Source organism: Pseudomonas sp. 22490, assembly GCF_052044465.1.
GTDB lineage: Bacteria > Pseudomonadota > Gammaproteobacteria > Pseudomonadales > Pseudomonadaceae > Pseudomonas > Pseudomonas aeruginosa.
In genome coordinates this window covers 1-57,671 of the sequence record NZ_JBQENS010000040.1, presented here as the reverse complement: position 1 = coordinate 57,671, position 57,671 = coordinate 1, and the positions used below count along the sequence as shown (strand labels likewise).

Sequence of the window (57,671 nt, the reverse complement as noted above, 5' to 3'; positions counted from 1 at the left end):
CGCTCTGCGAAGTGCTCGGCGGTAGCGTGCAGCAGGTCGAGAACGCCGCCGAGATCGGCATGGAGCACAACCTCGGGCTGACCTGCGACCCGGTCGGCGGGCTGGTCCAGGTGCCCTGCATCGAACGCAACGCGATGGCTTCGGTGAAGGCGATCAATGCGGCGCGCATGGCTCTGCGCGGCGACGGCCAGCATTTCATCTCTCTCGACAAGGTCATCCGTACCATGCGCCAGACCGGCGCCGACATGAAAAGCAAATACAAGGAAACCGCGCGCGGCGGCCTCGCCGTGAACATCATCGAATGCTGAACCGCGCCGCTGCGCCGGCGCTTCTTTTTTCTTTCCCGACAATCGATCGCGGCTCTCCGGCAGACAGGAGGCCGGGATGCCATGGAGTGAAACATGACCGCAGAAACCCTCGCCAAGACGCCCCTGCACGCCCTGCACCTGGAACTGGGGGCGAAGATGGTGCCCTTCGCCGGCTATGACATGCCGGTGCAGTACCCGGCCGGGGTGCTCAAGGAGCACCTGCACACCCGCGAGCAGGCCGGTCTGTTCGACGTTTCGCACATGGGCCAGATCCGCCTGGTGGGCGCCGATGCGGCGCTGGCCCTGGAAAGCCTGGTGCCGGTGGACATCCTCGACCTGCCGGTGGGCCAGCAGCGCTACGCGTTGTTCACCGACGAGCAGGGCGGGATCCTCGACGACCTGATGGTGGCCAACCTCGGCGATTGCCTGCTGCTGGTGGTCAACGCCGCCTGCAAGCACCAGGACCTGGCGCACCTGCGTCGTCACCTGGAAGACCGTTGCAGCGTCGAGCCGCTGTTTGAGGAGCGTGCCTTGCTCGCCCTCCAGGGACCGGCGGCGGTGCGGGTGCTGGAGCGCCTGGCGCCGCAGGTGGCGCAGATGACCTTCATGCAGTTCGCCCGCGTCGAGCTGCTCGGCCAGGACTGCTACGTCAGCCGCTCCGGCTATACCGGTGAAGACGGCTACGAGATATCCGTGCCCGCCGCCCATGCCGAGGCCCTGGCGCGGCGCCTGCTGGCCGAGCCGGAAGTGGCGCCGATCGGCCTCGGCGCGCGCGACTCGCTGCGCCTGGAAGCCGGCCTGTGCCTCTACGGCCACGACATGGACAGCGCCACCACGCCGGTCGAAGCCAGCCTCGGCTGGGCCATTTCCAAGGCGCGCCGCGCCGACGGCGTGCGCGCCGGCGGCTTCCCCGGCGCCGAGCGGATCTTTGCCCAGCAGGCGCAGGGCGTTGCCAGCAAGCGCGTCGGTTTCCTGCCGCAGGGGCGGATGCCGGTGCGCGAGGGCGCCGAGATCGTCGATGCCCAGGGGCGGGCGATCGGCAAGGTCAGCAGCGGCGGTTTCGGTCCGAGTCTCAACGCGCCGCTGGCCATGGGCTACGTGCCGAGCGAGCTGGCCGGCCTGGGCAGCGAGGTGACGGCGATGGTGCGCGGCAAGCCGGTGACCCTGGTGGTCAGCAAGATGCCCTTCGTGGCGCAGCGCTACTACCGCGGTTGAGCACTGGCCCTCTCTCGCCTCGGCGGGAGAGGGCGGCGACCGGCCTCACGGGTGTTTCGGCCGCTGCCGTTGCAGGCCCAGCTTCTTGGCCCGGTGGAATACCGCTGCGCGGGTCTTGCCGGTCTGCTGCGCGCACCATAGCGAGCCGCGCTGCTGGTAGTGCTGGCGCAACAGATCTTCCTCGGACTTGCTCCAGATCGCATTGTTGCGGTCGCGCCCGCTGTGCGGGGAAAGCTCCTCGGCCTTGCTGGCGACACTCTGGTAGCTGCGGCCGAGCATGTAGGCGCACCAGGCCAGGCTGCGCTTGCTGCCGTGGCGGCGGATGAACTCGACTTCTTCGCTGGACCAGGCGGCCGGTGCCTTCGGCGGCGCCTTGCGGTCCAGCGAGCGGGCGAGGGCGGCGCGGGCGCGCGCCACCGCCTGGTCGCCGGGATTGTTGCGGCGGGTCACGCCGAGGGCGCGGCGCCAGCGCCCCACCAGGCTCGGACTGAACCCCCACCAGAACTGCACCGACTCGGCGCATTCGGTACGTACCGCGCGCAGCAGGTCGCCGCAGAGAATCGGCGAAGGGCGGCCGCTGCGCTTGCGCGTCGGCCAGCGGAACAGGCCGTCGGTGAAGCCGCCGACCTCCACGGCGCCTTCCAGCTCGTCGACCAGCCAGTCGCCGGGGATCACCAGTGGGCTGGTGTAGGGCGCGCCGAGCAGCAGGTGGTTGATGGTAGCGACAGAGGTAGGGGTGTCTGCAGTCATGGGACGATCCTTGCTGATACCGGGCCAGCTGGGCTGGCCATATCCCTGAGAGCGGCGTCGCTGCGGCGTGGCGGGCGACGGCGCGTTCGCTTCCCGTGGTTCGGGCGGTCTTCCGGCGGAGGGCGACTGCCTGTCGCGCCTCCTTGGGAACGGGCTGGAAGCCATGCTCATGGGCGGGCTCCACGATAGATGCGCCAGGCCAGCCGGCCGGGACGGGCGGCGATCGCCGCATCCACCTCGATGCGCGGCAGGTCCAGCGGGTCGCAACGGGTATCCACCAGGCCATTGCGCGCGCCGAAGGCGAAGCGGTAGCCAAGCCGACCGAGGGCGGCGCGCAGGCCGGGTTGCGCGGCGGGTGTGGTGCGAGCTTGGCAGAACACCGGCAGGGGGGCGGCGCAATGCTGCTGGAGCTGGCGGTGGGCGCGGCCGAGACAGTCCTCGGCGCAAAGGCCTGCCGATGGGTGCGGCTCCTGTCCGCGCAGGCCGAAGCGAAGCAGGCCGCTGTTTTCCAGGCGGCGGACCCGCTCCCAGTCGCCAGCGCTGTACGGTGCGGGAACCGGGCAGGCCGCGTGCAAGGCCTGCTGCGAGGCCGGGTCGAGGCGTTCCAGCTTGCGCAGGAGGAGGTCGAGGTTGCGGCTGCGACGCTGGTCGTCGCCGGTGCGTTCGAACACCGCCATGAGTGCCGCGCCGCTATAACCCTCCAGCAGTTCCAGCAAGGGTCCGGCGGCAGTCGCATCGGCCTGCCAGAGCGTCTCGGCCACCGCTTCGCGCCAACTGCGCGGGTCACCGCCGATGAAGGCGCTCGCCGGCATTTCGTAGCGTTCCAGCAGCGGATAGACCTGCTCGGCCAGTTCCGCAGGGTTGCCGTCGACGCTCAGGGCGATCCGCAGGCAGGCTGGAGCGGGGCCTTCGAGCAGGTGTTCCAGGGGCACGCAGAGGAAGTGCCGCTGTAGCCATAGCAACAGGGTTTCCAGGTCCTGACGATCGAGGCAGTGACCTTGCCGGTGCGGCAGGGTCGCGCGCCGGCGATCCGCGACTACCGGTCCCAGGCGCAGCACGATACCGTTCTGGCGCAGCCGCCGCTGGCCTACGGAGGAGTTCAGGAACGTCATCCCGATCAGGCTTCGCATGGCTTCCCCCGGCTCATCGACGATCCGTCACCGGCGATCGTTCCCTGCGCGCGGCAGGGCTTTCGCCAGCCTGTCCGGAGGCTGTGCCATAGACTCCGGCCCCGGCAGTCGATTCGGTCATGGGCGAGCCTCCTGGGGTAATCCGCACAAACGTTTGCTGCGACCACGCAATGCGTGGCTCGAACCGGGGCTTGGCGAGGCCCCGGCGGTTGTTCGATAAGGACTGCATGGCACCGGATAACGCTACAAAGGATCGATATGATTCTTTTTTGACGCTATCACAGTCGATGGTCGGATTATTGACGCTCTGCCGCTGTTATAAAACCGTCAGGCTATGCGAAAAGGCCTGCCGGCTACGCGTCGAGGCCCGGAATGGCGTGCCTTTGCGGGGGAGATGAGGGCTCCGGTAGGCCTATGCGGATTGGTTATAAGAAATCCGATTTGAATGAGAATTGCCGACGAATGGTCGTTTGCACGGATGTCCGGTGGTTTTTCCCGGCTGCTTAGAACCTTTCGATTGGTTAGGTGTTGCCCAGGGTGCTGCACACAGACTCTCGTCTTCCAGTCAAGAGCCTTGGGATGCAGACTGTTTTTCAAATCATGACAACTTCTTAACGCGCATTGTTATAAAGTTGCGGGCGTTTGCGCCGGCCTGGCCGGTACCTTCGAGTTTTGCCTGGAGTGAAGATGAGAGTCGACCTGGACGCCGAGGGCGTCGCCGCCGAATCGCTGCCGCGTTTCCAGCAGGCGCCCCGGCAGTTGCGCCAGTTGTGGCGATGGGCAGCGGCCAGCGTCGCATTGGCCGCCGCCTGCGCCGTGCTGGGGTTCTTCATCGGCCTGTTCGCCGCCGACTCGCTCTGGCCGCCGCTGCTGTACAACCTCGGCGCGGCCTGGCTGGTCCTGTTCGCCGGTCTGCACGCGGCCTACCGGGTCGCGGCCTGGCGTTGCGTGGTCCTCGGCGCGGAGGCCAGCGCGCGGCCTGCCTGGCTGCGCTGGCAGCGGGGCGAACCCGACGCCGCCGCCGACAGCGCCTATGAACGGCTGCTGGAGCGCCTGGGCCAGGCCATCGCCCACGGCCTGGCCCAGCTCGGGCACGCTGCGCTGTGGCTGGCGGCGAGCGCGGCGCTGGCGTTGTGCCTGGTAGCCGCCGGCTGGCGTCTCGACCTGCCGCCGGCCAGTTCCGGGCAAGCGGCCGACCTCGCCATCGGGATCTGCCTGCTGCTGGCCTTCGCGGTGCTGGTGCTGGAACGTCGCTTCGCCAGCCAAGGGCCGGCGCAGTGGCCGGAAGCCCCGGCCCTCGGGCAACTGGCGCGGGCGCTGATCGGTACCCTGGTGCTGGCCGCCCTCTGTCTGTTCCTGGCTCGCCAGGGACACCCCTGGGCCCCGCGCCTGGCGGTACTGCTCGGCCTGTTGCCGGCGGCGCTGGCGTTGGAGTTGCTGGGCAGGGCGATCCTGGCGATGTTCGCGCCGCAGCGTGCCGGCCTCGAACCGCGCCTGGTCGCCACCAGCCTGCTGGCCGACCTGTTGCGCTGGCCGCCGCGTCCCCTGCAGCGTCTGCAGCATGAGTTGCACCAGCGCTTCGGCATCGACCTGCGCCAGGTCTGGGCCTTCGGTTTCATGCGGCGGGCGTTCCTGCCGGTGCTGGCGGTGGTGTTGCTGAGCGGCTGGCTGCTCAGCGGCGTACGCGAGATCGGCATGGATGCACGGGGTGTCTACGAGCGCTTCGGCAAGCCGGTCGCGGTGCTCGGCCCCGGCCTGCACCTGGGGCTGCCCTGGCCGCTGGGGCGGGTGTTGGCGGTGGAGAACGGGGTGGTCCACGAGTTGGCCACCAGCGTCGCCGCCGGCGACGGCGGAGCCGAGCCGCTCGCGCCCGCCGAAGGTCCCGCCCCGGATAGCGCCAACCGCTTGTGGGACGCCTCCCACGTCAGCGAGAAGTCGCAGGTCATCGCCAGCCTGGCCGACCGTCGGCAGAGCTTCCAGATCGTCAACATGGACGTGCGCATCGTCTACCGCATCGCTCTCGACGACGCGGCAGCGCTGGCGGCGACCTACCGCAGCGCCGACGTGCCGACGCTGGTGCGCAGCACCGCCAGCCGCGTACTGGTGCATGCCTTCGCCTCGCGGACCCTCGATGAGGTCCTCGGCGAGCAGCGCGCGGGCCTGGCCGAGCAGATCGGCCAGGCCGTGCAGGCCGATCTCGACCGCCTCGGCAGCGGCGTCGAGGTACTGGGCGCGGCGGTCGAGGCGATCCATCCGCCGGCCGGTGCGGCGAACGCCTACCACGCGGTGCAGGCCGCGCAGATCACCGCCCAGGCGCTGATCGCCCGCGAGCGCGGGCAGGCCGCCGCGCAGCGCAACGAGGCGCAACTACAGGCCAGCGTGGCGCACGACCGGGCCAGCGCGCAGGCCCGCGAGACCCTGGCCGCCGCGCAGGCCGCCGACCGGCGCTTCGCCGCCGAGCGGGAAGGCTATGCCGACGCCGGCCAGGCTTTCCTGCTGGAGGCCTACTACCGCCAACTCGGACGCGGCCTGGGCAAGGCCAACCTGCTGCTCATCGACCACCGCATCGCCGGCGCCGGCGCGCCGACCATCGACCTGCGCAGCTTCGGCCTCGGCCGCCTGGATTCCCCGTCTTCGTCCCGTCCGTCCGCCGCTCCGGCGTCCGCGGCCGGGCAATCCGCACCATGAGGAGAGCGCTCTTGAGTCTCGGTCACTCCCACTCGCACAGCCACCACGAGCATCATCACGATCACGATCACGATCACGATCACGATCACGATCACGGCCATGGCGCACAGGCCGCGCCGCCCTGGCGCCGGCTGCTGGTCGCCGCGCTGCTGGTGCTGTTCGCCGTCGCCGCCGCTTGCCTGGTGCAGGTGCGTTCCGGCGAGGCGATGGTCATCACCCGTTTCGGCAACCCGGCGCGGGTCCTGCTCGAACCGGGTCTGGCCTGGCGCCTGCCGTTGCCGTTCGAGAGTGCGATCCCGGTCGACCTGCGCCTGCGCACCACCTCCAGCGGCCTGCAGGACGTCGGCACCCGCGATGGCCTGCGGATCATCGTCCAGGCCTACGTGGCCTGGCAGGTACAGGGCGACGCCGACAACGTGCAGCGCTTCATGCGCGCGGTGCGCAACCAGCCGGACGAGGCTGCCCGGCAGTTGCGCACCTTCGTCGGCTCGGCGCTGGAAACCACCGCCAGCGCCTATGACCTGGCCGACCTGGTGAATACCGAGGCGTCGCGGGTGCGTATCGGCGACTTCGAAGCGCGCCTGCGCGAACAGATCGACCATCAGTTGCTGGCGACCTACGGGGTCAAGGTGGTGCAGGTCGGCATCGAGCGCCTGACCCTGCCCAAGGTGACCCTCGGCGCCACCGTCGACCGCATGCGCGCCGAGCGCGAGACCATCGCCACCGAGCGTACCGCCGAGGGCCGTCGCCAGGCCGCGGAGATCCGTTCGGCGGCGGAGCGCGACGCCCGGGTGATCCAGGCCGAGGCTTCGGTGAAAGCCGCGGAGATCGAGGCCCAGGCGCGGGTCGAGGCGGCGCGCATCTACGGCAAGGCCTACGCCGGTTCGCCGCAGCTGTACAACCTGCTGCGCTCGCTGGACACCCTCGGCACCATCGTCAACGGCGATACCCGCCTGGTCTTGCGCACCGATGCCGCACCGTTCCGCGTGCTGGTCGACGGGCCGCCGGCGTTCCCCGCCGAAGCGCCGGCCAACAGGCGCCGGCCATGAGCGGCGAAGCGCGCGAGGGGCTGCACAGCCCCTGGCTGCAGGCCGGACGCCTGGCGTTCCTCGCACTGTTCGGCGTGACCCTCCTGGCGGCGCTGGCCTGGGCGTTTTCCAACGTCCGCCAGATCGGCCCGGAGAACCGCGCCGTAGTGCTGCGCCTGGGCGCGCTGGAGCGCCTGGCCGGTCCCGGCCTGCTGCTGGCCTGGCCGCAGCCGCTGGAGCAGGTGGTGCTGCTGCCGTCCGCCGAACAGGTGATCGAACGCCGCGTCGAGGGCCTGCTGCGTTCCGAGCAGGCGCGTCGCGCCGATCTCGACGTCAGCCTGTCCAGCGACGCGCTGGCCGGCTCCGGCTACCTGCTGACCGGCGACGCCGGGGTGGTGCAACTGGACGTGCGGGTGTTCTACAAGGTCGACGACCCGTACGCCTACGTCCTCCAGGGCGCCCACGTGCTGCCGGCGCTGGACCGGCTGGTGGCGCGCAACGCCGTGCAGGTCTGCGCCGCGCGCGACCTGGACACCATCCTGGTGGCGCGCCCGGAGTTGCTCGGCAACGACAGCGCGGTCGCCGAGCGCCGCGAACGCCTGCGCGGCGACCTGGTGCAGGGCATCAACCACAGCCTGGCGGCGTTGGCCGCGGCCGGCAGCGGGCTGGGCATCCAGGTGGTGCGGGTCGACGTGCAGTCGAGCCTGCCGCGCAATGCGGTAAGCGCCTTCAACGCGGTGCTGACCGCCAGCCAACTGGCCGAGCAGAACGTCGCCAAGGCGCGCACCGAGGCGGAGAAACTCACCCAGGCCGCCACCGAGGGGGCCGACCGCACCCTGCAGCTCGCCCGCGCCGAGGCCGGCGAACGGCTGGCCCAGGCGCGCCGCGACACCGCCAGCATCGTTGGCCTGGCCCCGGCGCTGGGCGCGACCGATGCCGGCCTGCTCTGGCGCCTGTACCGCGAACGGGTGCCGGCGATCCTCGGCAAGGCCGGTTCGGTCGGCAGCGTCGATCCGCGCGACGATGGCCGCCTGATTCTGCAAGGTGGGCAGCAATGAGCCGCTGCCCGACGGTGCCCTTCGCGGGCTGTGAAACAATGGACGGACAAGCGAACGTGAAACGGCTACCCTGCGTCGGCATCAACCTTCGGTACGCGCTTCCGCCAGCGGAACGCGGCGCCGAGTCGAACAACCAGGCGAACGGGACGGGCAATGACGGCAGGCGGTATTCCATTCACGGGCAACGGTGCGCGGCTATCACCCGGCAGGGCCCTGCTGTGCGGGCTGGCGCTGTTGCTGTGCGGCGGCGAGGCGCTGGCGCGGCAGTTGCCGAGCGACATGCTGGTGGGCTTCGTGGCCAGCGCGCAGTACCCGGTCATCACCCTGAAGAAGCCCAAGCAGAGCCTGCTGCGCAGCGTGCTCACCCTGGGGCTGGGGAAGAAGACCGTCAGCTATTCGGTGGCGCCGTCGGTGCGCATCCGCACGGCGCAGAACCTGTTCATCGTCTATGGCCGCATGCCCCAGCTCAAGGGCAGTTTCGTCGGCCTGAAGAGCGACAACAACGGGCAGGTCAAGCAGATCTGGGAGCTCACCGAGAAGGAAGCCCTGGACTACGTACGCCGGCCGGACGCGCGCTTCCCGCAATAGCCGCCGCGGCTCGCCCCGGGAGGTGCGCATGAGCGAGCCGACCGCCCACGGCAGCCATGGCGGCTGCGCGCATCACCATCATCACCTGCCGTTCGGCGGCGGCCTGCTCAGCCGCGACGAGCAGCGCCGTGCCGCGCGCCAGCTGAGCCTGGCGATGCTCGCCCTCGGCCTGTTGCTGCTCGGCCTGGCCTGGCGCTGGCTGGCGGCGGACCAGGCCGGGGTCAGCCAGATCCTGCTCGGCGTCGCGTCGCTGCTGGTGGCGCTGCCGGTGGCCCGCTCGGCCTGGGACAGCCTGCGGCATCCGAGCCTGCACGGCGTCACCGACCAGTTGATCGCGCTGGCCATGCTCGGCGCCTGGGCCAGCGGCGACCTGCTGACCGCCGCGCTGCTGCCGATCATCATGATCTTCGGCCACGTGCTGGAGGAGCGCAGCGTGATCGGCTCCCAGGAGGCCATCGCCGCCCTCGGCGAGCTGACCCGCAGCCATGCCCGGCGGATCGAGGCCGACGGCAGCCTGAGCGAGGTGGACAACGCCAGCCTGCGAGCGGGCGACCAGGTGGAAGTGCGCGCCGGCGACCGGGTTCCGGCCGACGGGCGGGTCCTGCAGGGCCAGGCCAGTCTCGACACCGCGCCGATCACCGGCGAGTCGGTGCCGCTCGAGGTGGTGCCGGGGATGGAGGTCTACGGCGGCGCGATCAACCTCGACGGCCTGCTGCGCATCGAGATAACCCGTACCGGCGAGGCCTCGACCCTGGGCAAGGTGATCGGCCTGATGCAGCAGGCCGAGCGCGCCAAGCCGCCGATCACCCGCCTGCTGGAGCGCTACGCCGGGCAGTACATGTTGCTGGTGTTGCTGATCGCCGCGGTCACCTGGTTCGTCACCAACGATGCCCAGGCCATGCTCGCCGTGCTGGTCGCCGCCTGTCCCTGCGCCCTGGTGCTGTCCGCCCCGGCCACGGCTATCGCCGGGATCGCCGTGGCCGCCCGTCATGGCATCCTGATCCGCAGCTCGGCCTTCCTCGAGGAGCTGGCGGACCTGACTTCGCTGGTGGTCGACAAGACCGGCACCCTGACCCATGGCAGCCTGCGCCTGCAGGCGCTGCGCCTGGCCGATGCCGCCGAGGAGGCGTCGGTGCTGCGCCTGGCCGCTAGCCTCGGCGCCGCCAGCAGCCATCCGGTGAGCCGAGCGCTGGCAGCCCTGGCGGCGCACGATGCCTATCATCCATTGAGCGATATCCGCGAACGCCAGGGGTTCGGCGTGGTCGCACGAACAGCGGCGGGCGAAGCCGCCCTCGGCCGGCCCGAACTGTTCCAGCAACTGGGCATCGACGCCAGCGAGGTGCCGGAGCATGAGGGACCGATCGCCGGAATCGCCCTGGACGGGCGCTTCCTCGGCTGGCTGCTGCTGGCCGACAGCGTACGCGCGGAGGCCGCCGAGGCCCTGGCCGATCTGCGCGAACTGGGTCTGGGCCGGCAACTGTTGCTGACCGGCGATCGCCGGGCGGTGGCCGACGCCGTGGCCAAGCAGGTGGGGATTCGCCAACTGGTGGCGCAGGCGTTGCCGGAGGACAAGCTGCGCCAGGTCGGCGCGGAGATCGGCAGCGGTTTCCGGCCGATGGTGGTCGGCGACGGCATCAACGATTCGCTGGCGCTGAAGGCCGGTGTGGTCGGGGTGGCAATGGGCGCCGGCGGCGCCGACATCGCCCTGGCCTCAGCGGATATCGTGCTGATCGGCAGCGACCTGCGCCGCCTCGGCACCTGCGTGCGGCTCAGCCGGCAATGCCGGCGGACCCTGCAGGTCAACGTGGCGATCGGCCTCGGCTGGACCCTGGCGATCGTCGCCGCGGCAGCCTTCGGCCTGCTCGGCGCGGCCGGGGCGATGGTCGCGGCGCTGCTGCACAACCTCAGCACCTTGCTGGTGCTGGGCAATGCCGGACGCCTGCTGCGTTTCGAGGAGCCCCTCGGGCAGCCCCGGCCGGCCGTGGAGGGACGCGAAGAGGAGGGTACACCGTGAGGCAGGCGCAAACGCGACGCAACGGCTGGCGCTGGCTGGCCCTGGCGGTCGGCACGCTGTCCGCGCTGAGCCTGGCCGAGGCGTCGATGGCGCGCTGGCCGGCGGGCTGGCAGGTCAGCGACCTGCCCGCCGCGCAGCCCGGCCAGGCCGGCGCCGGCCAGCGCCAGCGCGCGGTCAAGTTGCAGGCAGACGGCTCCCAGGCACTGGTGATGGAGGTAACGCGGATGCCCCTGCAGAGCGGGCAGGCAGTGAACCTGGAGAAAGTCCTCGGGCACATGCGCAAGCTGGTGCAGATCGAGTTCCTGCGCAACGGCCTGCAGACCGCCTGCACCTCGCCGCAGCCGTCCACCACTGGCGGGCTGGCGGCGCTGGAGACCACCTGCACCATTCGCCAGCGCGGCGCCGTGGTGATGAAGCAGACCTTGCTCGCCGCGGCCGGCAAGACCTCGGCCTATTCGCTGTCCTATGCCGGCCTGGCCGAGGCCTACGACGCCAGCCAGGCAGAAATCCGTGCGGTGCGGGAAAGCCTGCGCTTCGAATGAGCGAAATCGGACGCGGTCGGGGCGGGGACTGGAGTGTCGGCGGATAACGCCTGCGGCGCTATTCGCCCTGCGGAGGGTTGCATTGGGGTAGGGCGGATAACCGCTTGCGGTTATCCGCCTTGCGTCTGTCGCGGATCATTTCTTCCCGGCGTTCTGCAGGATCTGCAGGGCCTGGGTGGTGGCGGTGATGCAGCCCTTGGTGTCGCCGCTGGCCTGGTCCTGCCTGGCCTTGGCCTGGAGTTCCTTGACCTCGGTGACCCGCGCACCGGTGACCGAGGTCTTGCCGCGCACGGCGAGGATATCGTCCAGCTTCTGCAGGTTGGCGCCGCACAGGTCGGTGCTTTCGGCGGCTTGGGCGGTGCCGCCGAGCAGGGCGGCGGCGATGAGCAGGGTACGCACGATCATGGCAGTTCTCCTTTGTGGGCCGGGTGGCCGGACGGGGGAGAGACGACAGGCTCCTGGGAGTCTTCTCCGCATGCCCAGTATCTGACCGGAGCCTCGCGGGAATGGTTCGGTCGCTCAGCCGTTGCCCCAGGGCGGGATCGACAGCGCCTGCTGGAGATGCTGGATGAACGCCTTGACCTTCGGCGACATCGCCGCCGCCCGCGAATACATCGCGTAGATCACGTCGTCGAGTGGGCGCAGGCCGGGCGCGGCGTCCACCAGGCGGCCGTTCTTGAGGTCCTCGGCGACGATGAACAGCGGCAGCAACGCCAGTCCCTGGCCGCGCAGGGCGGCGTCGCGCATGGCCTGGCCGTTGTTGCTGCTGAAGCGTCCGCGTGGCGAGACGGCACGGGGCTTGGCGCCGGGGAACGCTGGTTCGAAGGTCCAGACCTGGCTCGGCGTGGCGTTGTTGTAGCCCAGGCACTCGTGCTGCATCAGTTGTTCGAGGGTGTCCAGCGTGCCGTGGCGTTCCGCGTAGTCGGGGCTGCAGCAGACCACCCGCTGGCTGTTGGCCAGCGGCCGGGCGATCAGCGAACTGTCGTCCAGGCGGGTAACGCGGATGCTCAGGTCGTAGCCTTCCTTCTCGAAGTCGGTGAGGCGGTCGTCCATCTGCAGGACGATCTCCAGGCGCGGGTGCTGGCTCATGAAGTCGGCGATGATCGGCGACAGCCAGAGGGTGCCGAAGCTCATCGGGGTGACGATGCGCAATTCGCCGCACAGGTCGTTCTCGCGCAGGGCGACGATCTCCGCGGCGTTGTTGAGTTCCTGCAGCGAGGCCTTGGCGGCCTTGTAGAAGAAATGCCCGGCCTCGGTCGGCTCGACGTTGCGCGTGGTGCGATAAAGCAGGCGGACGCCGAGGCGTCGTTCGAGATCGCTGACACGCTTGCTGATCACCGACTTGGACAGGCTCATGCGCTCGGCCGCCGACGTCACGCTGTTGAGTTCGGCGACGTTGAGGAAGGCTTCGATATCGTCGAAACGCAGGCTCATCGGTGGGCCCACGATACAGTGGCAATCGCTCGACGCATTCTCGGCTCCTCCTGGTCGTTTTCCTTGGGCTTTCTATCCGCTTGATTCGCAAGCTAAATCGATCCAGCCTTGAGCAAGCTTACCCAATCGAAAGGCGCCGCAGCGTTCGTTCTCAGCGAAAACGGTTTTCGCCTGGACGCGCTACCGGGAAGGCCGTCGGGGCTTTTACCCTGTAGCCGCGACTCGTCGCTCCGTGGCCGACCGCTCCTGCCCGCCCCCGTAGGCGGCCACGGATTTCCTTGCGCCTTCTAGACTGGAAGCGAACCCGCCGCATGAACCCCGAACGAGAAACCAGCATGTCGAGTCGCTTCATCGCCGCCTGGTCCGCGGCCAACCGTTGCCTGGAGGTGCGGGGCCGGGCATGGAAGGGCTGAAACTCTACGCCCGCTTGCTCTGGCGGCCGCCGCGGGAAACCCTGCTGTTCGCCCTGCGCACCGTCGCCGCCGGGCTGCTGACCCTCTACCTGGCCTTCCTCTTCGACCTGGAGCAGCCGAAGTGGGCGCTGATGACCGTGGTCATCGTCAGCCAGCCGCTGGCCGGGATGGCTCTAAAGCGCAGCTTCGCCCAGGTCGTCGGTACCTTCGCCGGCGCCGTGGTGGCGGTGCTGATCATGGCGCTGTTCGCCCAGCAACCGTTGCCGTTCTTCGTCGCCCTGGGACTCTGGCTGGCGCTCTGCACCGCCGGCGGCACCTTGCTGCGCTACACCGATTCGCACGCCTTCGTGCTCAGCGGTTTCACCGCGGTGATCGTCGCCGTGCTGTCGATTCCCGATCCGGAAAACACCTTCATGCTCGCCGTGGTGCGGCTCACCGAGACCCTGCTGGGCGTCGCCTGCGTGGCCCTGGTCAGCCTGCTCAGCGCGCGTCCGCAGGCGGTGGCGAAGGGCTACTTCGCCCAGGTCGATGGCCTGATCCGCAGTACCGCGCGGCACGCCGCGGCGGTGATCCGCGGCGACGAGGGCGACGAGTCGTTCAACCAGCGGCAGATGCGACTGGTCGCCAGCATCACCGCGCTGGACGGCCTGCGCCGGCACCTCTATTTCGACGCGCCGAACCTGCGCCGCGCCGATGGCCTGGTGCAGTTGCTGGGCAACCTGCTGGTGCTGATGGCCTCGCGGCTGTTGCTGCTGCGCCAGCATCGCCTGCTGGTGCGGGCGCACTGGGTCGGGCCGTTGCCGGCGGATATCCAGGCGCTGCTGGATCGTGCATTGCGGGTGCTGGACGCGCTGGCCGAGCAGGGGCGGGCGGTACCCTCCGAGGTGCTGGAGGAGTTCCAGGCGGTGCGCCAGGCCTTCGATGCCGCGGCGACGCGCGCGGAGTCCTACGACGAGGCGCTGAGCCCGGCGCTGCGCCCGCAGGTGGCGATCCTGCGCTGGGAATACGCGCGGCTGTTCCAGCGCCTGGGCGAAGTGCTCGAACTCAACGATGCGATCCAGTCCGGCCGCCAGGCCAGCAGTTTCTACCGCCGTGGCCAGGCGCAGGCGCTGCACCTGGACTGGGCGCTGGCCTCGATGAACGCCGTGCGCGCTTTCGTCGCCTTGTCCTGCGCCGCCTGGCTGTGGATCACCAGCGCCTGGAACGGCGCCCTCAGCAGCCTGCTGCTGGTCGGCGTGATGTGCTCGCTGATGGCGACCTTCCCGCGTCCGCTGCTGGCGGCGCAGAACTTCCTGCGCGGGCTGCTGCTGGCGATCCTGATCTCGGCGGCGCTGCTGTTCGTGCTGTTGCCGGCATCCGCCGACTTCGAGTGGCTGGCGCTGTGGATGGCGTTGCTGCTGTACGTGGTCGCGGTCGGCCTGAGCAGCCCGCTGAGCGCCGGGATCGCCATGGGCATCGGCCTGGAGACCTTGCTGATGGTGGCGCCGCAGAATATCGCGGTCTACTACAGCAACGCTTCGCAGTGGTTCGAGTTCGTCGGCGGCTTCCTCGCCGCGGCGGTCCTCGCCGTGCTGGTGTTCGCCCTGGTCTATCCGTTCCGCGCCGACCCGCGCCTGCGCCGGCTGCTCTACCTGTCGCGCCAGGACGTCGCGGAAATGTCGCGCTGCGAGGCCAGCGAGGCGCAGCGCTTCGCCTTCGAGACGCGGATGATCGATCGCCTGGCGGTGATGGTCGGCCTGCTGCCGGCGAGCCAGGAGCCGGCTGCGGCGGAACGTTTCCAGTGCGCCCTGGGCTGCGTGGTGATGGGCGTGGCGTTGAACCGCCTGCGCGAGCCGCTGCATGACGCCGGGGTGGTGCCGCTGGAGTTGCAGCCGCTGCTGGGCGAGGCGCTGCGCGAGGTCGCCGCCTACATAGCCGGCGGCGCGGACGCCCCGCGGCAGGACCTCGCCCTGGCCGCCCTGCGGCGTTTCGGCCGGGGCCTGGAGGCCTTGCTGGCGCAGCCGTCGAAGGACCTCGGGGCGACGCGGCAGCGCTTCATCATGAATGTCGCGGTACTGATCCTGCAGCAGTCGCTGCAACGCTATCGGACGTTGCTGGAGGAGGACCGCGGCGCACCGGCGGTCGTCGAAGAACCAGAAGAGGAGGGCGGACATGCCCGCTGATGTCGAGGTCGGGGGCGCCTACCTGCCGCCGATCGCCCAGGCGCTGCTGCTGGCCTGGCTGATCCTGCTGCTGCTCAACCCGCTGTTGCGGCGCCTCGGCGTGTTGCAGCGGGTCTGGCACGAAGCGCTGTTCCAGGGCGCGTTGTACTGCGCGATCTGCGCCGGTCTGATCCTGTGGATGGGAGAGATGTCCCGATGAACCTGTTGCAAGGCAAATGGCCGCGCCTGGCCACCCTGCTGGCGGTGCTGGTGGCGGCGGCGCTGGTGTTCCTCGCCTGGGAACGCTACACCCGCACGCCCTGGACCCGTGACGCGCGGGTCCGCGCCGATGTGGTGACGCTGTCGGCGGACGTTTCCGGGCTGATCACCCGGTTGCCGCTGAGCGACAACCAGCCCGTGGAGAAGGGCGAGCTGCTGCTCAGCATCGATCCGGCGCGCTATGAACTGGCGGTGCTGCGCGCCGAGCGCGCGGTGAACGTGGCGCGGGCGGCGCTGGGCGAGTCGCGCGCGGCGATCGAGGCCAGCCAGGCCCAGTTGCGCCAGCGCCGCAGCGAGGCGCAACGGCGCTCGGCATTGCAGAAGCGCTCGATGCTATCGGTGGAAGAGAACGAAAAGGCCCAGACCGACGTCAGCCTGGCCCAGGCCGAGTTGCTGAGGAACCAGGCCAGCCTCGGCCTGGCCCAGGCCAACGTGGAGCTTGCCGAAGCCGCCTTGCAGCAGGCCCGTCTCGACCTCGAACGTACCCAGGTGCGCGCCCCGGTCAGCGGCTACGTGACCAACCTGCAGACCCGCGAGGGCGACTACGCCCACGCCGGGGTGCCATTGCTGGCGCTGGTGGACCGCGATTCGTTCTATGTCAGCGGATACTTCGAGGAGACCAAGTTGCCGGGCATCCACGTTGGCAGCCGGGCGCGGGTGGAACTGATGAGCGGCGAGCGCTTCGACGGGCGCGTGCAGAGCATCGCCCATGCCATCACCGACCGGGAGAATGCCGAGGGCTCGCGCCTGCTGGCGAACATCAACCCGAGCTATACCTGGGTCAAGCTGGCCCAGCGAATTCCGGTGCGCATCGCCATCGATCCCGCCTATCGCCAGCGCAACACCTTGCGCGCCGGCGTGACCGCGACCATCCGGGTGCTGCCCGCGGAGGACACCGCGAAAGTCGATTCCGCGGCGCCCGGGACTGCCTTGCGGCCTTGAGTCAGGCCGAACCGGTCAGTCTGTGCCGGTCATGGCTCAGGGTTGTTCGCGGACGATTTCCGCCAGGTGCAGGATCAATCGCTCGTCAGCCTGGTTGCCGCTCTGCTGGTGGAATTGCCTGGCCTCCTCGCGGGCGCGCTGGAAGGCCGCATCGACGCTGGCCTGGCCATGGCTGTCGCGAATCCACAGGTAGAGGCCCATGACCAGGCTCTGCAGGGTGGCCAGGTCGCTGCTCTGGGCGTTCAGCGCATCGATGAGTTGCTGTTTGGAAAACGCTTGCATGGTTGATCTCCGATCAATGGCGCCGCAAGGGCGCGGTTCGCCCCGGCGGTCGCCGGGGTGCGCGGAGCATGTGGAAAGTGCGGAGAGGCTGGCCAGCTTAGGCCAAGTCATTCAAATGATTAGGGAATTTTCTGACTTTCAGTGACCTTTCGACTGTTTTCGACGGCGGGCGATCGCTACGTTTTCATCGAACCGTCACCAAACCGTCATGAAGACACGCCTAGCATTCGCGGTATTTCGGCATGACGTGGAGAGCAGCGCATGGACTCCTATGGCGATACCTCGGGCCGCATCGGTCGCGACTGGCTCGATCGACACGACGAAGAGCTGGAGCAGGAACTGCTCGACGACGAGCTGAACCTGGACGAGCTGTTCGGTCCCGAGCAGGAGGATGCGCCCGGCGAATTGAGTCGGCGCCGCTATTTCCGCGAACTGTTCCGCCTGCAACGGGAACTGGTGAAACTGCAGAACTGGGTGGTGCACACCGGGCACAAGGTGGTGATTCTCTTCGAGGGACGCGACGCGGCGGGCAAGGGCGGCGTGATCAAGCGCATCACCCAGCGCCTCAACCCTCGGGTCTGCCGGGTCGCCGCGCTGCCCGCGCCGAACGACCGCGAGCAGACCCAGTGGTATTTCCAGCGCTACGTCTCGCACCTGCCGGCCGGCGGCGAGATCGTCCTGTTCGACCGCAGCTGGTACAACCGCGCCGGGGTCGAGCGGGTCATGGGTTTCTGCAACGACGAACAATACGAGGAATTCTTCCGCAGCGTGCCGGAGTTCGAAAAGATGCTGGCGCGCTCGGGCATCCAGTTGCTCAAGTACTGGTTCTCCATCTCCGACGCCGAGCAGCACCTGCGCTTCCTCAGCCGTATCCACGATCCGCTCAAGCAGTGGAAGCTCAGCCCGATGGACCTGGAGTCGCGGCGGCGCTGGGAGGCCTACACCAAGGCCAAGGAAACCATGCTCGAACGCACCCACATCCCCGAGGCGCCCTGGTGGGTGGTACAGGCCGACGACAAGAAGCGCGCGCGGCTGAATTGCATCCACCACCTGTTGCAGCAGATGCCCTACCGGGAAGTTCCGCAGCCGCCGGTACACCTGCCGGAGCGCCTGCGCCACGCCGATTACGTCAGGCATCCGACGCCCGGCGAGATCATCGTGCCGGAAGTCTACTGAGCCAGTGGGCGCCGCGTACTTCGCTCACTCGGGTTCTTCCTTGTTCCTCCGGCCGCGCCTCTGGATGACGCTGGCGCCTCGACGCGCGCGTTGCCGCCTGGCTCGCGCGCGCTTAAATTTCCTCCTTCACATGACGTTCCTCTGAGAACAACTCCGTGTCTCGAGTCCGATCATGCCCCTGTTGAATTCCCTGACTGTATTGCCGTTGCCTGGCGGGCAGCGTTTGAGTGGCGACGAAACCGATAGCCGGCTCAGCCTTGCCCTGGATGGTGCGTTGCTGTTGCGCCTGCGCCTGGAGCGCACAGACACGGAAATACGGCTGGCGGTGGAGGAGCTTCCCGGCGGCGATGCCGAGCATGCGTTGTGGGCCGCCAGCTACTGGCTGTTCGCCCGCGATCCGGATTGCCAGCGGCTCGTCTGGTCGCTGTCCTGGGAACCCGAAGAGTCCCTGGCGAAGGGGATGCTGACAGGAGCCGCCGCAGCGGGCACCTATGTCTGCGAGAGGGGCCGGTTCTGGCAGTTGCCATGGCCCTGGCTGCCGCTTGCCCAGCCGTGCTATCCCCAGTCGATGCAACTTACCGATGGAAAGCGTCATCCGCTGCGCCGGCCGAAGCCCAGGGGAGAGGTCTACCGGCGCTTCGATGCGCGATTGGGATGCTGGATATCCTTGCGTACCCTGGACATCGAGAGGGACCTGGAGCGTTTTCATCGCTGGCAGAACTCGCCCAGGGTGGCGGAGTTCTGGCAGGAAGATGGAAGCCTGGAACAACATCGCGAGCGTTTGCGCCAGCTCGAGGCGGATCCTCATGCACTGGGGCTCATCGGCTGTTTCGACGATGAGCCCTTCGCCTATTTCGAGGCCTACTGGGCGAAGGAGGATCGCATCGCGCCGTTCTACGTGGCCGAAGACTACGACCGCGGGATCCACATGCTGGTCGGCGAGGAGGCCCACCGGGGTCCGCACAAGGTCGCCTGCTGGCTATCGGCACTGGTCCACTACCTGTTTCTCGACGACCCGCGCTCGCAGCGAGTGGTGGCGGAACCGCGCGCAGATAACGCGCGGATGATCGGTCACATGCACAACCTGTGCTTCCACTGCGAGAAGGAGTTCGACTTTCCGCACAAGCGGGCGGCGCTGATGATCATCGGCCGCGAACGGTTCTTCGAGCGCTGTCGTCTGGCCTGACGGGGCGGGAAGAAGCTCGAGGCGTCCGGCGGACGCCAATAGAGAAACGGGCAGGCGCAATGCCTGCCCCTGTGTCTCAGCGACGCGCGCTCAGGTTCGCCAGATTGTCGCCCTGGCGCTCGGCGGTGACCTTGCGGCAGTGCACCAGGGCGTCGCGGATCATGAAGTTGACCAGGGTCGGCGAGACGCCCAGTTCCTTGGCGATGTCCTTCTGTGGCACGCCGTGCAGGCGGTACATCTCGAAGGCGTAGCGGGTGCGCTTGGGCAGCTCGGTGAGGGCATCCGCGATGTGTTCGAGGGTCGCGTAGTTGATGTGCGAGGTTTCCGGCGAGGCGCCCTGGATCACCACGTTCAGGCCTTCTTCCTCCGGCCCCGAGTATTTCTGTTCGAGCGCCTGCTTGCGGTAGTGGTCGATGGCCAGGTTGCGGACGATCTGGAACAGGTAGCTGAGCTGTGCCTTGAACGACGAAGTGATCTGCGGCGCCGACTGGAGCCTGAAGAACGCATCCTGGACCACATCTTCGGCTCGCGAGCGGCAACCGGTAATGCGGGCGGCGATCTTCACCAGGATCGTACGGTTATCGACGAATGCCTGGAGGAGCGGGGTATCGCATCTGCGGGTAGACAGTTGTTCCGACATGGAAATCACCTTGCTGCGGAGGGGGCTGCAGAGCACTGGCGGTGGGGTAAGACCCACACATGGCGCAACAAATTATGTTGAATGATAATGATTGTCAATTACGAAGAAATAACCAATCTCACCTTTATTCGTGAATGGTCCGCATGCTGGCAAATAGCCGCTGCGAATGATGGAGGGGAGAAATTCTTCGGCGTTTCAGAAGGATGGCCGCGCCAATGTTGCAGTCATGCGTCGCAGACGAAATTTTTTTAATAATCTTTAGGAATCAGCTAGTTAGAAATCGGTATTGACCGCCTCGCCGCTCCTGCCGGCGTTCCGCGCAAGAACTGCGCGAAGGCGCTGCGACAACCGTTCCCGGCTGCTCCATGGCGTACATCGCTATCGCCGATGCGGCGATAGCGCCGGGCACAACCCATCAGAATGGATAGGGGTTGGCGTCCTTTCGCGCAATGCTCCGCGGTTGCCCGGAGATTGCGGTTACATGCGCTAATTATTTGCCGTTGTTATCCGTTCCCCTCTGTGACAGCGCGGGCAGGTGCCCGGCGCCCCGGCGTGCGCAGCAGGAGACGGAAATGCCGATCGATCATGGGAAAGCGCTCTGCCCCGGACGAGGGCCACGACAGCGGCGCAAGGAGGTCGGCAGGTGAGCCCGGCCGTTTCCCTGCAATTGTTCTGCCTGCCTTATTCGGGGGCCAGCGCCACGCTGTTCCGCCGCTGGCAGCCCAGCCTGCCGGGCTGGATCCGCTTGCTGCCCCTGGAATTGCCGGGGCGCGGCCTTCGCTTCGGCGAGGCCCTGCATACCGATGCCGCCAGCCTGGTCGCGCAATTGGCCGGCGAGCTGCAAGGCACCCTCGATAGCGCTTCTCCCTACGCCTTCTTCGGCCACAGCCTGGGCGGGCTGCTGGCCTTCGAACTGGCCCATGCCATGCGTCGGCGCGGCCTCGAAGGGCCGCTGGCGCTATTCCTCTCCGGTGTATCCCCGCCCGCCGAAAACGATGTCAGCGGCTACCGGCGCGCCAAGGCCGACGCCGAACTGGTTGCCGCGTTGCGCGACTACCGGGGTACTCCGGAGGCCGTCCTCAACGATCCGTCGCTGATGCAGATGCTGTTGCCAGTGGTGCGAGCGGACTTTCTCGTCACCGGCAGCTACCGCTACCAGGCGCATGGGCCGCTGGACGCGGCGCTGCACCTGTTCGGCGGACGCGAGGACAGCCTGCGCAGCGCCGAGTTGCTCGGCTGGCTGCATGAGGCCGGGGGCGACTTCACCCTCGACCTGCTCGACGGGCAGCACTTTTTCATCCGTGAACAGCAGGGGCAGTTGCTGCGCCTGCTGCGTCGCTACGCCGGCCAGCATCTGCTGCGCTGGCACAAGGACAAGGTCCGGGGAAGCATGCGCGCCGCCAGTTGAGGGGCGGCCGCGACGACTGTTTCCGGGACTCACTAGAACTCGATTGCAAGCCGAATTCAGGCAGGAAAACACATGATGGACGCCTTCGAACTTCCCACCACCCTGGTCCAGGCCCTGCGTCGCCGCGCTGTCCAGGAGCCCGAGCGCCTGGCGCTGCGCTTCCTCGCCGAGGACGATGGCGAAGGCGTGGTCCTCAGCTATCGCGATCTCGACCTGCGCGCGCGGAGCATCGCCGCGGCCCTGCAGGCCCATGCGCAGCTGGGCGATCGCGCGGTACTGCTGTTTCCCAGCGGCCCCGACTACGTCGCGGCGTTCTTCGGTTGCCTGTATGCCGGGGTCATCGCGGTGCCGGCCTACCCGCCGGAATCGGCGCGCCGCCATCACCAGGAACGCCTGTTGTCGATCATCGCCGACGCCGAGCCGCGCCTGGTCCTGACCACCGCTGACCTGCGCGAGCCATTGCTGCAGATGAACGCGCAACTGTCCGCCGCCAACGCCCCGCAACTGCTCTGCGTCGACCAGTTGGACCCGGCCGTTGCCGAGGCCTGGGACGAGCCGCAAGTGCGTCCCGAGCACATCGGCTTCCTCCAGTACACCTCCGGTTCAACCGCATTGCCCAAGGGCGTGCAGGTCAGCCATGGCAACCTGGTCGCCAACGAGGTGCTGATCCGCCGAGGCTTCGGCATCGGTGCCGACGACGTGATCGTCAGCTGGCTGCCGCTGTACCACGACATGGGCCTGATCGGCGGCCTGCTGCAACCGATCTTCAGCGGCGTACCCTGCGTGCTGATGTCGCCGCGCTACTTCCTCGAACGTCCGGTGCGCTGGCTGGAAGCCATCAGCCAGTACGGCGGCACCGTCAGCGGCGGTCCCGATTTCGCCTACCGGCTGTGCAGCGAGCGGGTCGCCGAGTCGGCCCTGCAGCGTCTCGACCTGAGCGGCTGGCGGGTAGCCTTCTCCGGTTCCGAGCCGATCCGCCAGGACAGCCTGGAACGCTTCGCCGAGAAATTCGCCGCCAGCCGCTTCGAGGCGTCCAGTTTCTTCGCCTGCTACGGCCTCGCCGAGGCGACCCTGTTCGTCACCGGCGGCCAGCGCGGCCAGGGCATTCCCGCCCTGGCGGTGGATGGCGAGGCGCTGGCGCGCAACCGCATCGCCGAAGGCGCAGGCAGCGTGCTGATGTGCTGCGGCCGCAGCCAGCCGGAACACGCCGTGCTGATCGTCGACGCGGCGAGCGGCGAGGTCCTCGGCGACGACAACGTCGGCGAGATCTGGGCCGCCGGGCCGAGCATCGCCCACGGCTACTGGCGCAACCCGGAAGCCTCGGCGAAGACCTTCGTCGAGCGTGACGGGCGCACCTGGCTGCGCACCGGCGACCTCGGCTTCCTCCGCGACGGCGAACTGTTCGTCACCGGGCGCCTGAAGGACATGCTCATCGTCCGCGGCCACAACCTCTATCCGCAGGACATCGAGCGCACCGTCGAGAGCGAGGTGCCGTCGGCGCGCAAGGGCAGGGTCGCGGCCTTTGCGGTCACGGTCGATGGCGAGGAGGGCATCGGCATCGCCGCCGAGATCGGTCGCGGCGTCCAGAAATCGGTGCCGGCCCAGGAGCTGATCGACTCGATCCGCCAGGCGGTGGCCGAGGCCTACCAGGAAGCGCCGAAGGTGGTGGCGCTGCTCAATCCCGGCGCCTTGCCGAAGACGTCCAGCGGCAAGCTGCAACGTTCCGCCTGCCGCCTGCGCCTGGAAGACGGCAGCCTGGACAGCTATGCGCTGTTTCCCGGCCTCCAGGCCGTGCAGGAGGCGCAGCCGCCGGCAGGCGACGACGAACTGCTGGCACGCATCGGCGAGATCTGGAAGGCCCGGCTGGGCGTGGCGCAGGTAGCGCCGCGCGATCACTTCTTCCTGCTTGGCGGCAATTCCATCGGCGCCGCCCAGGTGGTCGCCCAGGTGCGCGACAGTCTCGGCGTCGCCCTCGACCTGCGCCAACTGTTCGAGGCGCCGACCCTGCAGGCCTTCAGCGCCACGGTGGCCCGCCAACTGGCCGCCGGCCTGCCGGCCGAGGCACCGATGGCGCACCTGCCGCGCGGTGTCGACCTGCCGCAGTCGGCGGCGCAGCAGCGTCTCTGGCTGACCTGGCAGATCGATCCGCAGAGCGCCGCCTACAACATCCCCGGCGGCCTGCGCCTGCGCGGCGAGCTGGACGAAGCGGCGCTGCGCGCCAGCTTCCAGCGCCTGGTCGAACGCCACGAAGCGCTGCGCACGCGTTTCCTCGAGCGCGACGGCGCGGCCTTGCAGCGTATCGACGAGCGGGGCGAGTTCGCCTGGCAGTTCGTCGACCTCGCCGCGCTGGCCGAGCACGAACGCGCCGCGGCTGCCGCGCAGCGCCGCGAAGCCGAGGCGCAGCAGCCGTTCGACCTGGAAAAGGGGCCGCTGCTGCGGGTCAGCCTGGTGCGCCTGGACGAACAGGAGCACCAGCTCTGGGTCACCCTGCATCACATCGTCGCCGATGGTTGGTCGCTGAACCTGCTGCTCGACGAATTCTCGCGGCTCTACGCCGAAGCCTGCGGCGGCCAGCCGGCCGACCTGGCGCCGCTGGAACTGCACTACGCCGAGTTCGCTGCCTGGCAACGGCAGTGGCTGGACGCGGGCGAGGGCGCCCGCCAACTGGCCTACTGGCGGGAACGCCTGGGCGACACGGCGCCGGTGCTGGAACTGGCCACCGACCATCCGCGCACGGCGCGCCAGGCGTCGCCCGCCGCGCGCTACAGCCTGCGGGTCGACGAAGCCCTGGCGCGGGCTATCCGCGAGGCCGCGCTGGACCATGAGGCGAGTGTCTTCATGTGGCTGCTGGCGGCGTTCCAGGCGCTGCTGCATCGCCACAGCGGGCAGGGCGAGATCCGCATCGGCGTGCCCAGCGCCAACCGCCAGCGCCTGGAGACCCAGGGGCTGGTCGGCTTCTTCATCAACACCCTGGTCCTGCGCGGCACGCCCCGGGCGCGCCAGCCGTTCGCCGCATTGCTCGGCGAGGCTCGCGAGGCGACCCTCGGCGCCCAGGCCAACCAGGACCTGCCGTTCGACCAGGTGCTCGCGGCCTGCGGCCAGGGCGGCCAGTTGTTCCAGGTGCTGTTCAACCACCAGCAGCGCGACCTGTCGGCGTTGCGCCGGCTGCCCGGCCTGCTCGCCGACGAGCTGCCCTGGCACAGCCGCGAAGCCAAGTTCGACCTGCAACTGCAGAGCGAGGAGGACGCTCGCGGTCGCCTGACCCTGAATTTCGACTACGCCGCGGACCTCTTCGACGAGGCCAGCATCCGGCGTTTCGCCGCGCAATACCTGGAGCTGCTGCGCCAGGTCGCGGAAGACCCGCAGCGCTGCCTCGGCGATATCGCCCTGGTCGACGCCGAGCAGGCGGCGCACCTCGCCGAATGGGGCAGCGCGCCCTGCGAGCCGGCGCGCGCCTGGCTGCCGGAGCTGCTGGAGCGGCAACTGGTGCAGTCCGCCGAACGCGTCGCCCTGGAGTGGGACGGCGGCAGCCTCGGCTACGCCGAACTGCACGCCCGGGCCAACCGCCTGGCCCACTACCTGCGCGACAAGGGCGTCGGCCCGGACGTGCGGGTAGCGATCTGCGCCGAGCGTTCGCCGCAACTGCTGGTCGGTCTGCTGGCGATCGTCAAGGCGGGCGGCGCCTACGTGCCGCTGGACCCGGACTACCCCAGCGAACGCCTGGCCTACATGCTCGCCGACAGCGGCGTCGAGTTGCTGCTGACCCAGGCCCATCTGTTCGAGCGCCTGCCTGGCGCGGAGGGCGTCACGCCGATCTGCCTGGACAGCCTCAAGCTCGACAACTGGCCGAGCCAGGCACCGGGCCTGCACCTGCACGGCGACAATCTCGCCTACGTCATCTACACCTCCGGCTCCACCGGCCAGCCGAAGGGCGTGGGCAACACCCACGCGGCGCTGGCCGAGCGCCTGCAATGGATGCAGGCCACCTACGCCCTCGACGGCGACGACGTGCTGATGCAGAAGGCGCCGGTGAGCTTCGACGTGTCGGTGTGGGAGTGCTTCTGGCCGCTGGTCACTGGTTGCCGGCTGGTCCTCGCCGCCCCCGGCGAGCACCGCGATCCGGCGCGCCTGGTGGAACTGGTGCGGCAGTTCGGGGTGACCACGCTGCACTTCGTGCCGCCGCTGCTGCAACTGTTCATCGACGAACCCGGCGTCGCCGCCTGCGGCAGCCTGCGCCGCCTGTTCTCCGGCGGCGAGGCGCTTCCGGCGGAGCTGCGCAACCGCGTGTTGCAACGCCTGCCGGCGGTGGCCCTGCATAACCGCTACGGGCCGACCGAGACCGCCATCAACGTCACCCATTGGCAGTGCCGCGCGGAAGACGGCGAGCGTTCGCCGATCGGCCGACCGCTGGGCAACGTGCTCTGCCGCGTGCTGGACGCCGAGTTCAACCTGCTGCCGGCCGGCGTCGCCGGCGAGCTGTGCATCGGCGGCCTGGGCCTGGCCCGCGGCTACCTGGGGCGCCCGGCGCTGAGCGCCGAGCGCTTCGTCGCCGATCCGCTCTCGGCCGCTGGCGAGCGCCTGTACCGCACCGGCGACCGCGCGCGCTGGAACGCCGACGGCGTGCTGGAATACCTCGGCCGCCTCGACCAGCAGGTCAAGCTGCGTGGCTTCCGCATCGAGCCGGAGGAAATCCAGGCACGCCTGCTGGCGCAGCCGGGGGTGGCCCAGGCGGTAGTGGTGATCCGCGAAGGCGTGGCCGGCAGCCAGTTGGTCGGCTACTACACTGGCGCTGTCGGCGCCGAGGCGGAAGCCGAGCAGAACCAGCGTCTGCGCGCCGCGCTACAGGCCGAACTGCCGGAATACATGGTCCCGGCGCAGTTGATGCGCCTGGCGCAGATGCCCCTCGGCCCGAGCGGCAAGCTGGATACGCGGGCGCTGCCGGAGCCGGTCTGGCAGCAGCGCGAGCACGTCGAGCCGCGGACCGAGCTGCAACGGCGCATCGCCGTGATCTGGAGCGAAGTGCTCGGCCTGCCGCGGGTCGGCCTGCGCGACGATTTCTTCGAGCTCGGCGGGCATTCCCTGCTGGCCACCCGCATCGTCTCGCGCACCCGCCAGGCCTGCGACGTCGAACTGCCGTTGCGCGCGCTGTTCGAGGCCAGCGAACTGGAGGCCTTCTGCGAACAGGTCCGCGCAGCCCAGGCCGCCGGACGTACCGACAGCCACGGCGCGATCCGCCGCATCGACCGCGAGCAGCCGGTGCCGCTGTCCTACTCGCAGCAGCGCATGTGGTTCCTCTGGCAACTGGAGCCGGACAGCCCGGCCTACAACGTCGGCGGCCTGGCACGCCTGAGCGGGCCGCTGGACGTGGCGCGCTTCGAGGCCGCGCTACAGGCCCTGGTGCAGCGCCACGAGACCCTGCGCACCACGTTCCCCAGCGTCGACGGCGTGCCGGTACAGCGCGTGCACGGCGATGGCGGCCTGCACATGGACTGGCAGGACTTCTCCGCGCTCGACCGCGACAGCCGCCAGCAGCACCTGCAGACCCTCGCCGACAGCGAGGCGCACCGGCCCTTCGACCTTGAGAGCGGGCCGTTGCTGCGGGTCTGCATGGTGAAGATGGCCGAGCGCGAGCACTACCTGGTGGTGACCCTGCACCACATCGTCACCGAAGGCTGGGCGATGGACATCTTCGCCCGCGAACTGGGCGCGCTCTACGAGGCCTTCCTCGACGACCGCGAATCGCCGCTGGAGCCGTTGCCGGTCCAGTACCTGGACTACAGCGTGTGGCAGCGCGAGTGGCTGGAGAGCGGCGAGCGCCAGCGCCAGCTCGACTACTGGAAGGCCCAGCTGGGCAACGAGCATCCGCTGCTCGAACTGCCGGGCGACCGGCCACGCCCGCCGGTGCAGAGCCACCAGGGCGACCTCTACCGCTTCGACCTGAGCCCCGAGCTGGCCGAGCGCGTGCGTCGCTTCAACGCCGCCTGCGGGCTGACCATGTTCATGACCATGACCGCCACCCTTGCGGCCTTGCTCTACCGCTACAGCGGCCAGCAGGACCTGCGTATCGGCGCGCCGGTGGCGAACCGCATCCGCCCGGAGAGCGAAGGGCTGATCGGCGCCTTCCTCAATACCCAGGTGCTGCGCTGCCGGCTCGACGGACAGATGAGCGTCGGCGAGCTGCTTGAGCAGGTGCGGCAGACCGTGATCGATGGCCAGTCGCACCAGGACCTGCCGTTCGACCACCTGGTGGAAGCCCTGCAACCTCCGCGCAGCGCCGCCTACAACCCGTTGTTCCAGGTGATGTGCAACGTCCAGCGCTGGGAGTTCCAGCAAACCCGGCAACTGGCCGGGATGACCGTCGAGTACATCGCCAACGATGCGCGGGCGACCAAGTTCGACCTCAACCTTGAGGTCACCGACCTCGACCAGCGCCTCGGCTGCTGCCTGACCTACAGCCGCGACCTGTTCGACGAACCGCGCATCGCGCGGATGGCCGGACACTGGCAGAACCTGCTGGAGGCGCTGCTGGGCGACCCGCAGCGGCGCATTGCCGAATTGCCGCTGTTCGCCGCCGAGGAGCGGAAGCAACTGCTGCTCGCCGGCACGGCCGGCGAGGCAGGGCTCCAGGACACCCTCCATGGCCTGTTCGCCGCCCGCGTGGCGGCCAGCCCCCAGGCCCCGGCGCTGACCTTCGCCGGACAGACCCTGAGCTATGCCGAACTCGATGCCCGCTCCAACCGTCTGGCGCGCGTCCTGCGCAGTCACGGCGTCGGCCCGGAAGTGCGGGTCGGCCTGGCCCTGGAGCGTTCGCTGGAGATGGTCGTCGGCCTGCTGGCGATCCTCAAGGCCGGCGGCGCCTACGTGCCGCTGGACCCGGAATATCCGCTGGAGCGCCTGCAATACATGATCGAGGACAGCGGCGTACGCCTGCTGCTCAGCCACGCGGCGCTGTTCGAGGCCCTCGGCGAGCTGCCGGCGGGCGTGGCGCGCTGGTGCCTCGAGGAGGACGGCCCGGCGCTGGACGCCGAGGACCCCGCGCCGCTGGCAGCGCTGAGCGGGCCGCAGCACCAGGCCTACCTGATCTATACCTCCGGCTCCACCGGCAAGCCGAAGGGCGTGGCGGTCTCCCACGGCGAGATCGCCATGCACTGCGCCGCGGTGATCGAGTGCTTCGGCATGCGCGCCGAGGATTGCGAACTGCACTTCTATTCGATCAACTTCGACGCTGCCAGCGAGCGCCTGCTGGCCCCGTTGCTGTGCGGCGCCCGCGTGGTGCTGCGGGCCCAGGGCCAGTGGGGCGCGGAGGAAATCTGCGAGCTGATCCGCGCGGAGGGCGTGAGCATCCTCGGCTTCACCCCGAGCTACGGCAGCCAGCTCGCCCAGTGGCTGGAGAGCCAGGGCCGGCAGTTGCCGGTGCGCATGTGCATCACCGGCGGCGAAGCGCTGACCGGCGAGCACCTGCAACGGATTCGCCAGGCCTTCGCCCCGGCGTCGTTCTTCAATGCCTACGGACCGACCGAGACGGTGGTCATGCCGCTGGCCTGCCTGGCTCCCGAACGACTGGAGGAGGGTGCCGCCAGCGTGCCGATCGGCAGCGTGGTCGGCGCGCGGGTCGCCTACATCCTGGATGCCGACCTGGCCCTGGTGCCGCAGGGCGCGACCGGCGAACTCTACGTCGGCGGCGCCGGCCTGGCGCGCGGCTACCATGAGCGTCCGGCGCTCAGCGCCGAGCGCTTCGTGCCCGATCCCTTCGCTGCCGAGGGCGGCCGCCTGTACCGCACCGGCGACCTGGTGCGCCTGTGCGACAACGGCCAGGTGGAATATGTCGGCCGCATCGACCACCAGGTGAAGATCCGTGGCTTCCGCATCGAACTGGGCGAGATCGAGGCGCGCCTGCTGGAGCATCCGCAGGTTCGCGAAGCGCTGGTCCTGGCGCTCGACAGCCCGAGCGGCAAGCAGTTGGCCGGTTATGTCGCCAGCGCGGTGGCCGAGCAGGACGAGGACGCCCAGGCGGCGCTGCGCGAGGCGCTGAAAACGCATCTCAAGCAGCAATTGCCGGACTACATGGTGCCGGCCCACCTGCTGTTGCTCGCCAGCTTGCCGCTGACCGCCAACGGCAAGCTCGACCGCCGCGCGCTGCCGGCGCCCGACCCGGCGCTCAACCGGCAGGCCTACGAGGCCCCGCGCAGCGTGCTGGAGCAGCAACTGGCCGGGGTCTGGCGCGAGGTGCTGAACGTCGAGCGGGTAGGTCTCGGCGACAACTTCTTCGAACTGGGCGGCGATTCGATCCTGTCGATCCAGGTGGTCAGCCGCGCCCGCCAGCTCGGCATCCACTTCAGTCCCCGCGACCTGTTCCAGCACCAGACCGTGCAGAGCCTCGCCGCGGTGGCCCGGCACAGCCAGGCCAGCCAGGCCGAGCAGGGGCCGGTGCAGGGCGACAGCGCGCTGACGCCGATCCAGCACTGGTTCTTCGACCTGCCGCTGGCGCGCCGCGAACACTGGAACCAGGCGCTGCTGTTGCAGCCGCGGCAGGCCATTGACCTCGGTCTGCTGCGCAAGTCCCTGCAACGCCTGGTCGAACAGCATGATGCCCTGCGCCTGGCGTTCCGCCAGGTCGACGGCGAGTGGCTGGCGCAGCATCGTCCGCTGCGCGAACAGGAACTGCTCTGGCACGTCCCGGTGCAATCCTTCGACGAATGCGCCGAGCTGTTCGCCAAGGCCCAGCGCAGCCTCGACCTCGAACAGGGGCCGCTGCTGCGCGCGGTGCTGGTGGACGGCCCGGCCGGTGAGCAACGCCTGCTGCTGGCGATCCACCACCTGGTGGTGGACGGGGTGTCCTGGCGGGTGCTGCTGGAGGACCTGCAACAGGTCTACCGTCAGTTCGCCGAGGGCGCCGAACCGGCGCTGCCGGCCAAGACCAGCGCCTTCCGCGACTGGGCCGGACGCCTGCAGGCCTACGCCGGCAGTGAATCGCTGCGCGAGGAGCTGGGCTGGTGGCAAGCCCGGCTGGGTGGGCAGCCGGTCGAGTGGCCGTGCGACCGCCCGCGGGGCGACAACCGCGAGGCGCTGGCGGAAAGTGTCAGCCTGCGGCTCGACCCGCAACGTACCCGGCAATTGCTGCAACAGGCGCCGGCGGCCTACCGCACCCAGGTCAACGACCTGCTGCTGACCGCCCTCGCTCGCGTGCTCTGCCGCTGGAGCGGGCAGCCGTCGACGCTGGTGCAGTTGGAAGGGCATGGCCGCGAGGCGCTGTTCGACGATATCGACCTGACCCGCAGTGTCGGCTGGTTCACCAGCGCCTACCCGTTGCGCCTGACCCCGGCGCAGAGCCCAGGCGAGTCGATCAAGGCGATCAAGGAACAGCTCCGCGCGGTGCCGCACAAAGGCCTCGGCTACGGCGTGCTGCGCTACCTCGCCGATCCGGCGGTGCGCCAGGCGATGGCCGCGCTGCCCACGGCGCCGATCACCTTCAACTACCTCGGACAGTTCGACCAGAGCTTCGCCGACGCCCTGTTCCAGCCGCTGGACCAGCCCACCGGGCCGATCCACGACGAGCAGGCGCCGTTGCCCAACGAGCTGAGCGTCGATGGCCAGGTCTACGGCGGCGAGCTGGTGCTGCGCTGGACCTACAGCCGCGAGCGCTACGACGCGCAGACGGTGAACGAGCTGGCGCAGGCCTATCTCGCCGAACTGCAGGCGCTGATCGAGCATTGCCTGGAAGACGGCGCCGGCGGCCTGACCCCGTCCGACTTCCCGCTGGCGCAACTGAGCCAGGCGCAACTGGACGCCCTGGCGGTGCCGGCCGGCGAGATCGAGGACGTCTATCCGCTGACCCCGATGCAGGAAGGGTTGCTGTTACACACCCTGCTGGAACCGGGCACCGGCATCTACTACATGCAGGACCGCTACCGGATCGACAGCCCGCTCGATCCCGAGCGCTTCGCCGCCGCCTGGCAGGCGGTGGTGGCCCGCCACGAGGCGCTGCGTGCGTCGTTCGTCTGGAATGCCGGCGAAACGATGTTGCAGGTGATCCACAAGCCCGGTCGCACCCGCATCGAGTTCCTCGACTGGAGCGAACTGCCGGAGGACGGCCACGAGGAACGCCTGCAAGCGCTGCACAAGCGCGAGCGCGAGGCCGGCTTCGACCTACTCGAACAGCCGCCGTTCCACCTGCGCCTGATCCGCCTGGGCGAGGCGCGCTACTGGTTCATGATGAGCAACCACCACATCCTCATCGATGCCTGGTGCCGTGGCCTGCTGATGAACGACTTCTTCGAGATCTACAGTGCTCTCGGCGAAAGCCGCCCGGCGAACCTGCCGACGCCGCCGCGCTACCGCGACTACATCGCCTGGCTGCAACGCCAGGACCTGGAGCAATCGCGACGCTGGTGGAGCGAGAGCCTGCGCGGCTTCGAGCGGCCGACCCTGGTGCCCAGCGACCGCCCGTTCCTCCGCGAGCACGCCGGCGAAAGCGGCGGGATGATCGTCGGTGACCGCTACACGCGTCTGGACGCCGCCGACGGCGCGCGCCTGCGCGAACTGGCGCAGCGCTACCAACTCACCGTCAACACCTTCGCCCAGGCCGCCTGGGCGCTGACCCTGCGCCGCTTCAGCGGCGAGCGCGACGTGCTGTTCGGCGTCACCGTGGCCGGGCGTCCGGTGGGCATGCCGGAAATGCAGCGCACCGTCGGCCTGTTCATCAACAGCATCCCATTGCGCGTGCAGATGCCGGCCGCCGGCCAGCGCTGCACGGTACGCGAATGGCTGAACCGGCTGTTCGAGCGCAACCTGGAGTTGCGCGAGCACGAGCACCTGCCCCTGGTGGCCATCCAGGAAAGCAGCGAGCTGCCCAAGGGCCAGCCGCTGTTCGACAGCCTGTTCGTGTTCGAGAACGCCCCGGTGGAAGTCTCGGTGCTGGACCGCGCGCAGAGCCTGAACGCCAGTTCCGACTCCGGGCGTACCCACACCAACTTCCCGTTGACCGTGGTCTGCTATCCGGGCGATGACCTCGGCCTGCACCTGTCCTACGACCAGCGCTACTTCGAGGCGCCGACCGTCGAGCGCCTGCTCGGCGAGTTCAAGCGCCTGCTGCTGGCCCTGGCCGACGGTTTCCACGGCGAACTGGAGGCCTTGCCGCTGCTCGGCGAGGACGAGCGCGACTTCCTCCTCGACGGCTGCAACCGCAGCGCCCGCGACTACCCGCTGGAGCAAGGCTACGTGCGGCTGTTCGAGGCGCAGGTGGCGGCCCATCCGCAGCGCATCGCCGCCAGTTGCCTGGAACAGCGCTGGAGCTACGCCGAGCTGAACCGCCGGGCCAACCGCCTCGGCCACGCCCTGCGCGCCGCCGGCGTCGGCATCGACCAGCCGGTGGCACTGCTGGCCGAGCGCGGCCTCGACCTGCTCGGCATGATCGTCGGCAGCTTCAAGGCCGGTGCCGGCTACCTGCCGCTCGACCCCGGCCATCCGACCCAGCGCCTGACCCGGATCGTCGAGCTGAGCCGCACGCCGGTGCTGGTCTGCACCCAGGCCTGCCGCGAGCAGGCGCTGGCGCTGTTCGACGAACTCGGCTGCGTCGACCGGCCGCGCCTGCTGGTGTGGGACGAGATCCAGCAGGGCGAGGGCGCCGAGCACGATCCGCAGGTCTACAGCGGGCCGCAGAACCTCGCCTACGTGATCTACACCTCCGGCTCCACCGGACTGCCGAAGGGCGTGATGGTGGAGCAGGCGGGCATGCTCAACAACCAGTTGAGCAAGGTCCCGTACCTGGAACTGGACGAGAACGACGTGATCGCCCAGACCGCCTCGCAGAGCTTCGACATCTCGGTCTGGCAGTTCCTCGCCGCGCCGTTGTTCGGCGCCCGCGTGGCAATCGTGCCGAACGCCATCGCCCACGATCCGCAGGGCCTGCTGGCGCACGTCGGCGAACAGGGCATCACGGTGCTGGAAAGCGTGCCGTCGCTGATCCAGGGCATGCTCGCCGAAGAGCGCCAGGCCCTCGACGGCCTGCGCTGGATGCTGCCCACCGGCGAGGCGATGCCGCCGGAACTGGCGCGCCAGTGGCTCAAGCGCTACCCGCGGATCGGCCTGGTGAATGCCTACGGGCCGGCGGAATGCTCCGACGACGTGGCGTTCTTCCGCGTCGACCTGGCCTCCACCGAGAGCACCTACCTGCCGATCGGCAGTCCCACCGACAACAACCNCCGACGACGCCTTCGAACTGGTGCCGCTGGGCGCGGTGGGCGAGCTGTGCGTGGCCGGCACCGGCGTCGGTCGTGGCTACGTCGGCGATCCGCTGCGCACCGCCCAGGCCTTCGTCCCGCATCCGTTCGGCGCGCCGGGCGAGCGCCTGTACCGTACCGGCGACCTGGCGCGGCGGCGCGCCGACGGACTGCTGGAATATGTCGGGCGGATCGACCACCAGGTGAAGATCCGCGGCTTCCGCATCGAGCTGGGCGAGATCGAGGCGCGCCTGCACGAACGCGCCGACGTCCGCGAGGCGGCGGTGGCGGTGCAGGAAGGGGCGAACGGCAAGTACCTGGTGGGCTACCTGGTTCCCGGCGAGACACCGCGTTCCAGCGCCGATTCGCCGGCCGGACTGATGGTGGAGCAGGGCGCCTGGTTCGAGTGGATCAAGCAGCAACTGCGCGCCGACCTGCCGGACTACATGGTGCCGCTGCACTGGCTGGTGCTGGACCGGATGCCGCTCAACGCCAACGGCAAGCTCGACCGCAAGGCGCTGCCGGCGCTGGACATCGGCCAGATGCAGAACCAGGCCTACCAGGCCCCGCGCAACGAACTGGAGGAAACCCTGGCGCGGATCTGGGCCGAGGTGCTGAAGGTCGAGCGGGTCGGGGTGTTCGACAACTTCTTCGAACTCGGCGGGCATTCGCTGCTGGCCACCCAGATCGCCTCGCGGGTGCAGAAGGCCCTGCAACGCAACGTGCCGCTACGGGCGATGTTCGAATGCACCACGGTGGAAGAGCTGGCCAGCTACATCGAGTCCCTGGCCCCGAGCGAGATCAGCGAGCAGAAGGCCGAGCGCCTGAACGACCTGATGTCGAAGCTGGAAATGCTCTGAGGCACGCGCCCCGCCACAGGACGGATACCTGTGCGGGGCGCGTGGCGGAAAGGCATGAAAAAGGCCCGCCGAAGACGCCCGGGCGTCCTTGGCGGGCCTTTCTACAAATCCGCTCTAGGCAAACCAGCCCTCTGACCTTGAGGGAGAGGGGCGTTCGGAGCGGCGAACCCGCCCGCTAGGCGAGCGTAGCTCCTACAGGGGACGGTCCGGCCGGGAGTCGCGCAGCGTTCGCTTGCGCGGCTTCTCCTTGGTTTCACGACGCATCTTGCGAGGCTGACGGAGGCCCGTCAGGTCCTGGCTGCCCTGGTCATCCGTGTAGAGATCGTCCAGAAGGTTTCGCGTTATCTTCATGCCAGCGGTTTCGTGCTGTCCGTGGGAAAGGAGAGGCTAGGCCCGAGTCGTTGCTCTATTGTTAATGGATGGCGCCGCACCGCTTAAGCTGGCAGAACTGACAGGCCCCGCCCAACACGACGCCAGAGCGGCGCCTACAGCGGGCGCAACTTGCGCAACCAGCGTCGCCAACCCAGTTGCACCATGGGCTCGCCCTGGCGTTCGAGGAGGTCGGGCATCTCGCTGAAATTCACCCAGAGCTTGCCCTGCCAGTCGAGCATGTGCACCACCTGGCGCTCCCAGCGCAACTTGACGTAGCGCGGCATGCCGCTGTCGTCGGTGGCGCTGCGCAACTCCGGCACCACCTCGCCGCTGAGCCAGCGGCGCAATTCGCCGCCATCGCCGCGCTGCTGGTAGATCAGCGTGGCATACGCGCCGGACTCGCTGATCAGCCACTGCGCCTGGTCTTCGCCACGTTCGGAACGCAACGACTCGCGGCGCGCCTGGTCGTCGTCCAGGCGGGCGAGCATCTGTTCGGGCTGGCTGTGTTCGATCAGCCGGGCGAAGTCGTCGAGGACGAACCAGGCCTGGTCGTCGATCAGCAGCGCGCGCAGCAATCGCTGCTGTCGGAAGAAGTAGTGCGGGGCAAGCTGGGTATGGCCGTGCATAGGAGAAATCCTTCTCTGAGCTGTCCGCTGCCTGGCTTCTGCCGGCGCGGCAGGGAGACAGGCCGCTCGTGGGTGTTGGGCCAGCAGGCTGTGGTCTGCCGGGAACCGAAGTCGCCGGCGAAAAAAGCCTACTGACAGCGCCTGTAGGACGGCAATGGCTAAGCCTTGTACGAAGTCTCCGATGGCACAAGCCCGCTGAACAGCTAGGCCTATGAGGGTAGGCTCTTGTCCACTGTCTATATGGCGGTGAACTGCTCGCAGCCGAACCTGTTCCCTGAGCATTTCCTGGTTACCTGCGTGGCACTGGGCTGGCCCGGAAAACCTATAGCCATTTGGCGGAAAACAGGAGCGGCGGGTTTTTCCCTGCCAGAAAACCTCTTTTTTCGAGGTCTCGTAACTTGCTGATTTATAGGGGCGTAAGAAATCGTCCGAAAAAAGGGTCGGAAGCTTCGGGCAATTGGCGGCCGTTTCGCGAGGACCGGGACGGCGATCAAGCGTGCCGTTCGGGCGCGAAAGGTCCTGTGATGGGCGATGCCACAAAGCCCCCGGCCAGGCCGGGGGCGTCGCGCCGGGGAGCGGCGCTACAGGCTCGGGTGGCCCGCCTCGATTTCGGACAAGGCATCGCTGAGCAGCGACAGCAACGCACCGTTGATGTAGGCCAGGGTGCCGCCGGGCTCTTCTTTCTCATCGAGCAAACGGGTCATGGCCAGGATGTTGATTGCCGACCTCAGGCGCACTTTCGCGTTGTCGAACAAGTGCGTGGGGAGTGCATGGGTGTCCACGTACAGGGTGGCGCTACGCGGACACATGTCGGCCTGGGAGGTGGGTAGCAGCGGGACGAAGCGGGGGGACGATTCTGTTACCTCGGGGTTGGACGTATCATTCGGCTTAGCCATGGGTCAGCTCCTTTATAAGCTGGTTTGTGGTTAGCGGGTCGTAGGTGTTCCCGCACCTGCGGCCCGCGTCTTTTTTGCCCTCAGAAAATAGAGGGCAGTGCCGTTCGGTCCTGTCCCTGCGGGATGGATTTGCCGGCCCCTCCATCATCCTCCTACTGGGTTTTTATCCAATTCCCGGGCTTCTGAGAGAGCCTGCGGAAATGTCCGGGGGAGCTGTCCGGCGTTTCCAGGGCCTGTAGGGCGAATACCGCCACAGGCGGTATCCGCCGATACCCCGGATAAGCGGCGGATAACCGCGAGCGGTTATTCGCCCTACGGAGCTGGGGAGGTGTCGGCGTTTCCAGGGCGTTATCCGCCGATTCAGAACGCCAGCAGGTAGCGCAGGGTCAGTTGGTTGCCTTCGCTGCGGTTGCGCGCGCCGCTTTCGGCGTAGAGGTTGGCGAACAGCGTTTGCCTGCCCTGGCTGTACATCACCCCCGGGCCTATGCCGAAGACCTGCTCGCGCGAGTCGGCCTGCCGGTGGCCGTCGATGCGGTCGGCGCTGATCTGTTTCAACTGGTAGCCGGCCAGGCCGATCCGCCAGTGCGGGTCCAGCGCGTAGGAGATCGAGAAGTTCGCGTGCAGCGCCTGGCCCGGCTGTACGTCGTTTGCGCCCAGGCGCGGCGAGGGGTCGTCGTTGCGGCTGATCCAGGCGTAGTGCAGGCGGCCGCTGAGTTCCAGGCGCTCGCCCAGTTCCCAGGTGAAGGCGTAGTGCGGGTTGAAGATCCAGGTGTTGCTGCCGGTGTTGATCGCGGCGTCCTTGTCGTAGTCACCGGTGGGCAGGGAGAAGACGAAGTTCAGGCGCTGCCAGTAGGGGCGGCCGAACAGCGTAGCGGGCCCCCATTGCAGCATCAGCGGGCTGACGATCAGGTCGCCCTGGCGGGTGCGCCGGCCGTCCGGGCCGCCGTCGATATCGAGGTCCAGGCGTACCAGCGGCAGCAGCACTTCGGCGCCGTAGTGGGCGCCGAGCAGGGTGTTCTGGCTGAGGTAGGCGAAGTGCGGCAACAGCGTGGTGCCACGAACCCGTTGCCGACCGGGAACCGAATGCCCGCCGGCGTCGCTGGCGTTGTTCGCCCGAACGTATTGCAGGGGCAGTTCGAAGAGCATGCCGGGACGGCTGACGCCGTCCATGAAGCTGGCGTTGCCGAGCGCCAGCGGCGGCAGCGCGACGGCGTCGGCGCGGGCCTCCAGGCAGAGTGCGGCGGAGAGGGCGCCGAAGGTGGGTAGCAGGGCTGCACGCATGAGGGAGTTTCTCTTTTTTCTGGTTCCGTGGGTTCAGAGCAACCTGATCGGGTAGTCGACCACCACCCGGTATTCGTCGGAGCTGGAGTTGCCGCGGGTGTTGCCGGGGGCGGTGTAGCCTTCGCCGGGGCGGTGGGTGGCCCAGCGCAGGGTCACGCTGAGGCCCTTGGCCGGGCCGGCGGGGAAGGCGTAGCGCAGCGACAGGTCGCGTTCCCAGTGCTGGGCGTTCTTGCCATTGGGGTTGTAGAGGTAGCCGTAGCCCGCGCTGTCCGGGTCGACCCGGGTCAGGTCGGCCTGGCCACGGCCGTAGGCGGCGCCGAACTGCCAGTCCGGGGCGGCGAGGAAGGCCAGGCTGGCCTGGTACTGGATCTTCCACGAGCGCTCGCCGGGGCCGTTGAAGTCGGCGTACTGCATGGCGTTGCTTTCGTAGAGGAAGGTCCGGTCGTTCTGCGCGATGAAGTCGAACGGGGTGTCGCCATCGACCTTTTGCAGGCTGAGGCTCAGCGACTGGCCGCCGCCGGCCAGGGTCAGGCCGGCGTTGTAGAGGTCGTTGTCGATCCGGCCGAGCTGGCTGCGGCCCTGGTTGCGGGTCTTGTAGTAATGCAGCCAGGGCGTCAGGGTCAATTGGCTGGAAAGCCGCCACGGCTGGCTGAGGCCGAGGTAGTGCTGGTTCCAGATATCCTCCAGGCGGCCGCTGTAGAGCGTCGCCTGGCTGCCGCCGGGGGCGCTGTAGCTGGCGCCCAGCCAGGCGATGTGCGGGCTTTCGCGATCGGCGGCGATACCGCCCTTGGTGCCGTTGCCGTAGCCGCTGGTGAGATGACTGTGGCCGTTCTGGTTGCGCAGGCGGGTGGCTTCGACGAAGCCGGCGTCCAGTTCGAGCGCGTGGAAATGGTAGTTCTTCAGGGTCACGCCACGGTAGCTCTGCGGCACCATGCGACTGACGCCGCTGGCGATCACCGGGTTCTCCAGCAACTGGTCGCCGATCTTCAGCAGGCTGTCCAGGCCGCGCAGCTTGAGGGCCGCGCCGGCCGCCGAGAAGCTGTCGGCGGGGCGACCGGCGGAGTCCAGCGGCAGCACGCCGGCACCGCCGCTGCCGCCACCGCCGTCCAGGCGCAGGCCGTAGAAGGCGTGCGCATCCAGGCCGATGCCTATCGGCGTTTCGGTATAGCCGGAGCGGAACGACAGCATCAGGCCCTGGGCCCATTCGCGCTGGTCGCGGCGGGACGGGGTGTCGTGGTTGTCGCGGGCGAAATAGTAGTTGCGGAGGAAACCGTTCAGCGTCGAGCCTTCGACGAAGCCCGGCGGCACCTTCATTTCGGCTTTCTGCCGCTGGTTCAGGCCGGTGCTGATGTTGTCGCGATGGCCCAGGGAGTCGTCGGCGAGGGTCGAGCCCGGACCTATGGCAAGGGCAAGGCAGAGCGTAGCCCCGCGCTTCATGGAGGAATCAGGCATGGGTCCGGTCCGTAGTCGTTGCTGTCCACCAGGCTCCTGCTCGGCAAAAGAAGGGGCGTGCAGCCCCTTCCTTCCCATGGATCACTTGCGCTGCGAATCCAGTTGCTCGTGGTTGTTGACCACGGCCTGGGCCTTGGCGTAGCTCTCGATCAGCAGTTGGTAGTGCGGGAATACCGCGCTGTAGGCTTCGGCGAACTGCACGGCGTCGTCGCGGTTCCAGGTGCGCTGGATTTCCGAGCAGACCGCGGCGGTGTCCATCGGCACCACGCCGGCCTGGACCACCCGTGCCAGGGTGATTTCCTGGGCCATCTTGGAGTAGGTGCCGGAGGCGTCGATCACCGCGAACACCTGATAGCCGTCGTGTACCGCGGCGATGCTGGGGAAGGCCATGCACACGCTGGTGATGGTGCCGGCGATGATCAGTTGCTTCTTGCCGGTGGCCTTCACCGCGGCGACGAATTCCGGGTTGTCCCAGGCATTGATCTCACCCTTGCGCGCGACGTACTGGGCGTGCGGCGCGGCCTCGTGGATCTCCGGGATCAGCGGGCCGTTGGGGCCCTGCGGTACCGAGGCGGTGGTGATCACCGGGATCTTCGCCAGGGTGGCGACCTTGGCCAGGGTGGTGGCGTTGGCGCGCAGTTCGGTCATCGGCATGTCCTTGACCGTCTGGAACAGGCCGCTCTGGTGGTCGATCAGCAACATGGCGGCGTTGGCCGGATCGATCTTCGGGGTCTGGCCGTTGAAGTTGGCGGGAGCGCTCATTTCCATTTCCTCTTGCAGGGTGGTCGTCCGTGAATTTCGGGCAAAGCCCGGCCGGGCCCGCGCTTCCTGCGCGGGCCATGTCGTAGGGGGGCGGACTTCAGTGGGCGCGGATGAAGCGCCCGTTCTCGAAGTCCTCGATGGCCTGGTCGATTTCCTCGCGGCTGCTCATCACGAAGGGGCCATAGCCGATGATCGGCTCGTCCAGCGGCTCGCCGCTGAGCACCAGCAACTGCACGTCGTTGTTGGCTTCCAGTTCCAGCCGCGGGTCGTCGCGGTCGAGCAGGGCGACCTGGGCTTCGCGAACGATCTCGTCGCCGACCGCGAGGGTGCCGCGCAGGACCACCACGGCGCAGGTATGTCCCTTGGGCAGGTCGAGGGCGAGGTGCTTGCCGGCCTTCAGCTGCACGTCCCAGACCGCCAGCGGCGAGTGGGTCAGCGCCGGCCCCTGGTTGCGGCCGTAGCGTCCGGCGATCACCCGCAGTTCGCCGGCCCTGTCGGGCAGGCCGACGCGGGGAATGTCGGCATCCAGCAGGGTCTGGTAGCGCGGCGGGTTCATCTTGTCGCTGGAGGGCAGGTTGACCCATAGCTGGACCATTTCCAGCGTTCCACCTGTGCTACGGAAGCGTTCCGAGTGGTACTCCTCGTGGAGGATCCCGGAGGCCGCCGTCATCCACTGCACATCCCCCGGCCCTATGCGTCCGCCGGCGCCGGTGGAGTCGTGGTGCTCGACCTCGCCCTGGTAGACGATGGTCACCGTCTCGAAGCCGCGATGAGGATGCTGGCCTACGCCGCGGCGCTGCTGTGCGGGGGGGAAATCAGCAGGCCCGGCGTAGTCCAGCAAGAGGAACGGGCTGATATGCTGGCCCAGTGTGTTGTAGGAAAAGAGCGAACGAACGGGGAATCCGTCGCCCACCCAGTGGCGGTTGGCGTTGCCGTAGATTCCCAGGACCTTTTTCACGTCGGTGCTCCTCGATTGAGTCGATGGAGCGATACGCTAGTTCCCGGGAGTGGGAACCGGTAGTCCGCAAATCAAGTCTCAGAGTCTCGCAGGTGGAACGATGAGTGGTGAGCTGGTGTTCGATCTGAACGCGCTTTTCATCTATGCCAAGGTGGTCGAGCACGGTGGTTTCGCCCCCGCCGGGCGGGTGCTGGGAATTCCCAAGTCGACCATCAGCCGCAAGGTCGCGCAGCTCGAGGCACGCCTGGGGGTGCGCCTGGTGCAGCGCTCGACGCGGCAATTCCAGGTGACCGAGATCGGCCAGGCCTATTACCGTCATTGCGTGGCGATGACGGTGGAAGCGGAGGCCGCCGAGGACGTCATCGAACAGAACCGCTCGGAGCCGTGCGGAATGGTCCGCCTGACCTGCTCGACGCCGTTGCTGCACTTCGAACTGGCGCCGATGCTGGCGCGCTTCATGGCGCAGTACCCGAACGTCGAGCTGTACGTGAAGACCTTCAATCGCCGGGTCGACGTGATCGCCGAAGGTTACGACGTCTCGCTGTCGCTGCGTTTCCCGCCGCTGGAGGACAGCGACCTGGTGATGAAGGTGCTGGCGCGCAGCCCGCAGGTGCTGGTAGCCAGCCCAGAGCTGCTGGCCCGCTACCGCCCGCCGGAGCTGCCGGCCGACCTGTCGGCGATGCCCTACGTCGGCTGGGAGCGTTCGCGCCTGGACGGCAGCCTGCGGCTGGTCGGCGCGGATGGCAGCAGCGCGGCCCTCAACCTGCGCCCGCAACTGCTCAGCGACGACCTCGGCACCTTGCGCCAGGCGGTGCTGGAGGGCGTCGGGATCGGCGGCCTGCCGCTCTGCGTGGTCAGTCGCGACCTGGCCGAGCGCCGGCTGGTGCGGGTGCTGCCGGAGTGGACGCCGGTGGAAGGCATGGTGGTGGCAATGTTCCCTTCGCGGCGCGGGCTGTTGCCTTCGGTCCGCGCGCTGATCGACTTTCTCGCCGCAGGCTTCGCCGACGCCGCGCAGCGCCAGTACCCGGCGCCGGGCTGAGGCTCAGCGACCGGCGCCCGGGCCGTAGAGTCGGAGCAGTTGCAGGGTGACTCCGTTGGACCAGCCGAAGCCGTCCTGCAGCGGGTACTCGCCACCGCCGCCGCCGCCCTGGTTGCCGCTGATGTCGTATTTCTCCACCAGTTTTCCTTCGCGGTCGTAGACCTGCTGCACCTGGGCGAGGAATCGCCGGCCGATGTCTTCCGCCAGGGCGTCCCGGCCGTAGGCGCGCAGGCCCTGTACGGCGACCCACTGCAAGGGTGCCCAGCCGTTCGGCTCGTCCCATTGCTGGCCGCTGGCACGGGTGGTGGTGGCCAGTCCGCCCGGGCGCAGCAGTTGGGCGGCGACGCTGTCGGCGGTACGACCGGCGCGTTCGGCGGAGGCCAGCCCGGTGAATAGCGGGAAGAGGCTGGCGGCGTTGATCCGCTCGATGGGCCGCCGGCGTTGCCAGTCGTAGTCGGCGTAGTAGCCCGCCGGGTGCCAGAGGTGGTCTTCGATGGCCTGTCGTCGCTTCTCCGCGCGGGCGCCGTAGCCTTGCTCGCAGGCCTTCAGCGCGCTGCTGGCGCAGGCCTTGGCGATGGTTCGTTCGAGATGGTAGAGCAGGGCGTTGAGGTCCACCGGGACGATGGCGGTGGTGCGGATGCTGGCCAGCTCGCGGTCGTCGTCCAGCCAGCGGGAGGAGAAGTCCCAGCCGCTTTCCGCGCCGGCCCGCAGGTCGCGATAGACCTCGCCCGCGGGGCGCTGCGGGGCGCGCGCGGCGGTCGCCCGGTCCTCCAGGAAGGACTCCTGGCGCGGTGTGTCACGGTTGTCCCAGTAGCGGTTCAGCAGGCTGCCGTCGGCCAGTTTCACCACGTGCAGGCGCGCCTCGTTGGGGCGCAGCCCGGCGGAGCCTTCCATCCAGTAGGCGTATTCCTTCTGTAGCTGCGGCAGGTAGCGCCGGTAGGCGGCGTCGCCTTCGCGTCTTGCCTGCAGGTCCACCATGTAGGCGAAGAACGGCGGCTGCGAACGGCTCAGGTAGTAGCTGCGGTTACCGTTGGGAATGTGCCCGTAGGTATCGATCAGGTAGGCGAAGTTGTCGAGCATGTCGCGCACCCGCGGGTGCTGCCCGCTCTCCGCAAGGCCGAGCATGGTGAAGTAGGAGTCCCAGTAGTAAACCTCGCGGAAGCGTCCGCCGGGGACCACGTAGGGTTTCGGCAGCGGCAGCAGGCTGCTGTGGGCCGGCACCTGCTCGTAGTGGCGGGTCAACGCCGGCCACAGGTCGCTGATGTGGCTGGCGAGATCGGCGCCCGCTTCCGGCGGGGCGGTCTCGACGCTGCCGGACTCCTCGAAGTTGCGGCCGACGAAGGCGCGCAGGTCGAAGCCGGGCCGCTCCCTCTCGCGCAGGTAGTCGGCGCGGATCCGTGCAGGCTCGCGCAGCGGGAGCGCATCGACGAAGTGCTTCTGGTCGCTGAACAGCCGGCTTTCCTGCACCGCCTGGAACAGCTCGGGATAGGCTTCGTCGGGGGCGATCGCGCGTTCGCCGCTGGCGTCCTGCCAACCCCAGGACGAGGACGCGGGCGGGGTAGGCGCCGGGCCCTGGCTGCAGGCCGCCAGCAGGAGCAGGACCCAGGCTGCGAGCATGGCGCGGGGCAGAGCGGTTCGATCAGGCATCGGCTGTCTCCTCTTCGGCAAACGCCGGGCGCGGATCGGTCGCCGGCGGGGTGCGCCTGGGGCGGCGCGGCAACCCGGCGGGAGGGCCGGGAAGGTCGCTACCCCTGTTTCGGTGAGTCGCGGCGCACGAAGTTCCATCGGAAGGATCGCCAGCGTACCTATCGCTTCCGACAGGTCCTTGCAGATGAACTCCAGCGCTTCGCGCAGGTCCGTCGCAGAAGGGGCGCGAGCCCCCCAGTCGCCGTTTCGCCGTGCCGTTCCCCGCTGCCCGCGCCTTGCGCAGGGCCTCGGCGGTTCGAATCTCCTGCCCGTCCCTTCACGTCGGGAAGCCTGCGTTTCCCGAGAGGAGTGTTTCGCAATGGCCACCGCACTACGCTTCAGACCGCTGGACGCCTTCTACAACGTCCTCAACCCGGTTCCCTTCGGTTTCTTCGTCGCCGCCCTGGTCTTCGACGCCACCTATTTCGCCACGGCGGAGGTGATGTGGGGCAAGAGCGCGGCCTGGCTGATCAGTCTCGGCCTGCTGTTCGCCATCCTGCCCTGCGTCGTCGACCTGTGCCGCGTATGGCTGCTGCGGCGCGCGGCGGTCGTCGCGGCGGCCAGGGTTTCCTCCTTGCTGAAGTTCGCCGGTATCGTCCTGGCCATCTTCAATGCCTTCGTGCACAGCCGCGACGCCTATGCGGTGATGCCGGCCGGGCTATGGCTGTCGATCGCGACGGTGCTGCTGCTGGCGCTGGGAGAGGCGCTCCTGGCGGTATCCGCGGAGGAGGTGGCGCATGGCTAGCCTCCACTCGCTGCGCCCCGTCGCGCTTGCCCTCGGCCTGGTCCTGGCCGGCTGCAACCAGGGGTCGCAGAACGATCCGCAGCAGCAGACCGGCGCCAATCCGGCGCTTCCGGAACCGAAGCACTTCCTTCTGCCGCCGATGAAGGTACCGGAAGGCGTGGGCTGGTCGGGAGAGGCCAAGCCGACGGTGGCCCAGGGCCTGAAGATCGAGAAGATCGCCGATGGCCTGCAACACCCTCGCCAGTTGCTGGTCTTGCCCAACGGCGATGTGCTGGTGGTGGAGGCCAACTCGCCCGGCACCGCGCCGGTGACCACGCCGAAGCAACTCATCGCGGGGATGGTCAAGGGCCAGTCCGGCAAGGCCGGCAAGGGCGGCAACCGCATCACCCTGCTGCGCCGAGCCGGCGCCGGAGGCCAGTGGCAGAAGTACGTGTTCCTGGAAGGGCTGGACTCGCCGTTCGGCGTGCAGCGGGTGGGGGATTACCTGTATGTCGCCAATACCGGGAACATCATGCGCTACCGCTACGTGCCGGGTGAAACCCGGGTCGCCGACCCGGGGATGGAGTTCACCGACCTGCCGGACACCATCAACCACCACTGGACCAAGGCGCTGCTCGCCAGTCCCGACGGGCGCAAGCTCTACGTGGGCGTCGGTTCGAACAGCAACATCACCGAGAACGGCGCGGCGATCGAATACCGTCGTGCGGCGATTCTCGAGGTGGACGTCGCCAGCCGCGGCAGCCGCATCTACGCCTCCGGCCTGCGCAACCCGACCGGCCTGCAGTGGGAACCGGTCTCCGGCAAGCTGTGGACCATCGTCAACGAGCGCGACGAGATCGGCAACGACCTGGTCCCGGATTACCTGACCTCGGTACGGGAGGGCGGCTTCTACGGCTGGCCCTACAGCTACTTCGGCCAGCACCTGGATTCGCGGGTGAAGCCGCAGCGTCCCGACCTGGTGGCGAAGGCCATCGTCCCCGACTACGCGCTGGGTTCCCACGTGGCCGCGCTGGGCCTGTTCTTCTACACCGGCGACGAGTTGCCCGAGCGCTATCGCAACGGCGCCTTCGTCAGCGAGCACGGCAGTTGGAACCGCTCGCCGGTCAGTGGCTTCCAGGTGGTCCATGTGCCGTTCGCCGACGGCAAGCCTGCCGGTGCGCCGCAGCCGGTGGTGACCGGGTTCGTCTCCGCGGACGAGAAGCAGTTGTTCGGCGCGCCGGTGGGGTTGGCGCAGGCGGCCGACGGCGCGTTGCTGATCGCCGACGACGTCGGCAACGCGATCTGGCGGGTGAGCGCCGCGGGCGCCGACTAGCGGCCCGCTCGACGGTGTCGGGGCCGGAGCTGGCGGTCCGAGCACGGTGCTGCGGTCCGGCGCAGTAAATCCGTGCGTCCCTCCTGCGTCTCCTGTGCATCCGATCCGCGAATGCCGCCCCTGGCGGCCGGATCGCCGGTTGCCAGTGGAACACCACCACGCCTTGAGGGTTGAAGACATGCACGTCGCCACCAGCGTCATCGAAGACCAGCCGCTCCGCGCCACCCCGGCGGAGGGCGAAACGCTCTACGAGTTCTCCCAGTCGCCCTTGCTGGAACGGCAAAGCCGCCAGGAGTCCAACGCGCGCAGCTATCCGCGGCGGATTCCGCTGGCGCTGAAGAAGGCCAGGGGGCTGCTGGTGGAGGACGTCGAGGGGCGTACCTTCATCGATTGCCTGGCCGGCGCCGGCACCCTGGCGCTGGGGCACAACCATCCGGTGGTGATCGAGGCGATCCGCCAGGTTCTGGCCGACGAGCTGCCGCTGCACACCCTCGACCTGACCACCCCGGTGAAGGACCAGTTCGTCCAGGACCTGTTCGGCCTGCTGCCGCCGGCGCTGGCCGCCGAGGCGAAGATCCAGTTCTGCGGCCCGACCGGCACCGACGCGGTGGAAGCCGCGCTGAAACTGGTGCGCACCGCCACCGGGCGCAGCACCATCCTGTCGTTCCAGGGCGGCTACCACGGCATGAGCCAGGGCGCGCTGGGGCTGATGGGCAATCTCGGACCGAAGAAGCCGTTGGGCGCGGTGCTCAGCACGGGCGTGCAGTTCCTGCCGTATCCCTACGATTACCGTTGCCCGTTCGGTCTCGGCGGCGAGGCGGGGGTCAAGGCGAACCTGCACTACCTGGAGAACCTGCTGAACGATCCGGAAGGCGGCGTGCAGTTGCCGGCGGCGGTGATCGTCGAGGTGGTCCAGGGCGAGGGCGGCGTGGTTCCGGCCGATCTCGACTGGCTGCGCGGCTTGCGGCGGATCACCGAGCAGGCCGGGGTGGCGCTGATCGTCGACGAGATCCAGAGCGGCTTCGCCCGTACCGGCAGGATGTTCGCCTTCGAGCACGCCGGCATCGTCCCCGACGTGGTGGTGCTGTCCAAGGCCATCGGCGGCAGCCTGCCGCTGGCGGTGGTGGTCTACCGCGAATGGCTGGACAAATGGCAGCCCGGCGCCCACGCCGGCACCTTCCGCGGCAACCAGATGGCCATGGCCGCCGGTTCGGCGGTGATGCGCTACCTGAAGGAACACGACCTGGCGGCCCACGCGGCGGCCATGGGCGAGCGCCTGGCCGAGCACCTGCGCATCCTCCAGCGCGACTATCCGCAACTGGGCGATATCCGCGGTCGGGGGCTGATGCTCGGGGTCGAGATCGTCGACCCGCAGGGCGAGGCGGATGCCCTCGGTCATCCGCCGACCGACGGCGCCCTGGCCTCGCGGGTCCAGCGCGAGTGCCTGAGGCGCGGCCTGATCCTCGAACTGGGCGGCCGCCACGGCAGCGTGGTGCGCTTCCTGCCGCCACTGATCATCGGCGCCGAACAGATCGACGAGGTGGCCCGGCGTTTCGCCCGCGCCCTCGGCGCGGCGCTGGCCGGCTAATTTTCCCGCCGGGCTTTTCGTTATCCAACGCAAGGGCCGTGCTGCGCGCGGCCGTTCGATCCCATCAGGAGCAAGCAATGACTTCAGTGTTCGACCGTGACGACATCCAGTTCCAGGTAGTGGTCAACCATGAGGAGCAGTATTCCATCTGGCCGGAATACAAGGAGATTCCCCAGGGCTGGCGGGCGGCCGGCAAGAGCGGCCTGAAGAAGGACTGCCTGGCCTACATCGAGGAAGTCTGGACCGACATGCGCCCGCTGAGCCTGCGCCAGCACATGGACAAGGCGGCCGGCTGAGTGGGCGGTACGCCCGTACGGCTGTTCTGCCTGCCGTATTCCGGCGCCAGCGCCATGACCTACAGCCGCTGGCGGCGCAAGCTGCCGGCCTGGCTGGCGGTGCGTCCGGTGGAGTTGCCGGGGCGCGGGGCGCGGATGGCCGAGCCGTTGCAGACCGACCTGGCGAGCCTGGCGCAGCAACTGGCGCGCGAGCTGCACGACGAGGTCCGCCAGGGCCCCTACGCGATGCTCGGCCACAGCCTCGGCGCCTTGCTCGCCTGCGAGGTGCTGTATGCCTTGCGCGAATTGGGTTGCCCGACGCCGCTGGGGTTCTTCGCCTGCGGCACCGCGGCACCGTCGCGACGCGCCGAGTATGACCGCGGTTTCGCCGAACCGAAGAGCGACGCCGAGCTGATCGCCGACCTGCGCGACCTGCAAGGTACGCCGGAAGAGGTGCTGGGCAACCGCGAGCTGATGAGCCTGACCCTGCCGATCCTGCGCGCCGATTTCCTGCTCTGCGGCAGCTATCGTCACCAGCGGCGCCCGCCGCTGGCCTGTCCGATCCGAACGCTTGGCGGCAGGGAGGACAAGGCCAGCGAGGAACAGTTGCTGGCCTGGGCCGAGGAAACCCGCAGCGGTTTCGGACTGGAGCTGTTCGACGGCGGGCACTTCTTCATCCATCAGCGCGAGGCCGAGGTGCTGGCGGTCGTCGAGCGCCAGGTCGAGGCCTGGCGCGCGGGGCAGGGCGCCGCGGCGTTGGTGGTGGAGTCGGCGGCGATCTGCTGATGCCCGCGAGGGCGCCATAGGCCCTGCGGCGGGTCCGATGTCGACGAAAAAAAGGCCGGGGAGCAGCGCTCCCCGGCCTTTTTCGTTACGAGGCGCGGCTCAGCCTTGACCGGCCAGCAGCCCTTCGACTATCGCTTTCATGTCACTTTCCAGGCCGGCCACCGGGTCCGCCGCCTCGGTGTCCACCACTACCAGGCGTGCGCCGCTGGCGGCGATGGCATCGGCGAGGGGCTTGGGTGGCTGGCGATGGTGCAGGACCAGGGCGATATCCTCGCTCTTCAGCTCCTCGGCGAAAGCCTGGATATTGGTCTCGGTCCAGCCGTCGTCGGCCTGGATCTCCACGTCCAGCGGGTCCAGGTTGAGCCCGGCGAGCAGGTAGCCGAGGCGTTCGGAGAGGCTGATCACGCTGAGGTTGTCGGCCTTCGCCAGGCGAGTCTCGTTACTGGCGGTCGCTTCCAGCAATTGCTTCTTCAGCGTCGCCAGGTTGGCCTGGATGGTCGCTGCGGCGCCGGGCGCCAGGCGTTCCAGGTCGCTGGCGAGGACATCGGCCATGCGCCCCAGGTTGGTCGGGTTGAGCCAGGGGTAGGCATGCAGGTCGCTGCCGGGGCGCAGGGCGATGCCGGGCAGGGCGCCGTCCACCGGACGCGCGGCGTCGATCTCGACGATACGGATATTGCTACGGCGGGCCAGCGGGTAGAGCGGGTCGTCGCTCCAGATCGAGCGCAGGTCGATCACCGCGTCGGCCTGCCCGGCGGCCTTGGCCAGGCCGCCGGCGCCGCGCCCGGCGAAGAACGAGGCCTGGCGGCTGGCCGGCAGGTTGGCCGGGGCGACCCGTTGCAGCTTGACCTCGGTGTCCCGCAGCAGGCGTTCGGCGAGGGCGTGGGTGACCGGCAGGCTGGCCAGTACCGTGACTGGCGCGGACTGGGCCGCGGCCGGCGTCGCGGCGAGGGTCGGGAGCGGGCCGGCGAGTCCGGCGCAAGCCAGGGCCAGGGCGAGGCAATGGGGTTTCAGGTTCATCCGGGGGTTCCTTTCAGGTGCGGCAGGCAGCCGCGAGCGATGGCGGCGAGGCCGAAGGCCAGGCCGGCGACCAGGATGATCGCGGCGCCGGAGGGAATCGGCAGGTCGAACATGATCGGCAACAGGATACCGGCCAGCGTGCTGACGGTGGCGATCAGCACCGCCAGCCAGAAGAACCCTTTCAGCGACTGGCTGACCAGGCGCGCCGCTGCCGCCGGGATCACCAGCAGGGCTCCGACCAGGATCGCGCCGATCACTTTCACCGCGGCGACGGTGACCAGGGTCACCAGGGCCACGAACAGGTAGTCCAGGCTCTTCACCGCGACCCCGCGCACCGCCGCCAGTTGCGGGTTGAAGCTGGCCAGCATGATGCGGTTGTACAGCGGCAGGGCCAGGCACGGCACCAGCACGGCGACCGCCGCCAGCACCGCGAGGTCATGGCCGTTCACGGTCAGCACCGAGCCGAACAGCACGTTCTCGAGGATATGCACGTTGATCTTGCCCGCCAGCACCAGCAACAGGCTGGCGCCGAGCGCCAGGGACACCGAGAGGAACACCCCGATCAGGGTGTCCGGGGCCAGGCCGGTACGGTTGCGCAGGTAGTTGAGCAGGACGCCGAACAGCAGGCAGTAGCCGAACAGGCTACCGTAGGGCCCGGTGTAGGGCTCGCCGAGGAGGATGCCGATGGCCACGCCGGTGAGCGCGGCGTGGCCGACCGCCTCTGAGAAGAAGGCGAAGCGCTTGACCACCACCAGGGTGCCGAGGCCGCCGAGCACCGGGCCGATCAGCAGGCCGGCGAGGAGCGCGTTGACGACGAAGCCGTAGGCCAGGGTCTCCGGCAGGTAGCCGGCGGCGGCCCAGGCCTGGACGGCCTGGCGCAGTTGTTCGTAGGCGTCGTTCATCGGCTGGCCTCCGCGTTCTTCCGGGGCTGGGTGGAGAACAGCGTGAGCAGGCGTTCCGGGGTCAGGCTGCTGGCCGCCGGACCGTCGAACAGCAGGTGGCGGTTGAGACCGCTGACCCGGTCGGCGAGGCGGCCGACGGCCTCCAGGTCGTGCTCGATCCAGAGCACGGTGACGCCGGCCTGGCGCCAGTCCAGCAGCAGCCGCTCGAAGACCTGGATGCCGCCCTCGTCGAGGGCCGACATCGGTTCGTCCAGCACCAGCAGTTGCGGCGGCGGTACCAGGCCCTGGGCCAGCAGCACGCGCTGGCGCTCGCCGCCGGAGAGGGCGCCCATGCGCCGACCGCGCTTGGCCAGCATGCCGACCCGTTCCAGGGCCGCGTCGATCGCCGGGCGCCGGCTGCGCGACAGGCCGAGGAAGGCCGGACGGCGCTGGCACATGGCGGCCATGAAATCGTCGACGGTGAGCGGCAGGCCGCGGTCGAACTCCAGCGCCTGCGGCACGTAGCCGATGCAGCCGGGCGCGCCGGGCCACTCCAGGCGCAGCTCGCCGCGATGCGGCATCTGCCCGAGCAGGGTCTTGACCAGCGAACTCTTGCCGCCGCCGTTCGGTCCGACCAGCGCGTGCACGCTACCGGCCTCGACGCGCAGGCGCACGCCATCGAGGATGCGGCTGCCGCCGAGGCTCAGGTCGATCCCGGCGAACTCGATGGCCGGCCCGCAAGGCGTGGCGCAAAGCCGTTCGGCTACGGTCATGCGCCGGACTCCTGGATGGCGCGGACCACGGTGTCGAGGTTGCGCGCCATTTCTTCCTCGTACTTGCCGGCGCTGTAGTCGCCATAGGAAATGTGCGACAGCGAATAGAGCTTCACCCCGGACTCGCGCTGGATGGTCTCGACGTAGGTGGAGGGGAAGTCGATCTCGGAGAAGATCACCTTCACGTCCAGCGCCTTGAGCTGGTCGATGGTCTTCTTCAACTGGCTCGGACTCGGCTCGATGCCGTGGGCCGGCTCGACCACGGCGGTGACTTCCAGGCCGAATTCGCGCAGCAGGTAGTCGTAGGCGCCGTGGATGGTGGCGACGCGGAAGTCGGCGGCCGGGGCCTTGTTCAGCCGCGCCAGGGCGTCGGCGCGCAGGGCCCGCAGGCGCTTGGCGTAGGCCCGGGCGTTGCGGGTGTAGGCCTTGGCGTTGGCCGGGTCGAGCTTGCCCAGTTCGCGGGCGATGGTGTTGACCTGGGTGATCGAGGCGCTGATGGACAGGAAGGTGTGCGGGTTGACCACCTTGCCGGCGCCGCGCGCGGCCATGCCGGTGGCGGCCAGCAGCGGCACCTTGGCGTTGGCCTCGATCACCGGGATGCCGGGCTTTTCGCTGGAGGCGATCATGCGCTCGGCGAAATCGTCGTGGCCGACGCCGTTGAGCACCACCACGTCGAGCGTGCCGATGCGCTTGATGTCCTCGGCGCGCGGCTCGTAGGCATGCGGGTTGAAACCGGCGGGGATCAGCGGCACCACCTCGGCCTTGTCGCCGACGATGTTGCTCACGTAGCTGTAGTAGGGATGCAGGGTGATGCCGATGCGCAGGCGCTTGCCGTCTTCGGCCTGGGCCAGCGGGGCGAGCAGGGCCAGCAGCAGGGCGGCCAGCAGGGCACGGCCCGGGAGGAGGGCGGCGAGGCCGCGCGGACGGGATGAGCGACGGGAGAACAGCATGGAAAAACGCCTTCTGTGGAGTCGATGTGCGATCAATGGCGGTGCTGACGGGTCACGCCGGCGTCGAAGCGGCTGACCACCTGGCGCCAGCCGGCGCCGGCCAGGGCGCGGGCGTCGCCCGGTACGGCGCCGGCAGCGGCCGCGGCGGGCTTCAGCCAGACTTCGGCGGGGCCGAGCAGCAGGAGGAACGAGCCGGCCACCTCGGGCTTGCCGCTGACGCCCAGGTAGCTCGGACGCCCGGCGGTTTCGCCGTGGCTCCAGCGGTGCTCGCCGCGGCTGCTTGCGGCGACGTCGGCGACGAAGGGCGGGAAGCTCTCGGCGGCCAGTTCGTCGACGGAGGGCGCGGCTTCGCCGTCGTCCAGGCGCGCCTGGATGTCTTCGGCGGCGACCTGCAGGTCGGCATAGATGCCCTGTTCGGCGGCATTCAGGTCGAGCCGGGCATCCACCTGGTGGGCGTCCAGGGCTTGCGCTTCATGGGACTGCTGGCGCAGCCCGACCACCGTGGCGGCGAGGGCCAGAATCAGCACGCTGCCGAGCAGTACGTAGAGGGTCTCGTGGCCGGCGCCGGCCGGGCGGACGGTTTCGACGCTCATGGCGCGGCGATGTCGGCGTGGTCGATTTCCACCACGTGGCCGGGGCCGGCGTCGAACAGCACGTAGAACTCGCCGTCGGGACGCTTGAAGGTCAGGGTCGAGTCGGCGCCGAGCTTGCCGGGAACCAGGATCTGCTCGTCGTAGCCGATCACGTCGAGGGTTACGCCGGGGGCGCCGCTGCCGTCGGAGAAGCCGCCCTTGCAGCGGATCTCGCCGGCCTGCACTTCCTCGCATTCGCAGATCGGGTTGTGCGCCAGGGCCGCGCCGCTCAGGCCGAGCAACAGGGCGGCCAGGGGCAGGCGCCAGGGGCGGGTGTGGATGCTCATTGCTTACCTCGTTTGTTCAGCCAGGCCACGGTGGCGGGGGATGCCTCGGCCAGGGGAATGGAAGCCTGGTGCATGGAGCCGTCCCAACCTTCCATGGTGATCCACAGCTCGGCATCGGGCCGGGTGCGCGGCGGGATCGGCACGCTGGTGCCCATGCGGTAGGGGCTGCCGAAGAAGATCACCCCGGCGGCACGCAGGCTGCGCGGCTTGCCGATGCGCAGGTAGGTCGCCTTGACCTGGGGAATGCAGGCCTGGCAGAGGGCGGCATTGAAGTCCTTCATGAAGCCGGCGGGGCCTTCGTCGTGCGGCGGTTCGATACGCATTTCCGCCAGGCGCAGGCTCCAGGGGCCGACCTGGATCTCGCCCGCCTCTCGTTCGCCGAGGCCGCTGGTGCCGCGGAACAGTGCGACGTCGGCGAAATAACGCGGCATGAAACCGAGCGGGATCAGGATCAGCAGAACATTCAGGTGGAAACGCCAGCGCAGCCAGAACTGGCGCAGCGGCGAAACGGGCTGGGCAACGGCGGCCTTGCTCATGGCTGTCCCTCCGCGGTCTGGTTGGCCATTACCGGCGCCGGCTTGGCCGGTTTCGGCTGGCGCGCCGGGCGCTTGCCGCGCTTGACCAACGCGGCGGTGGCCTGTGCGGTGCGCTTGCTCCAGATCAGCAGGCCGCTGAGCACCATCATGCTCAGCAGCAGGCCGAAGACGAACCAGATCAGCTTGACCCAGATACCGCCGAAATCGCCGGTGTGCAGGGGGCGCATGGATTCGGTGACGAACTCCAGCGGGGTGCGGTCGCCGAGCAGGCGGGAAGACTCGATCCTGCCGTTGTAGGGATTGATCGCTGCCGACTGGTACATCAGCGGGTACCAGCCGCGGCCATAGACATAGAGCGGGCTGTAGGCGTTGCCTGGGAGGAACAGCCCGCTGGCTTCCAAGCCGGAAATGTCCCGAGTGGCGATGCGCACGGCCTCGTCGAGGTCGATCTGCACAGCCGGCTGGCCGGAAGGCGAGAGCGGCACCTCGCTGCGGGCGATGACCGGCGGCGGGCCTTCGCTGGAGAGAGTGATGTGATTGTCGGCGAGGATCGCCTGGATCAGGAACCAGGTGCCGGTGATGGAGATCACGGCGATGAACCAGATCGACCAGATGCCGCTCAGGCGGTGGAAATCCCCCCAGAAGATGCGCGCGCCCTGGCTGATGCGCAGGCGTGGTCTGAAGAAACCCTTCCAGAATCGTTTATAGACCACCAGACCGGTGACCAGCGAGGCCAACATCGGCAGTCCGAGTAGCGAGACCAGGTACCAGCCCCAGCTGTAGCCGTTATCGAACGGCATCAGCCACCAGCCGTGCAGGGCGCGGGTGAACTGGCGGAAATCGAAGTGCGGGCTCTTGCCCTGGATGGCACCTGTGTAGGGATTCACGTAGAGCGCAGCGCTGCTGCCGTCGGGATGGCTGACATCCACGGTCAGGGCGAAGTGGGACTCGTCGGGGCGTTCGATCGATTCGACCTTCAGCTCGGGCCGGGCCTGATTGATGCTGATGAGGACCTGGCTGTAGCTCAGCGGTTCGGCGGAGTCGCTTGGCTTGCTGGCACGGATTTCCGGGTTGGCCAGCCAGACGATCTCCTGGCTGACCACCGCCAGGGTGCCGGTGACGCAGACGATCAGGACGAAGAACCAGATGGGCAGGGCCAGCCAGCTGTGGACGAGGAACCAGAGTCTGGAGCGGGACTTTTTCGACATGAGGCTAACGGTAGGTTAGGGGTCGTGGGCACCGACCATGGGTTGCGGGGACTGGATGCGCCCCGTTCATCCATATAGGACGAATGAGGCCGGTAGAACCTGAAGGGGAAGATGAAAGCAAATGTTTCGCAGTTGCTTTCAGCCTGGTGCCGGCGGCTTGTCCGAGGGCTTCCGTAAACGCCTGATGGCTATGCAAAAAAACCGATCGGCCAAGGTGCGACCGGAAGTCGCTGTCCGGTTAATTTTCACGATGTGTCGTCCGTTTCACATGAATGACCGAGCCCCGCGCTCGTTGCCCATGTGCACGGAAGAAGACCGATGAACGCAGAAGATTCCCTCAAGCTCGCCCGCCGCTTTATCGAACTACCCGTTGAGAAGCGTCGGGTCTTCCTCGAAACCCTGCGAGGGGAGGGAATCGATTTCTCGCTGTTCCCGATTCCGGCCGGCGTGTCTTCGGCCGAGCGCGACCGCCTGTCCTACGCCCAGCAGCGCATGTGGTTCCTCTGGCACCTGGAGCCACAGAGCGGCGCCTACAACCTGCCCAGCGCGGTGCGCCTGAACGGGCCGCTGGACCGCCAGGCGCTGGAGCGCGCCTTCGCCAGCCTGGTGCAGCGTCACGAAACCCTGCGCACGGTGTTCCCGCGCGGCGCCGACGACAGCCTGGCGCAGGCGCCCCTGCAACGCCCGCTGGAGGTTGCCTTCGAGGATTGCAGCGGCCTGCCCGAGGCCGAGCAGGAAGCCCGCCTGCGCGAGGAGGCGCAGCGCGAGTCGTTGCAGCCGTTCGACCTGTGCGAGGGGCCGTTGCTGCGGGTCCGCCTGATCCGCCTGGGCGAGGAGCGGCATGTGCTGCTGTTGACCCTGCATCACATCGTGTCCGACGGCTGGTCGATGAACGTGCTGATCGAAGAATTCAGTCGTTTCTACAGTGCCTATGCGACTGGCGCGGAGCCCGGCCTGCCGGCCTTGCCGATCCAGTACGCCGATTACGCCCTGTGGCAGCGCAGCTGGCTGGAGGCCGGTGAGCAGGAGCGCCAGCTGGAGTACTGGCGCGGCAAGCTCGGCGAGCGGCATCCGGTCCTGGAGTTGCCGACCGACCACCCGCGTCCGGCGGTTCCCAGCTACCGTGGCAGCCGTTACGAGTTCAGCATCGAGCCGGCCCTGGCCGAGGCCCTGCGCGGCACCGCCCGACGCCAGGGGCTGACCCTGTTCATGCTGTTGCTCGGCGGCTTCAATATCCTCCTGCAACGCTATAGCGGGCAGACCGACCTGCGGGTCGGCGTCCCCATCGCCAACCGCAACCGCGCCGAGGTGGAAGGGCTGATCGGCCTGTTCGTCAACACCCAGGTGCTGCGCTCGGTATTCGACGGCCGCACGTCGGTGGCGACCCTGCTGGCCGGGCTCAAGGACACCGTGCTTGGCGCCCAGGCCCATCAGGATCTGCCGTTCGAACGCCTGGTCGAGGCGTTCAAGGTCGAGCGCAGCCTGAGCCACAGCCCGCTGTTCCAGGTGATGTACAACCACCAGCCGCTGGTGGCCGACATCGAGGCGCTGGACAGCGTGGCCGGCCTGAGCTTCGGCCAGCTCGACTGGAAGAGCCGTACCACCCAGTTCGACCTGAGCCTGGATACCTACGAGAAGGGCGGCCGCCTGTACGCCGCGCTGACCTACGCGACCGACCTGTTCGAGGCGCGGACCGTCGAGCGCATGGCGCGGCATTGGCAGAACCTGCTGCGCGGCATGCTGGAAAACCCGCAGGCCAGCGTCGACTCGCTGCCGATGCTCGATGCCGAGGAGCGCTATCAGTTGCTGGAAGGCTGGAACGCTACTGCGGCCGAGTACCCGCTGCAACGCGGCGTGCACCGGTTGTTCGAGGAGCAGGTCGAGCGCACACCGACGGCGCCGGCGCTGGCCTTCGGCGAGGAGCGCCTGGACTACGCCGAGCTGAACCGCCGGGCCAACCGCCTGGCGCATGCCCTGATCGAGCGCGGGATCGGCGCGGACCGCCTGGTGGGCGTGGCCATGGAACGTTCTATCGAGATGGTCGTGGCCCTGATGGCGATCCTCAAGGCCGGCGGCGCCTACGTGCCGGTGGACCCGGAGTATCCCGAGGAGCGCCAGGCCTACATGCTGGAGGACAGCGGTGTGGAGCTGCTGCTCAGCCAGTCGCACCTGAAGCTGCCGCTGGCGCAAGGCGTGCAGCGGATCGACCTGGATCGCGGTGCGCCCTGGTTCGAGGATTACAGTGAGGCGAACCCGGATATTCATCTCGATGGCGAGAACCTCGCCTATGTCATCTACACCTCCGGTTCCACCGGTAAGCCCAAGGGCGCCGGCAACCGCCATTCGGCGCTGAGCAACCGTTTGTGCTGGATGCAGCAGGCCTATGGCCTGGGCGTCGGTGACACGGTGTTGCAGAAAACCCCGTTCAGCTTCGACGTGTCGGTCTGGGAGTTCTTCTGGCCGCTGATGAGCGGGGCGCGTTTGGTGGTGGCCGCGCCGGGCGACCATCGCGACCCGGCGAAGCTGGTGAAGCTGATCAACCGCGAAGGGGTCGATACGCTGCACTTCGTGCCGTCGATGCTGCAGGCCTTCCTGCAGGATGAAGACGTCGCCTCCTGCACCAGCCTGAAACGCATCGTTTGCAGCGGCGAGGCGCTGCCGGCGGACGCGCAGCAGCAGGTGTTCGCCAAGCTGCCGCAGGCCGGCCTCTATAACCTCTATGGCCCGACCGAGGCGGCCATCGACGTCACCCACTGGACCTGCGTGGAGGAGGGCAAGGACGCGGTGCCGATCGGCCGGCCGATCGCCAACCTGGCCTGCTACATCCTCGATGGCAACCTGGAGCCGGTGCCGGTGGGCGTGCTCGGCGAGCTGTACCTGGCCGGTCGGGGCCTGGCCCGTGGCTACCACCAGCGTCCGGGGCTGACTGCCGAGCGTTTCGTCGCCAGCCCGTTCGTGGCTGGGGAGCGGATGTACCGCACCGGCGATTTGGCGCGCTACCGCGCCGACGGGGTGATCGAGTACGCCGGGCGGATCGACCACCAGGTGAAGCTGCGCGGCTTGCGCATCGAGCTGGGCGAGATCGAGGCGCGCCTGCTGGAGCATCCGTGGGTGCGCGAGGCGGCGGTGCTGGCGGTGGACGGCAGGCAGTTGGTCGGCTACGTGGTGCTGGAGAGCGAGGGCGGCGACTGGCGCGAAGCGCTGGCCGCGCACCTGGCGGCAAGCCTGCCGGAATACATGGTGCCGGCGCAGTGGCTGGCGCTGGAGCGGATGCCGCTGAGTCCGAACGGCAAGCTGGATCGCAAGGCG

42 protein-coding genes and 1 pseudogene (1 of these 43 running past the window's edge) are annotated in these 57,671 nt (G+C 68.7%); 22 read left to right on the top strand and 21 right to left on the bottom strand.

Going from position 1 to position 57,671, the window contains the following annotated elements; translation table 11 throughout:
- Positions 1–308 carry the 3' portion of an L-serine ammonia-lyase gene (locus tag ACTJJX_RS30470; protein ID WP_003106759.1) on the top strand. 1,069 nt of this gene lie to the left of the window's left edge, so 308 of the gene's 1,377 nt are visible here — the last part of the coding sequence; the start codon falls outside the window, past its left edge; the stop codon is at positions 306–308.
- 93 nt (positions 309–401) lie between these two features.
- Positions 402–1,523, top strand: a complete 1,122-nt coding sequence (gene gcvT, locus ACTJJX_RS30465) for a glycine cleavage system aminomethyltransferase GcvT (protein ID WP_003122380.1) — start codon at positions 402–404, stop codon at positions 1,521–1,523.
- 45 nt (positions 1,524–1,568) lie between these two features.
- Here the strand turns inward: gcvT and ACTJJX_RS30460 are convergent, their stop codons facing one another.
- Both ACTJJX_RS30460 and ACTJJX_RS30455 read right to left on the bottom strand, forming a co-directional pair.
- The gene (locus ACTJJX_RS30460; protein ID WP_004349942.1) at positions 1,569–2,444 is read right to left on the bottom strand and encodes a hypothetical protein; all 876 of its coding nucleotides are present in this window, start codon (positions 2,442–2,444) and stop codon (positions 1,569–1,571) included.
- Entirely contained in the window at positions 2,441–3,403 is a 963-nt protein-coding gene (locus ACTJJX_RS30455; RefSeq protein WP_009876508.1) for a polysaccharide deacetylase family protein, read from the bottom strand. Before ACTJJX_RS30455 ends, ACTJJX_RS30460 begins: the two co-directional genes overlap by 4 nt.
- Before the next feature lie 687 nt (positions 3,404–4,090).
- On the opposite strand from ACTJJX_RS30455, the gene hflK reads away from it, so the two are divergent.
- The 6 genes from hflK (at position 4,091) to ACTJJX_RS30425 (ending at position 11,321) form a co-directional block, all read left to right on the top strand.
- On the top strand, positions 4,091–6,091 hold the full coding sequence (gene hflK, locus ACTJJX_RS30450) for a protease modulator HflK (protein ID WP_016852849.1): 2,001 nt from the start codon (positions 4,091–4,093) through the stop codon (positions 6,089–6,091).
- An 11-nt stretch (positions 6,092–6,102) separates the two neighbouring features.
- Positions 6,103–7,140: a protease modulator HflC gene (hflC, locus tag ACTJJX_RS30445; protein WP_016852850.1), complete on the top strand. Its 1,038-nt coding sequence runs from the start codon at positions 6,103–6,105 to the stop codon at positions 7,138–7,140.
- Entirely contained in the window at positions 7,137–8,177 is a 1,041-nt protein-coding gene (locus ACTJJX_RS30440; protein ID WP_016852851.1) for an SPFH domain-containing protein, read from the top strand. Before hflC ends, ACTJJX_RS30440 begins: the two co-directional genes overlap by 4 nt.
- Before the next feature lie 153 nt (positions 8,178–8,330).
- Positions 8,331–8,765, top strand: coding sequence for a hypothetical protein (locus ACTJJX_RS30435; protein WP_003089693.1), 435 nt, complete (start codon positions 8,331–8,333; stop codon positions 8,763–8,765).
- A gap of 28 nt (positions 8,766–8,793) precedes the next feature.
- On the top strand, positions 8,794–10,779 hold the full coding sequence (locus ACTJJX_RS30430; RefSeq protein ID WP_012614117.1) for a cation-translocating P-type ATPase: 1,986 nt from the start codon (positions 8,794–8,796) through the stop codon (positions 10,777–10,779).
- Positions 10,776–11,321 (top strand): DUF4946 domain-containing protein, encoded by a 546-nt coding sequence (locus tag ACTJJX_RS30425; RefSeq protein ID WP_003102966.1) that lies wholly within the window; start codon positions 10,776–10,778, stop codon positions 11,319–11,321. The genes ACTJJX_RS30430 and ACTJJX_RS30425 overlap by 4 nt, the downstream gene beginning before the upstream one ends.
- Positions 11,322–11,456: 135 nt before the next feature.
- On the opposite strand, the gene ACTJJX_RS30420 is transcribed toward ACTJJX_RS30425, so the two are convergent.
- The gene (locus ACTJJX_RS30420) at positions 11,457–11,726 is read right to left on the bottom strand and encodes a hypothetical protein (RefSeq protein ID WP_003089681.1); all 270 of its coding nucleotides are present in this window, start codon (positions 11,724–11,726) and stop codon (positions 11,457–11,459) included.
- Positions 11,727–11,840: 114 nt separating this feature from the next.
- Positions 11,841–12,755 carry a LysR family transcriptional regulator gene (locus ACTJJX_RS30415; RefSeq protein ID WP_003089677.1) on the bottom strand — a complete coding sequence of 305 codons (915 nt, stop codon included), beginning with the start codon at positions 12,753–12,755 and terminating at the stop codon, positions 11,841–11,843.
- A 400-nt stretch (positions 12,756–13,155) separates the two neighbouring features.
- Between ACTJJX_RS30415 and ACTJJX_RS30410 the strand changes: the two genes are divergently transcribed.
- The 3 genes from ACTJJX_RS30410 to ACTJJX_RS30400 are packed head-to-tail and all read left to right on the top strand — an operon-like array spanning position 13,156 to position 16,530.
- Positions 13,156–15,330 (top strand): FUSC family protein, encoded by a 2,175-nt coding sequence (locus ACTJJX_RS30410; RefSeq protein WP_016852852.1) that lies wholly within the window; start codon positions 13,156–13,158, stop codon positions 15,328–15,330.
- A complete protein-coding gene (locus ACTJJX_RS30405) occupies positions 15,320–15,529 on the top strand; it encodes a DUF1656 domain-containing protein (RefSeq protein ID WP_004343820.1) in 210 nt (69 codons plus the stop codon). The genes ACTJJX_RS30410 and ACTJJX_RS30405 overlap by 11 nt, the downstream gene beginning before the upstream one ends.
- A complete protein-coding gene (locus tag ACTJJX_RS30400) occupies positions 15,526–16,530 on the top strand; it encodes an HlyD family efflux transporter periplasmic adaptor subunit (protein WP_003113071.1) in 1,005 nt (334 codons plus the stop codon). Before ACTJJX_RS30405 ends, ACTJJX_RS30400 begins: the two co-directional genes overlap by 4 nt.
- A gap of 36 nt (positions 16,531–16,566) precedes the next feature.
- Here the strand turns inward: ACTJJX_RS30400 and ACTJJX_RS30395 are convergent, their stop codons facing one another.
- Positions 16,567–16,812: a hypothetical protein gene (locus ACTJJX_RS30395; RefSeq protein WP_016852853.1), complete on the bottom strand. Its 246-nt coding sequence runs from the start codon at positions 16,810–16,812 to the stop codon at positions 16,567–16,569.
- Positions 16,813–17,073: 261 nt separating this feature from the next.
- Here ACTJJX_RS30395 and ppk2 point away from each other — a divergent pair, with 261 nt between their 5' ends.
- Together ppk2 and ACTJJX_RS30385 are read left to right on the top strand one after the other, a co-directional pair.
- Positions 17,074–17,988 (top strand): polyphosphate kinase 2, encoded by a 915-nt coding sequence (gene ppk2, locus ACTJJX_RS30390; RefSeq protein ID WP_003089666.1) that lies wholly within the window; start codon positions 17,074–17,076, stop codon positions 17,986–17,988.
- A gap of 172 nt (positions 17,989–18,160) precedes the next feature.
- Positions 18,161–19,174 (top strand): GNAT family N-acetyltransferase, encoded by a 1,014-nt coding sequence (locus tag ACTJJX_RS30385; protein ID WP_003116903.1) that lies wholly within the window; start codon positions 18,161–18,163, stop codon positions 19,172–19,174.
- Positions 19,175–19,250: 76 nt separating this feature from the next.
- On the opposite strand, the gene pvdS is transcribed toward ACTJJX_RS30385, so the two are convergent.
- Positions 19,251–19,814 carry a pyoverdine signaling pathway sigma factor PvdS gene (gene pvdS / locus ACTJJX_RS30380; RefSeq protein WP_003116904.1) on the bottom strand — a complete coding sequence of 188 codons (564 nt, stop codon included), beginning with the start codon at positions 19,812–19,814 and terminating at the stop codon, positions 19,251–19,253.
- A gap of 643 nt (positions 19,815–20,457) precedes the next feature.
- Between pvdS and pvdG the strand changes: the two genes are divergently transcribed.
- Positions 20,458–21,222 carry a pyoverdine biosynthesis thioesterase PvdG gene (pvdG, locus tag ACTJJX_RS30375; RefSeq protein WP_003116905.1) on the top strand — a complete coding sequence of 255 codons (765 nt, stop codon included), beginning with the start codon at positions 20,458–20,460 and terminating at the stop codon, positions 21,220–21,222.
- Positions 21,223–21,294: 72 nt separating this feature from the next.
- Positions 21,295–34,300 (top strand): annotated as a pseudogene (gene pvdL, locus ACTJJX_RS30370) (pyoverdine non-ribosomal peptide synthetase/polyketide synthase PvdL).
- 485 nt (positions 34,301–34,785) lie between these two features.
- Here pvdL and ACTJJX_RS30365 read toward each other — a convergent pair.
- From ACTJJX_RS30365 to ACTJJX_RS30340, 6 genes are all read right to left on the bottom strand, one after another.
- Entirely contained in the window at positions 34,786–35,298 is a 513-nt protein-coding gene (locus tag ACTJJX_RS30365; protein WP_016852855.1) for a BRO-N domain-containing protein, read from the bottom strand.
- Between the two features lie 581 nt (positions 35,299–35,879).
- Positions 35,880–36,194 carry a hypothetical protein gene (locus ACTJJX_RS30360; RefSeq protein ID WP_003113065.1) on the bottom strand — a complete coding sequence of 105 codons (315 nt, stop codon included), beginning with the start codon at positions 36,192–36,194 and terminating at the stop codon, positions 35,880–35,882.
- A 360-nt stretch (positions 36,195–36,554) separates the two neighbouring features.
- Positions 36,555–37,475, bottom strand: a complete 921-nt coding sequence (locus ACTJJX_RS30355; RefSeq protein ID WP_003111281.1) for a SphA family protein — start codon at positions 37,473–37,475, stop codon at positions 36,555–36,557.
- A 33-nt stretch (positions 37,476–37,508) separates the two neighbouring features.
- Positions 37,509–38,927, bottom strand: a complete 1,419-nt coding sequence (locus tag ACTJJX_RS30350) for an OprD family porin (RefSeq protein WP_016852856.1) — start codon at positions 38,925–38,927, stop codon at positions 37,509–37,511.
- Positions 38,928–39,008: 81 nt separating this feature from the next.
- A complete protein-coding gene (locus ACTJJX_RS30345) occupies positions 39,009–39,689 on the bottom strand; it encodes a hydrolase (RefSeq protein ID WP_003111283.1) in 681 nt (226 codons plus the stop codon).
- A gap of 97 nt (positions 39,690–39,786) precedes the next feature.
- Positions 39,787–40,647 (bottom strand): pirin family protein, encoded by an 861-nt coding sequence (locus tag ACTJJX_RS30340; protein ID WP_016852857.1) that lies wholly within the window; start codon positions 40,645–40,647, stop codon positions 39,787–39,789.
- Between the two features lie 100 nt (positions 40,648–40,747).
- Here ACTJJX_RS30340 and ACTJJX_RS30335 point away from each other — a divergent pair, with 100 nt between their 5' ends.
- Positions 40,748–41,686 (top strand): LysR substrate-binding domain-containing protein, encoded by a 939-nt coding sequence (locus tag ACTJJX_RS30335; RefSeq protein ID WP_003116916.1) that lies wholly within the window; start codon positions 40,748–40,750, stop codon positions 41,684–41,686.
- Positions 41,687–41,689: 3 nt separating this feature from the next.
- Here the strand turns inward: ACTJJX_RS30335 and treA are convergent, their stop codons facing one another.
- A complete protein-coding gene (gene treA / locus ACTJJX_RS30330) occupies positions 41,690–43,333 on the bottom strand; it encodes an alpha,alpha-trehalase TreA (protein ID WP_016852858.1) in 1,644 nt (547 codons plus the stop codon).
- Between the two features lie 358 nt (positions 43,334–43,691).
- On the opposite strand from treA, the gene ACTJJX_RS30325 reads away from it, so the two are divergent.
- The 5 genes from ACTJJX_RS30325 to ACTJJX_RS30305 all read left to right on the top strand — a co-directional run bounded on the left by ACTJJX_RS30325 (position 43,692) and on the right by ACTJJX_RS30305 (position 48,078).
- Entirely contained in the window at positions 43,692–44,117 is a 426-nt protein-coding gene (locus ACTJJX_RS30325) for a hypothetical protein (protein ID WP_003111287.1), read from the top strand.
- The gene (locus tag ACTJJX_RS30320; RefSeq protein WP_016852859.1) at positions 44,110–45,429 is read left to right on the top strand and encodes a PQQ-dependent sugar dehydrogenase; all 1,320 of its coding nucleotides are present in this window, start codon (positions 44,110–44,112) and stop codon (positions 45,427–45,429) included. The genes ACTJJX_RS30325 and ACTJJX_RS30320 overlap by 8 nt, the downstream gene beginning before the upstream one ends.
- 178 nt (positions 45,430–45,607) lie before the next feature.
- Entirely contained in the window at positions 45,608–47,017 is a 1,410-nt protein-coding gene (locus ACTJJX_RS30315) for an aspartate aminotransferase family protein (RefSeq protein ID WP_003089638.1), read from the top strand.
- 77 nt (positions 47,018–47,094) lie between these two features.
- The gene (locus ACTJJX_RS30310) at positions 47,095–47,313 is read left to right on the top strand and encodes an MbtH family protein (RefSeq protein WP_003089636.1); all 219 of its coding nucleotides are present in this window, start codon (positions 47,095–47,097) and stop codon (positions 47,311–47,313) included.
- A complete protein-coding gene (locus ACTJJX_RS30305) occupies positions 47,314–48,078 on the top strand; it encodes a thioesterase II family protein (protein ID WP_003089632.1) in 765 nt (254 codons plus the stop codon).
- A gap of 99 nt (positions 48,079–48,177) precedes the next feature.
- Here ACTJJX_RS30305 and ACTJJX_RS30300 read toward each other — a convergent pair whose 3' ends face one another.
- Genes ACTJJX_RS30300 through ACTJJX_RS30265 form a run of 8 tightly spaced genes read right to left on the bottom strand, consistent with a single transcriptional unit; the run spans position 48,178 to position 54,362 of the window.
- Positions 48,178–49,095, bottom strand: coding sequence for a metal ABC transporter solute-binding protein, Zn/Mn family (locus tag ACTJJX_RS30300; protein WP_016852860.1), 918 nt, complete (start codon positions 49,093–49,095; stop codon positions 48,178–48,180).
- Positions 49,092–49,997, bottom strand: coding sequence for a metal ABC transporter permease (locus tag ACTJJX_RS30295; protein WP_003106903.1), 906 nt, complete (start codon positions 49,995–49,997; stop codon positions 49,092–49,094). The genes ACTJJX_RS30300 and ACTJJX_RS30295 overlap by 4 nt, the downstream gene beginning before the upstream one ends.
- Complete coding sequence (locus tag ACTJJX_RS30290; RefSeq protein ID WP_003106905.1) at positions 49,994–50,749, bottom strand: metal ABC transporter ATP-binding protein; 756 nt, start codon at positions 50,747–50,749, stop codon at positions 49,994–49,996. The genes ACTJJX_RS30295 and ACTJJX_RS30290 overlap by 4 nt, the downstream gene beginning before the upstream one ends.
- Complete coding sequence (locus ACTJJX_RS30285; RefSeq protein ID WP_003113055.1) at positions 50,746–51,699, bottom strand: metal ABC transporter substrate-binding protein; 954 nt, start codon at positions 51,697–51,699, stop codon at positions 50,746–50,748. Before ACTJJX_RS30285 ends, ACTJJX_RS30290 begins: the two co-directional genes overlap by 4 nt.
- Positions 51,700–51,731: 32 nt before the next feature.
- A complete protein-coding gene (locus tag ACTJJX_RS30280) occupies positions 51,732–52,292 on the bottom strand; it encodes a DUF6162 family protein (protein ID WP_016852861.1) in 561 nt (186 codons plus the stop codon).
- The gene (locus ACTJJX_RS30275; protein ID WP_003089624.1) at positions 52,289–52,618 is read right to left on the bottom strand and encodes a hypothetical protein; all 330 of its coding nucleotides are present in this window, start codon (positions 52,616–52,618) and stop codon (positions 52,289–52,291) included. The genes ACTJJX_RS30280 and ACTJJX_RS30275 overlap by 4 nt, the downstream gene beginning before the upstream one ends.
- The gene (locus ACTJJX_RS30270; protein WP_003089621.1) at positions 52,615–53,154 is read right to left on the bottom strand and encodes a hypothetical protein; all 540 of its coding nucleotides are present in this window, start codon (positions 53,152–53,154) and stop codon (positions 52,615–52,617) included. The genes ACTJJX_RS30275 and ACTJJX_RS30270 overlap by 4 nt, the downstream gene beginning before the upstream one ends.
- Complete coding sequence (locus ACTJJX_RS30265; RefSeq protein ID WP_016852862.1) at positions 53,151–54,362, bottom strand: PepSY-associated TM helix domain-containing protein; 1,212 nt, start codon at positions 54,360–54,362, stop codon at positions 53,151–53,153. Before ACTJJX_RS30265 ends, ACTJJX_RS30270 begins: the two co-directional genes overlap by 4 nt.
- 318 nt (positions 54,363–54,680) lie before the next feature.
- On the opposite strand from ACTJJX_RS30265, the gene ACTJJX_RS30260 reads away from it, so the two are divergent.
- The coding region (locus ACTJJX_RS30260; RefSeq protein ID WP_440782047.1) for an amino acid adenylation domain-containing protein at positions 54,681–57,671 on the top strand (2,991 nt) is incomplete at its 3' end.

Excerpts from the sequence above, each read along its gene's own strand:
- ACTJJX_RS30415 (WP_003089677.1), bottom strand. The coding sequence starts at position 12,755 with ATGAGCCTGCGTTTCGACGATATCGAAGCCTTCCTCAACGTCGCCGAA.
- ACTJJX_RS30385 (WP_003116903.1), top strand. The coding sequence starts at position 18,161 with ATGCCCCTGTTGAATTCCCTGACTGTATTGCCGTTGCCTGGCGGGCAG.
- ACTJJX_RS30455 (WP_009876508.1), bottom strand. The coding sequence starts at position 3,403 with ATGCGAAGCCTGATCGGGATGACGTTCCTGAACTCCTCCGTAGGCCAG.
- ACTJJX_RS30310 (WP_003089636.1), top strand. The coding sequence starts at position 47,095 with ATGACTTCAGTGTTCGACCGTGACGACATCCAGTTCCAGGTAGTGGTC.
- ACTJJX_RS30355 (WP_003111281.1), bottom strand. The coding sequence starts at position 37,475 with ATGCGTGCAGCCCTGCTACCCACCTTCGGCGCCCTCTCCGCCGCACTC.
- ACTJJX_RS30275 (WP_003089624.1), bottom strand. The coding sequence starts at position 52,618 with ATGAGCATCCACACCCGCCCCTGGCGCCTGCCCCTGGCCGCCCTGTTG.
- ACTJJX_RS30315 (WP_003089638.1), top strand. The coding sequence starts at position 45,608 with ATGCACGTCGCCACCAGCGTCATCGAAGACCAGCCGCTCCGCGCCACC.
- ACTJJX_RS30285 (WP_003113055.1), bottom strand. The coding sequence starts at position 51,699 with ATGCTGTTCTCCCGTCGCTCATCCCGTCCGCGCGGCCTCGCCGCCCTC.
- ACTJJX_RS30270 (WP_003089621.1), bottom strand. The coding sequence starts at position 53,154 with ATGAGCAAGGCCGCCGTTGCCCAGCCCGTTTCGCCGCTGCGCCAGTTC.
- ACTJJX_RS30360 (WP_003113065.1), bottom strand. The coding sequence starts at position 36,194 with ATGGCTAAGCCGAATGATACGTCCAACCCCGAGGTAACAGAATCGTCC.
- ACTJJX_RS30435 (WP_003089693.1), top strand. The coding sequence starts at position 8,331 with ATGACGGCAGGCGGTATTCCATTCACGGGCAACGGTGCGCGGCTATCA.
- ACTJJX_RS30290 (WP_003106905.1), bottom strand. The coding sequence starts at position 50,749 with ATGACCGTAGCCGAACGGCTTTGCGCCACGCCTTGCGGGCCGGCCATC.
- ACTJJX_RS30335 (WP_003116916.1), top strand. The coding sequence starts at position 40,748 with ATGAGTGGTGAGCTGGTGTTCGATCTGAACGCGCTTTTCATCTATGCC.
- treA (WP_016852858.1), bottom strand. The coding sequence starts at position 43,333 with ATGCCTGATCGAACCGCTCTGCCCCGCGCCATGCTCGCAGCCTGGGTC.
- ACTJJX_RS30295 (WP_003106903.1), bottom strand. The coding sequence starts at position 49,997 with ATGAACGACGCCTACGAACAACTGCGCCAGGCCGTCCAGGCCTGGGCC.
- ACTJJX_RS30420 (WP_003089681.1), bottom strand. The coding sequence starts at position 11,726 with ATGATCGTGCGTACCCTGCTCATCGCCGCCGCCCTGCTCGGCGGCACC.
- ACTJJX_RS30460 (WP_004349942.1), bottom strand. The coding sequence starts at position 2,444 with ATGAGCATGGCTTCCAGCCCGTTCCCAAGGAGGCGCGACAGGCAGTCG.
- ACTJJX_RS30400 (WP_003113071.1), top strand. The coding sequence starts at position 15,526 with ATGAACCTGTTGCAAGGCAAATGGCCGCGCCTGGCCACCCTGCTGGCG.
- ACTJJX_RS30320 (WP_016852859.1), top strand. The coding sequence starts at position 44,110 with ATGGCTAGCCTCCACTCGCTGCGCCCCGTCGCGCTTGCCCTCGGCCTG.
- pvdS (WP_003116904.1), bottom strand. The coding sequence starts at position 19,814 with ATGTCGGAACAACTGTCTACCCGCAGATGCGATACCCCGCTCCTCCAG.
- ACTJJX_RS30265 (WP_016852862.1), bottom strand. The coding sequence starts at position 54,362 with ATGTCGAAAAAGTCCCGCTCCAGACTCTGGTTCCTCGTCCACAGCTGG.
- ppk2 (WP_003089666.1), top strand. The coding sequence starts at position 17,074 with ATGGACTCCTATGGCGATACCTCGGGCCGCATCGGTCGCGACTGGCTC.
- ACTJJX_RS30280 (WP_016852861.1), bottom strand. The coding sequence starts at position 52,292 with ATGAGCGTCGAAACCGTCCGCCCGGCCGGCGCCGGCCACGAGACCCTC.
- ACTJJX_RS30440 (WP_016852851.1), top strand. The coding sequence starts at position 7,137 with ATGAGCGGCGAAGCGCGCGAGGGGCTGCACAGCCCCTGGCTGCAGGCC.
- ACTJJX_RS30350 (WP_016852856.1), bottom strand. The coding sequence starts at position 38,927 with ATGCCTGATTCCTCCATGAAGCGCGGGGCTACGCTCTGCCTTGCCCTT.
- ACTJJX_RS30430 (WP_012614117.1), top strand. The coding sequence starts at position 8,794 with ATGAGCGAGCCGACCGCCCACGGCAGCCATGGCGGCTGCGCGCATCAC.
- gcvT (WP_003122380.1), top strand. The coding sequence starts at position 402 with ATGACCGCAGAAACCCTCGCCAAGACGCCCCTGCACGCCCTGCACCTG.
- ACTJJX_RS30405 (WP_004343820.1), top strand. The coding sequence starts at position 15,320 with ATGCCCGCTGATGTCGAGGTCGGGGGCGCCTACCTGCCGCCGATCGCC.
- ACTJJX_RS30300 (WP_016852860.1), bottom strand. The coding sequence starts at position 49,095 with ATGAACCTGAAACCCCATTGCCTCGCCCTGGCCCTGGCTTGCGCCGGA.
- ACTJJX_RS30410 (WP_016852852.1), top strand. The coding sequence starts at position 13,156 with ATGGAAGGGCTGAAACTCTACGCCCGCTTGCTCTGGCGGCCGCCGCGG.
- ACTJJX_RS30365 (WP_016852855.1), bottom strand. The coding sequence starts at position 35,298 with ATGCACGGCCATACCCAGCTTGCCCCGCACTACTTCTTCCGACAGCAG.
- ACTJJX_RS30395 (WP_016852853.1), bottom strand. The coding sequence starts at position 16,812 with ATGCAAGCGTTTTCCAAACAGCAACTCATCGATGCGCTGAACGCCCAG.
- ACTJJX_RS30345 (WP_003111283.1), bottom strand. The coding sequence starts at position 39,689 with ATGAGCGCTCCCGCCAACTTCAACGGCCAGACCCCGAAGATCGATCCG.
- hflK (WP_016852849.1), top strand. The coding sequence starts at position 4,091 with ATGAGAGTCGACCTGGACGCCGAGGGCGTCGCCGCCGAATCGCTGCCG.
- ACTJJX_RS30325 (WP_003111287.1), top strand. The coding sequence starts at position 43,692 with ATGGCCACCGCACTACGCTTCAGACCGCTGGACGCCTTCTACAACGTC.